The 57,671-nt window shown below is 65.2% G+C and carries 50 protein-coding genes; 28 read left to right on the top strand and 22 right to left on the bottom strand.

From position 1 onward, the window contains the following. Positions 1-355 precede the first annotated feature (355 nt). The 7 genes from hisD to priA all read left to right on the top strand — a co-directional run bounded on the left by hisD (position 356) and on the right by priA (position 7,638). A complete protein-coding gene (hisD, locus tag AC1AUD_RS02425; RefSeq protein WP_476571697.1) occupies positions 356-1,753 on the top strand; it encodes a histidinol dehydrogenase in 1,398 nt (465 codons plus the stop codon). 146 nt (positions 1,754-1,899) lie between these two features. Then, a complete protein-coding gene (locus AC1AUD_RS02420) occupies positions 1,900-3,069 on the top strand; it encodes a histidinol-phosphate transaminase (protein WP_476571695.1) in 1,170 nt (389 codons plus the stop codon). Positions 3,070-3,311: 242 nt separating this feature from the next. Then, entirely contained in the window at positions 3,312-4,631 is a 1,320-nt protein-coding gene (locus tag AC1AUD_RS02415) for an ATP-binding protein (protein ID WP_476571693.1), read from the top strand. 95 nt (positions 4,632-4,726) lie between these two features. Next, complete coding sequence (hisB, locus tag AC1AUD_RS02410; protein WP_476571691.1) at positions 4,727-5,326, top strand: imidazoleglycerol-phosphate dehydratase HisB; 600 nt, start codon at positions 4,727-4,729, stop codon at positions 5,324-5,326. Continuing rightward, positions 5,326-6,096: a hypothetical protein gene (locus AC1AUD_RS02405; RefSeq protein ID WP_476571689.1), complete on the top strand. Its 771-nt coding sequence runs from the start codon at positions 5,326-5,328 to the stop codon at positions 6,094-6,096. Before hisB ends, AC1AUD_RS02405 begins: the two co-directional genes overlap by 1 nt. 126 nt (positions 6,097-6,222) lie before the next feature. Then, positions 6,223-6,870 (top strand): imidazole glycerol phosphate synthase subunit HisH, encoded by a 648-nt coding sequence (gene hisH / locus AC1AUD_RS02400; protein ID WP_476571687.1) that lies wholly within the window; start codon positions 6,223-6,225, stop codon positions 6,868-6,870. Positions 6,871-6,912: 42 nt separating this feature from the next. After that, complete coding sequence (gene priA / locus AC1AUD_RS02395) at positions 6,913-7,638, top strand: bifunctional 1-(5-phosphoribosyl)-5-((5-phosphoribosylamino)methylideneamino)imidazole-4-carboxamide isomerase/phosphoribosylanthranilate isomerase PriA (RefSeq protein ID WP_476571685.1); 726 nt, start codon at positions 6,913-6,915, stop codon at positions 7,636-7,638. 189 nt (positions 7,639-7,827) lie between these two features. On the opposite strand, the gene AC1AUD_RS02390 is transcribed toward priA, so the two are convergent. Further along, positions 7,828-9,273, bottom strand: coding sequence for a DUF2252 domain-containing protein (locus tag AC1AUD_RS02390; protein ID WP_476571683.1), 1,446 nt, complete (start codon positions 9,271-9,273; stop codon positions 7,828-7,830). Positions 9,274-9,348: 75 nt separating this feature from the next. Here AC1AUD_RS02390 and glnA point away from each other — a divergent pair, with 75 nt between their 5' ends. Next, the gene (glnA, locus tag AC1AUD_RS02385; protein ID WP_476571681.1) at positions 9,349-10,686 is read left to right on the top strand and encodes a type I glutamate--ammonia ligase; all 1,338 of its coding nucleotides are present in this window, start codon (positions 9,349-9,351) and stop codon (positions 10,684-10,686) included. 175 nt (positions 10,687-10,861) lie between these two features. After that, the gene (locus AC1AUD_RS02380; RefSeq protein ID WP_476571775.1) at positions 10,862-12,049 is read left to right on the top strand and encodes an MFS transporter; all 1,188 of its coding nucleotides are present in this window, start codon (positions 10,862-10,864) and stop codon (positions 12,047-12,049) included. Positions 12,050-12,232: 183 nt separating this feature from the next. Here AC1AUD_RS02380 and AC1AUD_RS02375 read toward each other — a convergent pair whose 3' ends face one another. From AC1AUD_RS02375 to AC1AUD_RS02360, 4 genes are all read right to left on the bottom strand, one after another. Continuing rightward, complete coding sequence (locus AC1AUD_RS02375) at positions 12,233-13,081, bottom strand: hemagglutinin (protein ID WP_476571773.1); 849 nt, start codon at positions 13,079-13,081, stop codon at positions 12,233-12,235. Positions 13,082-13,320: 239 nt separating this feature from the next. Further along, positions 13,321-14,949: a DUF5067 domain-containing protein gene (locus AC1AUD_RS02370; protein ID WP_476571679.1), complete on the bottom strand. Its 1,629-nt coding sequence runs from the start codon at positions 14,947-14,949 to the stop codon at positions 13,321-13,323. Between the two features lie 42 nt (positions 14,950-14,991). Beyond that, a complete protein-coding gene (locus AC1AUD_RS02365; RefSeq protein WP_476571678.1) occupies positions 14,992-19,128 on the bottom strand; it encodes a DUF3418 domain-containing protein in 4,137 nt (1,378 codons plus the stop codon). A gap of 9 nt (positions 19,129-19,137) precedes the next feature. Then, positions 19,138-19,800, bottom strand: coding sequence for a class I SAM-dependent methyltransferase (locus tag AC1AUD_RS02360; protein ID WP_476571677.1), 663 nt, complete (start codon positions 19,798-19,800; stop codon positions 19,138-19,140). A 122-nt stretch (positions 19,801-19,922) separates the two neighbouring features. On the opposite strand from AC1AUD_RS02360, the gene hflX reads away from it, so the two are divergent. Together hflX and AC1AUD_RS02350 are read left to right on the top strand one after the other, a co-directional pair. Continuing rightward, positions 19,923-21,455 carry a GTPase HflX gene (gene hflX / locus AC1AUD_RS02355; RefSeq protein ID WP_476571675.1) on the top strand — a complete coding sequence of 511 codons (1,533 nt, stop codon included), beginning with the start codon at positions 19,923-19,925 and terminating at the stop codon, positions 21,453-21,455. A gap of 554 nt (positions 21,456-22,009) precedes the next feature. Then, positions 22,010-24,973 carry a hypothetical protein gene (locus AC1AUD_RS02350; protein WP_476571674.1) on the top strand — a complete coding sequence of 988 codons (2,964 nt, stop codon included), beginning with the start codon at positions 22,010-22,012 and terminating at the stop codon, positions 24,971-24,973. A 55-nt stretch (positions 24,974-25,028) separates the two neighbouring features. Here the strand turns inward: AC1AUD_RS02350 and AC1AUD_RS02345 are convergent, their stop codons facing one another. Both AC1AUD_RS02345 and AC1AUD_RS02340 read right to left on the bottom strand, forming a co-directional pair. After that, complete coding sequence (locus AC1AUD_RS02345) at positions 25,029-25,280, bottom strand: DUF2442 domain-containing protein (RefSeq protein ID WP_476571673.1); 252 nt, start codon at positions 25,278-25,280, stop codon at positions 25,029-25,031. 9 nt (positions 25,281-25,289) lie between these two features. Continuing rightward, positions 25,290-25,547, bottom strand: a complete 258-nt coding sequence (locus tag AC1AUD_RS02340) for a DUF4160 domain-containing protein (RefSeq protein ID WP_476571671.1) — start codon at positions 25,545-25,547, stop codon at positions 25,290-25,292. A 359-nt stretch (positions 25,548-25,906) separates the two neighbouring features. Between AC1AUD_RS02340 and AC1AUD_RS02335 the strand changes: the two genes are divergently transcribed. From AC1AUD_RS02335 to fmt, 3 genes are all read left to right on the top strand, one after another. After that, positions 25,907-26,869, top strand: a complete 963-nt coding sequence (locus AC1AUD_RS02335) for an L-lactate dehydrogenase (protein ID WP_476571670.1) — start codon at positions 25,907-25,909, stop codon at positions 26,867-26,869. Between the two features lie 390 nt (positions 26,870-27,259). Further along, positions 27,260-27,964: an HAD family hydrolase gene (locus AC1AUD_RS02330; protein WP_476571771.1), complete on the top strand. Its 705-nt coding sequence runs from the start codon at positions 27,260-27,262 to the stop codon at positions 27,962-27,964. Positions 27,965-28,081: 117 nt separating this feature from the next. Further along, entirely contained in the window at positions 28,082-29,059 is a 978-nt protein-coding gene (fmt, locus tag AC1AUD_RS02325) for a methionyl-tRNA formyltransferase (protein ID WP_476571669.1), read from the top strand. Positions 29,060-29,149: 90 nt separating this feature from the next. Here fmt and serB read toward each other — a convergent pair whose 3' ends face one another. After that, positions 29,150-29,830 carry a phosphoserine phosphatase SerB gene (gene serB / locus AC1AUD_RS02320; RefSeq protein ID WP_476571667.1) on the bottom strand — a complete coding sequence of 227 codons (681 nt, stop codon included), beginning with the start codon at positions 29,828-29,830 and terminating at the stop codon, positions 29,150-29,152. 38 nt (positions 29,831-29,868) lie between these two features. On the opposite strand from serB, the gene AC1AUD_RS02315 reads away from it, so the two are divergent. The 6 genes from AC1AUD_RS02315 to pafA all read left to right on the top strand — a co-directional run bounded on the left by AC1AUD_RS02315 (position 29,869) and on the right by pafA (position 36,526). Next, a complete protein-coding gene (locus tag AC1AUD_RS02315) occupies positions 29,869-30,555 on the top strand; it encodes a DedA family protein (protein WP_476571665.1) in 687 nt (228 codons plus the stop codon). Beyond that, positions 30,555-32,135 carry a proteasome ATPase gene (gene arc / locus AC1AUD_RS02310; protein ID WP_476571664.1) on the top strand — a complete coding sequence of 527 codons (1,581 nt, stop codon included), beginning with the start codon at positions 30,555-30,557 and terminating at the stop codon, positions 32,133-32,135. Before AC1AUD_RS02315 ends, arc begins: the two co-directional genes overlap by 1 nt. A gap of 106 nt (positions 32,136-32,241) precedes the next feature. Continuing rightward, a complete protein-coding gene (dop, locus tag AC1AUD_RS02305; protein WP_476571662.1) occupies positions 32,242-33,954 on the top strand; it encodes a depupylase/deamidase Dop in 1,713 nt (570 codons plus the stop codon). Between the two features lie 70 nt (positions 33,955-34,024). Continuing rightward, a complete protein-coding gene (locus AC1AUD_RS02300) occupies positions 34,025-34,870 on the top strand; it encodes an inositol monophosphatase family protein (protein WP_476571660.1) in 846 nt (281 codons plus the stop codon). 1 nt (position 34,871) lies between these two features. Further along, a complete protein-coding gene (locus tag AC1AUD_RS02295; protein ID WP_476571659.1) occupies positions 34,872-35,081 on the top strand; it encodes a ubiquitin-like protein Pup in 210 nt (69 codons plus the stop codon). Beyond that, positions 35,081-36,526, top strand: coding sequence for a Pup--protein ligase (gene pafA, locus AC1AUD_RS02290; protein ID WP_476571657.1), 1,446 nt, complete (start codon positions 35,081-35,083; stop codon positions 36,524-36,526). The genes AC1AUD_RS02295 and pafA overlap by 1 nt, the downstream gene beginning before the upstream one ends. A gap of 85 nt (positions 36,527-36,611) precedes the next feature. On the opposite strand, the gene AC1AUD_RS02285 is transcribed toward pafA, so the two are convergent. The 3 genes from AC1AUD_RS02285 to purB form a co-directional block, all read right to left on the bottom strand. Then, positions 36,612-36,893: an HU family DNA-binding protein gene (locus tag AC1AUD_RS02285; RefSeq protein WP_476571656.1), complete on the bottom strand. Its 282-nt coding sequence runs from the start codon at positions 36,891-36,893 to the stop codon at positions 36,612-36,614. 141 nt (positions 36,894-37,034) lie between these two features. Continuing rightward, positions 37,035-39,617 (bottom strand): lysylphosphatidylglycerol synthase transmembrane domain-containing protein, encoded by a 2,583-nt coding sequence (locus AC1AUD_RS02280; RefSeq protein WP_476571655.1) that lies wholly within the window; start codon positions 39,615-39,617, stop codon positions 37,035-37,037. Positions 39,618-39,643: 26 nt separating this feature from the next. Next, positions 39,644-41,083: an adenylosuccinate lyase gene (gene purB, locus AC1AUD_RS02275; protein WP_476571654.1), complete on the bottom strand. Its 1,440-nt coding sequence runs from the start codon at positions 41,081-41,083 to the stop codon at positions 39,644-39,646. A gap of 209 nt (positions 41,084-41,292) precedes the next feature. Between purB and AC1AUD_RS02270 the strand changes: the two genes are divergently transcribed. The 4 genes from AC1AUD_RS02270 (at position 41,293) to AC1AUD_RS02255 (ending at position 45,007) form a co-directional block, all read left to right on the top strand. Beyond that, complete coding sequence (locus AC1AUD_RS02270) at positions 41,293-42,027, top strand: response regulator transcription factor (RefSeq protein ID WP_476571653.1); 735 nt, start codon at positions 41,293-41,295, stop codon at positions 42,025-42,027. A gap of 86 nt (positions 42,028-42,113) precedes the next feature. After that, a complete protein-coding gene (locus AC1AUD_RS02265; protein WP_476571651.1) occupies positions 42,114-43,010 on the top strand; it encodes an ATP-binding cassette domain-containing protein in 897 nt (298 codons plus the stop codon). After that, positions 43,007-43,900, top strand: coding sequence for a hypothetical protein (locus tag AC1AUD_RS02260; RefSeq protein ID WP_476571649.1), 894 nt, complete (start codon positions 43,007-43,009; stop codon positions 43,898-43,900). The genes AC1AUD_RS02265 and AC1AUD_RS02260 overlap by 4 nt, the downstream gene beginning before the upstream one ends. A gap of 96 nt (positions 43,901-43,996) precedes the next feature. After that, positions 43,997-45,007, top strand: a complete 1,011-nt coding sequence (locus AC1AUD_RS02255) for a sensor histidine kinase (protein WP_476571647.1) — start codon at positions 43,997-43,999, stop codon at positions 45,005-45,007. A gap of 62 nt (positions 45,008-45,069) precedes the next feature. Here AC1AUD_RS02255 and AC1AUD_RS02250 read toward each other — a convergent pair whose 3' ends face one another. From AC1AUD_RS02250 to AC1AUD_RS02205, 10 genes are all read right to left on the bottom strand, one after another. Then, positions 45,070-45,390: a hypothetical protein gene (locus AC1AUD_RS02250; protein ID WP_476571645.1), complete on the bottom strand. Its 321-nt coding sequence runs from the start codon at positions 45,388-45,390 to the stop codon at positions 45,070-45,072. Next, positions 45,383-45,649, bottom strand: coding sequence for a hypothetical protein (locus tag AC1AUD_RS02245; protein WP_476571643.1), 267 nt, complete (start codon positions 45,647-45,649; stop codon positions 45,383-45,385). Before AC1AUD_RS02245 ends, AC1AUD_RS02250 begins: the two co-directional genes overlap by 8 nt. A gap of 62 nt (positions 45,650-45,711) precedes the next feature. Next, complete coding sequence (locus AC1AUD_RS02240) at positions 45,712-47,328, bottom strand: esterase/lipase family protein (protein WP_476571641.1); 1,617 nt, start codon at positions 47,326-47,328, stop codon at positions 45,712-45,714. After that, positions 47,325-47,633: a hypothetical protein gene (locus AC1AUD_RS02235; protein ID WP_476571639.1), complete on the bottom strand. Its 309-nt coding sequence runs from the start codon at positions 47,631-47,633 to the stop codon at positions 47,325-47,327. The genes AC1AUD_RS02240 and AC1AUD_RS02235 overlap by 4 nt, the downstream gene beginning before the upstream one ends. Positions 47,634-47,832: 199 nt before the next feature. Next, positions 47,833-48,459, bottom strand: a complete 627-nt coding sequence (locus tag AC1AUD_RS02230) for a DUF6466 family protein (protein ID WP_476571638.1) — start codon at positions 48,457-48,459, stop codon at positions 47,833-47,835. Further along, complete coding sequence (locus AC1AUD_RS02225) at positions 48,456-49,550, bottom strand: VWA domain-containing protein (RefSeq protein WP_476571636.1); 1,095 nt, start codon at positions 49,548-49,550, stop codon at positions 48,456-48,458. Before AC1AUD_RS02225 ends, AC1AUD_RS02230 begins: the two co-directional genes overlap by 4 nt. Further along, positions 49,532-50,590 (bottom strand): vWA domain-containing protein, encoded by a 1,059-nt coding sequence (locus tag AC1AUD_RS02220; protein WP_476571634.1) that lies wholly within the window; start codon positions 50,588-50,590, stop codon positions 49,532-49,534. Before AC1AUD_RS02220 ends, AC1AUD_RS02225 begins: the two co-directional genes overlap by 19 nt. Before the next feature lies 1 nt (position 50,591). After that, entirely contained in the window at positions 50,592-51,137 is a 546-nt protein-coding gene (locus AC1AUD_RS02215) for a hypothetical protein (protein WP_476571632.1), read from the bottom strand. A 1-nt stretch (position 51,138) separates the two neighbouring features. Next, positions 51,139-52,071: a DUF58 domain-containing protein gene (locus AC1AUD_RS02210; RefSeq protein ID WP_476571630.1), complete on the bottom strand. Its 933-nt coding sequence runs from the start codon at positions 52,069-52,071 to the stop codon at positions 51,139-51,141. Beyond that, positions 52,068-53,129: an AAA family ATPase gene (locus AC1AUD_RS02205; protein ID WP_476571628.1), complete on the bottom strand. Its 1,062-nt coding sequence runs from the start codon at positions 53,127-53,129 to the stop codon at positions 52,068-52,070. The genes AC1AUD_RS02210 and AC1AUD_RS02205 overlap by 4 nt, the downstream gene beginning before the upstream one ends. A gap of 282 nt (positions 53,130-53,411) precedes the next feature. Here AC1AUD_RS02205 and AC1AUD_RS02200 point away from each other — a divergent pair, with 282 nt between their 5' ends. Next, positions 53,412-53,900 carry a hypothetical protein gene (locus AC1AUD_RS02200; RefSeq protein ID WP_476571626.1) on the top strand — a complete coding sequence of 163 codons (489 nt, stop codon included), beginning with the start codon at positions 53,412-53,414 and terminating at the stop codon, positions 53,898-53,900. Here AC1AUD_RS02200 and AC1AUD_RS02195 read toward each other — a convergent pair. Beyond that, positions 53,846-54,550 (bottom strand): uracil-DNA glycosylase, encoded by a 705-nt coding sequence (locus AC1AUD_RS02195; RefSeq protein WP_476571624.1) that lies wholly within the window; start codon positions 54,548-54,550, stop codon positions 53,846-53,848. The two genes, AC1AUD_RS02200 and AC1AUD_RS02195, sit on opposite strands and share 55 nt — an antisense overlap. A 120-nt stretch (positions 54,551-54,670) precedes the next feature. On the opposite strand from AC1AUD_RS02195, the gene AC1AUD_RS02190 reads away from it, so the two are divergent. The 3 genes from AC1AUD_RS02190 (at position 54,671) to groL (ending at position 57,650) form a co-directional block, all read left to right on the top strand. Next, on the top strand, positions 54,671-55,333 hold the full coding sequence (locus AC1AUD_RS02190; RefSeq protein ID WP_476571622.1) for a LytR C-terminal domain-containing protein: 663 nt from the start codon (positions 54,671-54,673) through the stop codon (positions 55,331-55,333). 250 nt (positions 55,334-55,583) lie between these two features. After that, positions 55,584-55,787 carry a cold-shock protein gene (locus tag AC1AUD_RS02185; protein WP_476571621.1) on the top strand — a complete coding sequence of 68 codons (204 nt, stop codon included), beginning with the start codon at positions 55,584-55,586 and terminating at the stop codon, positions 55,785-55,787. A gap of 237 nt (positions 55,788-56,024) precedes the next feature. Next, positions 56,025-57,650 carry a chaperonin GroEL gene (gene groL / locus AC1AUD_RS02180; RefSeq protein ID WP_476571619.1) on the top strand — a complete coding sequence of 542 codons (1,626 nt, stop codon included), beginning with the start codon at positions 56,025-56,027 and terminating at the stop codon, positions 57,648-57,650. The last annotated feature ends 21 nt before the right edge of the window (positions 57,651-57,671 follow it).

Raw genomic sequence — 57,671 nt, 5'->3', positions numbered from 1 at the left:
TGTTTCGACTGCGACGTTTTTGAAGTATCTCAGGTCCTTGACTGCGACGTTTTTAGATTGGAGCCGTGTTCGTCTGCATCATTATCGATGCGGATTATGCGAGGGAGTCGAAAAGGAATCGTCTTTAGCTTGAGGGCTGAAGATGGCGCAAGCTGGATGCTTTGGCGATAAAAGTATCGTAGCGCGACGGAAAACGCTTGGATGTTTCTGAACAGATGCTGAATGCCGATGGGTGGGCCATGGGCACTTTTATGCGAGCGGGGAGTTGTGGTGGCTCGACTTATCCGTCCCACCAAGCGGACGGATATGGGCGCGGCGGGGCGGCCGGTGGCGTCGCGGGGCTACGATGGGAGCCATGAGCGAGAACATCATGCGAATCATCGACCTTCGCGGTCAGAATCTGTCCCGTGCCGAGCTGCTGGCGGCCATGCCGCGCGCCGCGATGGGCACCTCCGAGGCCACCGATCTGGTGCGCCCGATCCTCGAGGACGTTAAGGAACGTGGCGCCGCCGCCCTGCGTGACTTCGAGGCGAAGTTCGATGGCGTCGCCCCCAAGCATCTGCGCGTGCCCGCCGAGGCCATCACGGCCGCGCTCGACACCCTCGACCCCGAGGTGCGCGCCGCCATCGAGGAGTCCGTGCGCCGTGCCCGCGCCGTCGCCGCCTCCCAGGTGCCGGCCGATTTCCACACCGATTTGGCCGAAGGCGCCCGTGTCGCCGAGCGTTGGATTCCGATCCAGCGCGTCGGCCTCTACGTGCCCGGTGGCAAGGCCGTCTATCCGTCCTCCGTCATCATGAACGCGGTGCCGGCCCAGGCCGCGGGCGTCGAATCGCTGGCCATCGCCACCCCGCCCGCCAAGGGCGACCCGGAGGGCTTGCCGAACAAGACGATCCTCGCCACCTGCGCCATCCTCGGCGTCGAGGAGGTCTACGCGGTCGGCGGCGCCCAGGCTATTGCCATGTTCGCCTACGGCGCCAAGGGCTCCGAGCCGCAGGACGGCGACGTGCTGTGCGATCCGGTCGACAAGATCACCGGTCCGGGCAATATCTTCGTGGCCACCGCCAAGTCGCTAGTCTCCGCCTTCGTCGGCATCGACGCGGTCGCCGGCCCCACTGAGATCGGCATCATCGCCGACGGCGGCGCCAACCCGAAGTTCCTCGCCGCCGACCTCATCGGCCAGGCCGAGCACGATGAGCTCGCCGGCTCCGTGCTCTTCACCGACGACCCGGCGCTCGCCGACAAGGTGCAGGCCGAGCTCAACGTCCGCGTGCCGCGCACCGAGCACGCCGAGCGCGTCCATACTTCCCTGTCCGGTTCCCAGTCCGCCATCGTCCTGACCGACGGCCTCGACCAGTCCATCGACGCGGCCAACGCCTACGCCGCCGAACACCTCGAGATCCAGACCGCCGACGCGGACGCCGTCGTCAAGCGCATCAAGAACGCGGGCGCCATCTTCCGCGGGCCGTATTCGCCGGTGCCGCTGGGCGACTATATGTCCGGCTCGAACCATGTGCTGCCCACCGGCGGCACCGCACGCTTCGCCGCGGGCCTCGGCGTGCACACCTTCATGAAGCCCGTCGAGGTCATCGAATACGACGAGGCTGGATTGAAGGAGCTCGCCGCCCGCATCAACGCCTTCGCCGTCTCCGAGGATCTGCCGGCGCACGGCGAGTGCGTGCTCACGCGCTTCGTCGACGATCCGTATGACAAGGCGACGCTGCGCAAGCAGGAGGAGCAGGCCGGGCTGCGCTGAATGGCGTAGGTGAAGACGGAGGGAGATCCTTCGACTTCGTTCAGGATGACAATCGACTGCCGCCCAGGATGACGCTGCATGTGTCGCTTGGGCGGCACTGTTTGCGTCGTTCAGGATGACTGTGAAACCAAAGGAATCAAGAGAATATGACCACGGATAATAACGCGATTCCCGCGAGCCTGCCGCTGCGCAACGATCTGATCGGCGAGGAACCCTATGGCGCGCCGCAGCTCGACGTGCCGGTGTGCCTCAACGTCAACGAGAACCCGTATGCCCCCGATCCGGCGGTGTGCGAGGCCATCGCTCGGCGCGTGTTCGAGATCGCGCCGAGCCTCAACCGTTACCCGGACCGCGAGCATATCGAGCTGCGCCAGGCCTTCGCCCGCTATCTCAAGCGCGAGTCCGGCGTGGACCTGGCCGTGGAACAGCTCTGGGGTGCCAACGGCTCCAACGAGATCATGCTCCAGCTGTTCCAGGCCTTCGGCGGCCCCGGGCGCACCGTGCTCGGCGCCGACCCGACGTATTCGATGTATCCCGAATATGCCCGCGACACCTTCACCGGTTGGGCGCTCGCGCATCGCAACGCCGACTTCACGCTGAACGTCGACCGCCTGATCGATCAGATCCACGAGGTCAAGCCTTCCATGGTGCTGCTCACTAGCCCGAACAACCCGACCGGCACGCCGTTGCCCTTCGAAGACATCGAGCGCGTGCTCGCCGTCTGCGAGAGTGCCGAGGTCGCCGGCGCAGTCAGCTCCGATGTGCACCCGATCGTCGTCATCGACGAGGCCTACATCGAATTCCGAGACCCGGGCGTGCCCTCCGCCGTCGAGCTCATCGCGAGCCACGACAACCTCGCCGTGAGCCGCACGATGAGCAAGGCCTTCGCCTTCGCCGGCGCGCGCGTCGGCTATCTCGCCGCGAGCCAGGGCATCATCGACTGCGTGCGCATCGTGCGCATGCCCTACCATCTCTCCGCCGTCACGCAGGCCACCGCGCTTGCGGCGTTCGAGCACACCGACGAGCAGCTGGCGCAGGTCGCGCATCTGCGCGAGACCCGCAATGCGACCGCCGCATGGCTGCGCACGCTGACATACCACGGCAAGCCGCTCGAGGTCGCCGAATCGCAGTCGAATTTCCTCCTGTTCGGCGGATCCTTCGCCAACCGCGAGCAGATCTTCGAGGAGCTGTTGAAGCGCGGCGTGCTCATCCGCGTTGTCGGCCCCGAAGGCTGGCTGCGCTTCTGCATGGGCACCGACGAGGAGATGGCCCGCTTCCGCGAGGCGCTTGTGGAGGTCCTTGCCATCGCCGAGTGAGCGATTCGGGGTGCGTCTCAACGACGAGATGCACCCCCTAATGCTCTTTAGCAAACGGCTCCTGTTCTGTGGGAGGCGTCTTTAGACAAATCAGTGTTGCTTTAGCGGGAGGATTGCCCCAGAATTTTTCTGCTGGCTGTAAGCGGTGAAGGTTCTATAACCTGCCAAGTGCTACTCAAATATGGCTCTATAATTGTACAGAAGAACCTTAAATATGGCTCTATAATTGTACAGGAGTGATTATGCTACAGCGTAAAGCGTTGGAACGGCTGGAGTTCTGGCGTCAAAACAAAGCTCAACAGGCTTTGTTGGTTGATGGAGCCAGGCAGGTCGGCAAGACCACGTTGATCGAGGAATTCGGCCGCACGCATTACGAGCATATGGTCGAGCTGAACCTCATCGACAATCCGGAGGCGGCATCCGCCATCCAGAAAGCCGCTACGGCCGATGATGCGTTCATGGCAATAGCCGCATTCGCGCAGGATGACTTGGTTCCGGGCAGAACGCTGATTTTTCTCGATGAGATTCAAGTCTGTGCCGATGTCATCACCATGGTCAAGTTTTTGGTGCAACGGTACGGCCAGTACGATTACATCCTTTCCGGTTCGTTGCTGGGCACCGAGTTGCGCAGCATCCGCTCCGTGCCGGTGGGATTCCTCGACTCATTCACCATGTATCCGATGGATTTCGAGGAATACTGCTGGGCTAGTGGCGTCTCCTCTCAGGCGCTTGACGAAGTATCCGAGGCATTCGATGACCGAAGGCCGGTCAATCAGGCTGTCCACACGAGGATGGGCAAACTGTTCCATGAATACCTGATAGTCGGAGGCATGCCAGCGGCGGTAAACGACTTCATCGCGGAGCATGATGTGCGGCGACTCCGTGCGCAGCAGCAGTCCATCATCGATCGATACCGCCAGGATGTCTCGCAATATGCGGACAGTCTCGCGGACATGCGTTCCATACGTCGAATCTTCGACTTGATACCAGCGGAGCTCAATCAGCAGAACAAACGCTTCCGTATCACGCAGATTGGCAATGGCGCGCGTCTGTCGCGCGAGGAAGACCGATTCCTGTGGTTGGCGGACGCCGGCGTGGCTTTGCCCTCATACAACGTGGACGAACCCCGGTATCCCCTGATGCTGTCCATGAAATCACGGCTATTCAAACTCTTCCTCAACGATGTGGGGTTGCTGACCTGCATGTGCGGCATGGATGTGGTTCGTGACCTGCTCAATGATCGCACCGACATCAATTACGGAGCGCTCTATGAAAACGTCGTCGCCCAGGAGCTCAAGGCTCACGGGTTCGACCTCTACTATTACAAAAACAACGCTATCGGGGAATTGGATTTCGTCATCGAATATCCGCGAGGGCAAGTGCTGCCGCTTGAAATCAAGTCCGGGAAAAGCTATAAGCGCCACAGCGCCTTGACCAAGACGCTCAGCACTGAGAACTTTGCGATTCCCAAGGGCATGGTATTCGCCGAAACCAACGTGGAGACAATCGGCAAGGTCGATTATCTGCCGATCTATATGATCGGGCAGCTGCATAGGAATTGACGGGCACTCCGCCACAACATTCAGCCATGTGGACGACGCGACGCGATATCCACATGGCTGCATTATGCTTGGACAGACCAACGTAAGGGAGAGCCATGGCACGCACCGCACACATCGTCCGCGAAACCAGCGAATCGCATATCGATTTGGAACTCAACCTCGACGGCACAGGCAAAACCGATATCGATACCTCCGTGCCGTTCTACAACCACATGATGAACGCCCTGGGCAAGCATTCGCTGATCGACCTCAAGATCCACGCCCACGGCGACACCGATATCGACGTGCACCACACCGTCGAGGACACGGCTATCGTCTTCGGCGAGGCCCTGCGCCAGGCGCTCGGTGACAAGCGCGGCATCCGCCGTTTCGCCGACGCCACCGTGCCGCTCGACGAAGCACTCGCCAAGGCCGTCGTCGACATCTCCGGCCGTCCTTATGTCGTGTGCTCCGGCGAACCGGAGGGATATGAATACTGCATGATGGGCGGTCATTTCACCGGTTCCCTCGTGCGTCATGTCATGGAATCGATCGCTTTGCACGCCGGCATCTGCCTGCACCTGCAGGTCCTCGCCGGCCGCGACCCGCACCATATCGCCGAAGCCGAGTTCAAGGCCTTCGCTCGTGCGCTGCGGTTCGCCGTCGAACCCGATCCGCGCGTCGACGGCATCCCCAGCACGAAGGGCGCGCTGTGATGACGGACGATACCAACAACACCAACGTCAACGGCACGCCTGACGGCGGCTTCAACCCCGACGACGCCCATTTCTCCGATGAGGAGCTCGAGGCGGCGCTCGCCGATTTCGAGCAGGAATTCGCGGGGGAGTCGGACGGAACCGCCACCGGTGACGATACGAGCGATCCGTCGGCACCCGTCGCACCCGAGGCCGGGGAATCGCCGGATATCCACGATATCCATATGGACATTCCCGACGACGCCTCCGAAATCGACGCCTCCGTTGGCTTCGAAGACGAGTTGCAGGGACTGCTCGGCAACAAGGCCAAGGCGGCGGTGATCGTCACCCGAGTCGCCACGGCCGAACTGCTCGCCGCCTTCTGCCAGCTGTCCGACATCTCCGCCGACTGCCTCGGCTCGCAACAAGGCGCCGTGGCAGTGCTGCGCAACCTCGACGGCGACTCGCCCGAGGCCTCCGCGAAGGATCTGACCACCGTGGTCTCCGGCATGTCCGTCATCCTCGCCGTCAACCGCGCCGACCAGCTCGACGTGACGCTCTACATGCACGGCCAGCCCGGGCAGACCTTCGCGCCGCCGCTGCTGTTCAACTCCACGCCGCGCGTCGTCGAGGACCTGCTGCTCGGCATCACCGACCTCGGCCAGCTCAAGGCGGCGGGGGAGAACGTCGTCGACTCCGCCAGCCTCGACCACAAGGCCGCGATGGAGATCCTCGCCAAGCATACGAGGCTCGGACGCGGCGGCTCCACGCGCGGCTCCAGCGTCGAATGACGGCGGGCGGACCGGGACCCTTGGGGCTTGGCGGACTGACGATGCGACGGCCCGCGAGCCAACGGTCTTGACTCCGCGCAATCCAACTTTCCAACACCGCATAATTCAGCACGAAGGACAGAACCCATGACCACAGCAGTCGTCTTCGACTATGGCTTCGGCAACGTGCGCTCGATGGTGCGCGCGCTCGCCCGACTCGGCGTCGACACCTCGCTCACCTCCGACTACCGTCAGGCGCTCGAGGCCGACGGACTCGTCGTGCCCGGCGTGGGCGCCTTCGCCGCCTGCATGGAGGGACTCAAACGCGCCGCCGGCGACCGCGTGATCTACGATCGCATCCGTGCCGGCCGCCCCGTGCTCGGCGTGTGTGTCGGCGAACAGGTGCTGTTCTCGATCGGCCGGGAGCATGGCGTCGAGACCAAGGGCCTCGGGCTGATCGAAGGCTCTGTTGACCCGCTGGACGCCGATGTGGTGCCGCATATGGGCTGGGACACGCTTGATGCGGCGCCCGGCACATCGCTGCTGCACGGGCTCGAACACGAGCGCTTCTATTTCGTTCATTCCTACGCCGCCCACGCCGCGGCCCCCGCTGACACCAGCGCGATGGAGATCGACCTTTCCGGCGCGGACGAGCATATCGGCTGGTGCGAGTATGGCCGCAGCCGTTTCGTCGCGGCCTACGAGCGCGGACCGCTCGCCGCCACCCAGTTCCATCCGGAGAAGTCCGGTGACGCGGGCGCAGAACTGCTCAAGAACTGGATTGCGACCTTCTGAACCACAATCAGAAGGTTTCACGAAAGACACCAAGGAGGAACCATGTCCCTGACCCTGCTTCCCGCCGTCGATGTGCGCGACGGAAAGGCCGTGCGCCTGCGCCAAGGCGAATCCGGCTCGGAGACCGACTACGGTTCGCCGCTCGAAGCGGCCCGCACCTGGGTCGAGGCCGGCGCCGAATGGATCCATCTTGTCGACCTCGACGCGGCCTTCGGCACGGGCGACAACCGCGCCCAGCTGCGCGCCATCGTCGGCGAACTCGGCGACAAAGTCAACATCGAGATGTCCGGCGGCGTGCGCGACGACGCCTCGCTCGACGCAGCGCTCGAGGCCGGCGCGGCCCGCGTGAACATCGGCACCGCGGCGCTGGAGAACCCCGAATGGACGCGCAAAGCCATAGCGAAATACGGCGACCGGGTGGCGGTCGGCCTCGACGTGCGCGGGCACACGCTTGCAGCCCGCGGCTGGACCCGCGAAGGCGGCGACCTCTTCGAGACGATGGCCATGCTCGACGACGCCGGCTGCTCGCGTTATGTGGTCACCGATGTGGCTCGCGACGGCATGATGTCCGGTCCGAATCTTGACCTGCTCAAGGAGGTCGCCGAACGCACCGAGGCCAAGGTCACGGCCTCCGGCGGCATCTCCAAGCTCGACGACCTCAGGGCCATCCGCGAGCTCGCCGGCCTCGGCGTCGATTCCGCCATCCTCGGCAAGTCGCTCTACGCCCGCGCCTTCACGCTCGAGGAAGCGCTCGACGTCGCCAAGTGAGCCTGCGCTTGGCGCTCTGAGTGAGTGAATGAGATTCTTGCCATCCTGGGTGGAAGCAGACCTTCTTTGGGCATCCTGAGCGGAAGTTTTCTGTCATCCTGAGCGGAGGCCGTAGGCCGGAGTCGAAGGATCTCGGTTGGCGATGAGATCCTTCGACTCGCTTCGCTCGCTCAGGATGACAAAGGGCACTCACTCCGCGCAGGGCAGCTCGCCCGACTCGATGAGGTCCATGAACACCTCGTAATCGGCTTCGTTCTGGTCGGCATAGGAGTCGGAGAACGAGGCGAGCGCCTGATCGAAATCGTCCCCGTCGCCCAGATAGCCTGCGATGGCGACCGAATCGCCGGAGCGCGCATGCGCATGCGCCAGGCAGCGTGCGCACAAACGGCTCAGATCGGACAGCTCCAGATAGTTGAGCTTGTCGAGATTGATTGAACCCTTGCCGTTCCACAACTGGCGCACGTAGTAGTCGCGCTTGCGCCCGTCCTCGGCCAGAAAACTCGACCATCCGAGCAGCACATCGGCCGTGGATTGCAGCAGCTTCTGCCCCTGCACCACGCGCTCGCCATGCGTCGCATAAGGGGATGCGCCGCAATAGTGTTCGAGCACGGAATACGTCGCCTCCTTCATCTGCAGCATCAGCGGGTCCTCGATATCGCGGCCCACCCACACCGAGGCCCAGGCGCGCTGGCCCACCGAGCCGACGCCCACGACCTTGCGGGCCGTGTCGTGATACTGGTAGTGGTCGAAGACATGGCGGCGGTCCTCATAGAGCGAGTTGCGGTAGCTCTCATAGAGGTCGTCGATGCGCCCCTGCAATGCCTGAAGATCCGAATAATCGGTCAGCTGGTCGATCGGCACCAGCTCCGGCGGATCCGACTTGAAGCGCAGCCGTCCATCCACGAAACGGGTGAGCTTGGCCGAGGCCGCGTCATTGTCGCGGGTGACGGCCTTGGCGGCGGCCGCGCGCAGCGTGCGGTTGCGTGTGCCGGACTGCGTGCCCTCGTAACGGTCCAGCGACTCGGTGACGTCCAGATGGTCATACCATGCGTCGAGATAATCCATCTCGCTATATGACTTGATGTGCTCGCGGTAGGAGCGCACGCAACGCATCACGGCGGCGCGGCGCTCCTCCGGGTCCAATCCGATGGAACGCCCGCAGATCTCCACCGATGCCGCCAAGCGCTTGATATCCCACTCCCAAGGACCGGTGGCGGTTTCGTCGAAATCATTGATATCGAATACCAGACGGGCCGAGGGGGAGCGGAACATGCCGAAATTGCCGATATGCGCGTCGCCCACGCATTGCACGGGGATGCCGGTGATCGGCGTTGAGGCGAGGTCGTTGGTCATAATCAGCGCCGTGCCACGGTAGAACGTGAAGGCATTCGCGCTCATGCGCTTGTATCGCAACGGAATCAGATCCTGCACACGGATCACGGACTGCTCCTCGAGCAGGGCGATGGCCTCGCGCCGGCCGGGCCTGACCTGCCAGACGGCGTGCGCGGCGAACGGCGCCTGTTCGCGCCGGTCCCGGCCCATGCGCGTGCGTCCCGCGGGGGAGTCCGCCTGCTTCCAGCCGCTCAGATCGACGGGCGGGTGTTCGGATGGGGTGATGTGGCTTTCCTCGCTCATGGTCCCACCATAGCGCGGCATCGAGGCGCGCGACGTTAACACGTCCCTTACACGGACGTGGAACCATGGGGAACTATGGATAAGCAGCAAGAGTTTGCCCTGCGCACGGTGGAGGAACGGGACGTCCGTTTCATCCGCCTGTGGTTCACCGATGTGATCGGCACCTTGAAGTCCGTGGCGATCGCCCCCGCCGAGTTGGAGGCGGCATTCGAGGAGGGACTTGGCTTCGACGGCTCGGCCATCGAGGGCATGACCCGCGTCTCCGAGGACGATATGGTCGTCAAGCCGGATCCCTCGACCTTCCAGATCCTGCCGTGGCGCGGCGGCCCCCAGGGCACGGCGCGCATGTTCTGCGACGTGCTCACCCCCGACGGCGAGCCCAGCCTCGGCGATCCGCGTCACGTGCTCAAGCGCACACTGGCGAAGGCCAAGGAGAAGGGCTTCACCTTCTATGTGCACCCGGAGATCGAGTTCTACCTCTTCGAGCACCAGGACGATTGGTCCCAGGTGCCGGTGCCGATCGATGAAGGCGGCTACTTCGATCACGTGCCGCGCAGCCCCGGCATGGATTTCCGCCGCGCCACCGTGAACATGCTCGAGCAGATGGGCATCTCGGTCGAGTATTCGCATCACGAGGGCGGCCCCGGCCAGAACGAGATCGATCTGCGCTATGCGGACGCGCTGACGATGGCCGACAACATCATGACCTTCCGCACCGTGGTCAAGGAGATCTCGCTTGAGCGCGGCATCCACGCCAGCTTCATGCCCAAGCCGCTCGCCGACGCGCCCGGCTCCGGCATGCACACGCATCTGAGCTTGTTCGAAGGCGATTCGAACGCCTTCTATGAGGCCGGCCAGGAGTTCAATATGTCGGCGACGGCCCGCCAGTTCGCGGCCGGCATCCTCGCGCATGCGGCCGAGATCTGCGCCGTGACCGACCAGTACGTCAACTCCTACAAGCGCCTGTGGGGCGGCAACGAGGCACCCAGCTATATCTGCTGGGGTCACAACAACCGCTCCGCCCTGCTGCGCATCCCGCAGTACAAGCCAGGCAAGGGCAATTCGGCGCGCATGGAGTTCCGTGCGCTCGACCCTGTGGCCAATCCGTATCTGGCCTATTCGGTGCTGCTGGCCGCCGGCCTCGACGGCATCGACAAGCAGATGACGCTCGGCGAGCCGACCAGCGACGACGTGTGGGAGCTCACGGACGCGGAGCGCCGCGCCATGGGCATCGAACCGCTGCCCTCCTCGCTGGCCGCCGCCCTGAAGGTCATGGAGAAATCCGATTTCGTGGCCGAGGTGCTGGGCGAGCACGCCTTCGAGTATTTCCTGCGCAACAAGCGCCACGAATGTGAGGAATACAACCGCCAGGTCACGCCCTACGAGCTGCAGAAGTATCTGCCGAAGCTGTGAGCTTCGGCAGATACCCTCGCGGCAAAGCCGCTCGCCTCACCTACGGGACGTCCACTGGACGTCCCGTTTGACGGTTCGGTGCCTTAGCTGTGAGCTTCTGCCCCACGGTTCGTGAGCAACGCCCGCCCTGTCCCCGCCGGACAGGGCGGGCGTTATCATATCCGGCGTGCATCAGATGAACCAGGGGAAAGAACGCTTCTTCACGTTGCCGGTGATCGTGCTGATCGCCGGCAGCTTCATGCTTGGCATGAGCGAGTTCGTGATGGTCGGCATCCTGCCCGATGTGGCCCGGAGTCTGAAGGTTTCCGAGGTGACCGTGGGCAACCTCGTGTCCGTGTTCGCGCTGTTCTATGCGCCCTGCACCCCGCTGGGGTCGGCGCTTTCGGCGCGTTTCCCGCGCTTCGCCACGCATATGCTGCTTATGGGCGTCTTCCTGGCGGGCAACCTGCTGTGCGCGCTTGCACCGAATTATCCGGTGCTGCTGGTCGCCCGGCTGCTTATCGCCGCGGTTTCCGGCACGTTGGTCGCCATCGCCATGACCTACGCGCAGGATGTGACGGCCGACCACTATCGCACCAAGTTCATCGCCTGGGTGTTCTCCGGCTTCTCCATTGCCTCGGTGGTGGGCGTGCCGGTGGGCACGTGGGTGGCCGATGTATTCGGCTGGCGCGTCACGTTCTGGCTGGTCTTCGTGCTTACGGCGGCGCTGATCGCGCTGATGGCGTTCGTGCTGCCGCGCAACTCGCATATCGTGCGCGTCGGCTTCATCCGCCAATTCCGCTTGTTCCTCGACCGGCGCATCCAGCTGGGCGTGCTCGCCGTGGTGTGCGGCGCCGCCTCGTCGTATGTCTTTTACACGTACCTCTCTCCGATCATGCGCGATGAGATCGGCGTTCCCACGTCGATGCTCAGCGTGGGCCTTGTGGTCTTCGGCCTGGCATGTCTGTGGAGCAATCTGCGCAGCGGCAAACTGGCGGAGCGCGGCCGCGGCGTGGAGCCGCTGGCTCGCCTGCGCCCGGTGTTCCTCGTGCATACGGCGGCCCTGTGCTCGCTGGCGTTGGCGGGTATCGTGCCGATCTACGGCGCGGTGCTGCTTGTGGCGCTCGGCATGCTCATGTATCTGTTCAACTCCTCCTCGCAGGTGCTCTACATGGACGTCGCGTCCTCGTCGCATCCCGGTTCCCTGAACCTCGCCGCTTCGCTCAACTCGATGTCGTTCAACATCGGCATCGCCGTGGGTTCTGCGGTCGGAGGTCTGGTCAACGACCATCTGGGCCTGGTCTGGCTCGGCCCCTTCGGCGCGGTGTTCGCGCTGCTCGCCGCCGGTATCGTCACATTGCTGCGCCGTGACATGAAGCATTGAGCTCGGGAATCGATCATCCCGTCATTCCGGCGGAGCATTGCGCCATTCTGTTGGTTGTTTTGGGCTTCTGTAGGTAATTGCGAGCTGAGATCGGTATGGAAACCCTTGATTTTCCAAGGGCCCCATACCGGTCTACATGCAGGTGACCACCAACAGAATGCCAAAACAACCAACAGAAGCGTCTTACCGCCGCGGATCGCCGAACCAGCCGGCGTAGATCAATGCGAAATTGCGGTTGCCATAGCTTGAACAGGCATCTCCCGAGCCTTCGCCGGCCTCAAGCGCAGCCTGGTTGGGCTGATATGGCGTGTAGATGTAGAGCAGCGCCGTGGCCTTGTTGTCGATCCACACCTCGGTGCCGCCGCAGCCCGCGTCAGGGGAATAGGGCACGAAGTTGAGCCGCCCCTCGCGGTAGGAATAGCGGTCCTGATGCGCCTCGTAATAGCGGAAGCGCTTCGCCGCGCCATAGACCTGACGGAAGAAGCCGGCATAGGCCGGGTCACAGCGCGCGTCGTCCGGGCAGCTCAGCCCCATCGCCGACTTGAGCTGGAAGGCGTCGGGCGCGGGGGCGGTGACCAAGTGCTGCTCCTTCTGCAGCATGGTGAGCAGCACCTTCTGGCTGATGCCGCAGGCGCGTGCCGACTGATCGATGATTGCGGCGGCCGACTCGCCCTTCGCGCCCGCATAGTCCTGGCACAGGCCTTCACCCGACTCGTTTTCCGTGGCGAAGGTCATCGAAGCCAGCGCCCCGCCCTGCTCCTCGAGGAAGGCCTGCACCTCGGCCTGGCTCATGGCGGAGCCGTTGAAGAACTGGGCATCGGAGATGATGTCGCCCGGGTTGAAGTCATAGTCGGCCTGCATGGTCAGCTGCGCGCGTTCGGCGGCGCGCACCTCGCTCCGCCATTGCGCGAAGCGCACGAGTCCCATGACCAGTGCCATGACAACGATGACGGCCACGGCGCCGGTCAGGGCCATGACGGTGCGTTGGCGCAGCCCGGCCTTGCGCCAGGTGCGCCGGATATTGCGGCACAGGCGTGCCGGCGATGGACGCTTGACGCGCGTGTTGGTGTGGGTGTTGGTGTGGGTGTGGGTGTTGGCGTTGGCGCGGGCACGGGCGCGCTGGGAACGACCTTCATGACCTGGGCATGCGGCGGTTCGATTCCCGCGGGCGTGGTCACGCTGGGAACGACCGGCCTGTGGCCCGGCATCGCCTCGCCCACGCCGGCCATGCCGATTCTGCCCCGCTTTGCCGTTCCGTTCGCTCACGCTCACTACTCCATCCGCGCCTTGAGCGTTGCGTTGGCGTCATCGTCATATCCCGTAAGTGTGAACTCCACGGGTCCCTTCTTCTTAAGCACATAGGCCAAGGTCGCGCGGGTCTCCACTCCCGGCAGCACAAGGCGGTTGCGCGACTGCTCATCATATCCTTCGGTGCCTTCGTCCAGATAGGCGATTTCCAGTTCGGTCTTTCCCTGCTTGGCTTGCAGCGCTCCCAGATCCGGCAACCTGACTGGTTTGTCCGAATCATTGACCCACGTGAGCGTGACGATCACCGTGTCATTGCCCTCATAATCCGCCGGTCCGGCCTTGATGGAGTCGACGCGCGCCGAGCCGATGGGACGCGCGGGATAGCCTCCGGTAAAGGTCGTCATGCCTTCGCGTGAGGTGTCACCGGTCTGCGGCGCGGTCGGCAGCGAACTCGAATCCACCTGCGTCAGTGATGCGCCGGCCGAAGCGTCGGCGGGAATGCCGTCAAAGGTGAAGGCCGAGACGACGCCGGCCTTCCGGTAGCTGTCAAAGCGCACCACCAGCGGCGTCGCGTCCTCACGCAGCTGGAAGACATCCATCGCCGTGACGGTCGCGCCGGCGGCGACGTCACGGCTCAAGGCGTTGCGATCGTATCCCTGGGGCACAGTGTCGCCGTATTCGGGATACAGGTAGGTGTGGTCGAGCGCCAGCCCGTTCTGGAACACCGCGAGCTCTCCAAGCGAGTTGATCGAGGTGCGGCTGCCGGTGTTGGTGACCGTCAGCGTGATGATCACGGTGCGTTCGCCGGTCAGGGAGTCCCGCTCGCCGAGGGAGGCTCCCGCGATGGTGATGTCAAGCGATTTGCCGCCATAGGAACTCACGGTGCCGACGCGTTCGCTCACTGCCTGCGCTTCGTGGTCGTCGTCACCGGCGGCGTTGGATTCGTGCGAGCCGTTTCTCTCATCGCCGGCCGCATCATTGGCGGCATAATAGGTGTCTTGGCCCGTGATGGGGAAGGACGCGGGTTGAGAGGATATCGCCGTGACAAGGGCGGCGACGGCGATGACCACCGCGATCGGCGCCATGATGCGTCCTCTGCGGCGGCGTTTGGTGAAGGTACGCGCGAATGCGACGATGGCCAGTGCGATCGCAGGCCAGGCCAATGCGGCCGTTTCCTCGAGTCCGAAGAAATCATCGGACTTCGAATAGGCGAGGGCCGCCAGAACGATCGCCAGAAGCGCGAGGAAGGAGAACGGACGATCCTGTGTCTTGCTTTGCGTTTCGGAGGATGTACTGTCAGTCTGCCAGCCATCGGGATGGCTAGATTGCGAAGGCTGTGCGGACCGTTCGGGCGTTGGGCCGGCGGCGTCGCGCCGGGGCATGGTCTGGCCGTTCCGGGACGCGGTGCGGACGGTGCCGGTTGGTGGTTTGGATTGTGCGGAGGCACTCCGCTGGTTCTTGGCGGCGTTCTGCCGCTTCAGGGCCCGGGCCGCACGCCGGCGGGCCTTTTGCTCCGCGCGGTCGCGCAGTTGCTGGTCGGCGTCCACCTGCTTCGACAGACGCGCGGCCTCGGCGCCTGGCTCGATATACGCTGGTCCGTTGTCCGCATCGAATGGCGATATGTATGCCCGCTGGCGATCGGTTCGACTCATGACTGACTCCTTGGCTTTGCGTCTGCCTTCCGGTGGCGGGGACTAACGCAAAGCCTTCTTGATGCGGTTGAGGCTGATTGGCGCCGGGGTGCCGAGCTCCTGTGCCCATAGGGAGACATAGAACTCCTCGAGCATCCACCGGGCCTGCTCGGCCTGCTTGGCCAGCGCCTCGTGCCGCGGGCCGGCCGGCTCCGCCTTGGCCTTGGCCTGCGCCGCCTCGACCAGTTTGCGCGCCTCGTCGGCCTCCCAGGCCCAGCGCACATCGCGGTTCTTGTCGGTTTTCGCCTTGGCGAGACGCAGCTCGTCGGCATGCAGATAGCGCTCGATATGCCGCAGGGAGCGCGGCGGCGCGGCGCCGATGAAACCTTCGAAGACCAGCGTGGCGATGTGCTCGCGGATCGACTGCAACACCGACAGCATCGGCAGATCGGCTTTGCCGGACGTGGCTTTGTCGACCTCGGCGTAGCGTTTGAGTATGGCGATGACATCGTGGGCGACCGCATAGACGGTGTCCTCGTAGATCTCGCGCACATCAAGCACCGCGTCGGCCAGCGCCGCGTCGTCGGGCAGTGTGTCGACCTCGGGCAGCAAACGCTTGACCGCGGCCAGCTGCAGGTCCTCGACCAGCGCTTTTGTGGAGGCGTATGGGGCGGAGGCGAGCATCAGGGCCTCGCCGCCAAGCCAGCGCGAGGAGATGCGCCCATCGTCGAGCCGCAGCGCATCAAGGGCGCCGCGCCAGAGCATCGTGGCGCGCGACTCGGTGGTGGCGCCGGCGCGATGCAGCAGATTCGCCTGTTCGACGAGCTTGCCCGCGTCGCCGGCCTTGGCGGCCTGACGCTTGACCATCTGGCGTGCGGAAGCCTCGGCCTGCTCGGCGAAGCGCCGCTGCAAGGCTTTCAGATCCTTGCCGGTGCCGACCACCTTGACCGGGCCACGCCCGCCGCGGCGTCCGCGATGCCGGCCTTGCGGCGTGGGCAGCTGCTGCTCCACCGAGAACGTGACCTTGAGATATCCGGTGAGCCGTTCCCATAGGTCGCCGGAAAGCACCTCGGGATGGATCTGCGCGCCGACCGTGGCGATGGCCGCCTGCGTGAAGGCGTGCGGCAGATCGGGGTAGGCGGTCGCAGCCCCGTCGTCCGCAACTGGAGGCAGATTCGGTTTGCTTCGTTCGCCCGAGCCCGGCAAAACCGGATAATGCTCGTCAATCCAGTTGCGGATGGCGCGAGCCGCGTCGGGCGCGGGCACGAACTGCACGCGCAGCGCCTTCGGCAACGATTTGATCAGCCCGAGCAGCAGCTCGTCGAGCAGACCCGGCACATTCCACGTGAACTGCTCGGGCGTCAGGCGGGAAAGCACCTTCAACGGCACATGCACGGTGACGCCGTCGGCAGGATCATGCGGATCGTAGACATAGCTCAGCTTGAGGTCGATCGGCGAGCCGTCGGTGCCGAGCGTATGCCAGTGGTCGGGGTAATCCTCGAGACTCACCGCGTCGTTCTCCGCCAGACGCTCCACCTTGCTCGGGTCGAAGTCGAGCAACGCCGGCGAGGCGACATGCTCGTCCTTCCACCACTTCGCCAAGTCGGCCACCGAGGTCACGTCCGCCGGAATCACGGACTGGTAGAAGTCATACAGATCCTCGTCGTTCACGGTGCCGACCAGGCTGCGGGTGCGGCTCGCATCCTCGGCGGCCTCCTCGAGCACGTCGCGGTTACGCGCCACGAACTCATCGTGCGCGAAGCCGCGCTGGATATCGCCCTCGACCAAGCCCTGACGGATCAGCAGATCGCGCGCCTGCATCGGGTTGATGCGCCCCCACTGCACCGTGCGCCCCTGCACGATCGGCAGACCGTAGAGCAGCACCTTCGATTCGGCGACCGCCGAGCCGCGCGAACCGGACCAATGCGGCTCGCCATAGGTGGTGCGGGTGAGGGTGCCGGCCAGCGGCTCGGCCCACGCCGGGTCGATGACGGCCGAATAGCGGGCCCACAGGCGCGAGGTCTCCACCAACTCGGTCGACATCACCCACGAGGGCGTCGCCTTGGCAACGGCGGAGGCAGGGAACAGCGCGAAATGCGTGCCGCGCGCGCCCTGATAGTCGTTCTTCGCCATCTTCTGCGCGCGCTTCAGGGCCCGCGCCCGCGCCGCGCCCTTGAGATTGGCGTAATCCGAGGCCTTCGGCTCGCGCACCACCTGCATGCCCATCATCGACAGCAGGCCCGCCAGCATCGAGCGATGGATGCCCTCGGCGTCCCACGAGCACACCAGCGCGTGCGCGGCTTGCTGGGCCAGCGGCAGCTGACGGATCTCCAGCGGCGGGCGGGAGATCGGGTGGGGCTCGCCGACCTTGAACTTGAGCTCCTTGCACATCTGCCTCAGCTGCGCGACCAGATCCTTCCACTGGCGCATCCTCAGCCAGCTGAAATACTCGGTTTTGCAGATGCGGCGCAGCGCGTTGTTGCTCGGGTCGCCGTCGGCCTGGAACACGCGGTCCCAGATATTGAGCGCCGTCAGGAAGTCGGAGGACTGGTCGGCGTAGCGGTTGTGCAGGCGGTCGGCCTCCTCGCGCGCCTCCTCGGGGCGTTCGCGCGGGTCCTGCAGGCTCAGGAACGCGACGATGACCAGCACCGCCGCCAACGTGTCGGGCGTCGTCGAACGCGCCGCCTCGACGACCATGCGCCCCAGGCGCACGTCGATCGGGATGCGGGCCAGCTGCCGGCCGATATGCGTCAGCGTCACCTCGCCGCGCTTGCGGCCGATCGCCTTGAGCTCGGTCAGCTCGTTGAAACCGTCGGAAACGGCCTTCATATCGGGCGGGTCGATGAAGCCGAAGCCGGTCACATCCTCGGCCGTGCGCGCCACGCCCACCGACAGCATATGCAGCACCACCGCGCCCAGCGAGGTGCGCAGGATCTCCGGCTCGGTGAAACGGGGGCGCGTCTCGTAATCCTCGCGCGAATACAGGCGGATCGCGATGCCGTCGGCCACGCGTCCGCATCGGCCCGAGCGCTGGTCGGCGCTCGCCTGCGAAATCGGCTCGATCGGCAGCCGCTGCACCTTCGCGGTTTTCGAATACCGCGAGATACGGGCCGTGCCCGGGTCGACGACATAGCGGATGCCGGGCACGGTCAGCGAGGTCTCGGCCACATTCGTGGCGATGACGATGCGTTGGTGGGTGTGCGCTTCGAAGACCTTGTGCTGGTCGGCGGACGACAAGCGGGCGTAGAGCGGCACGATTTCGATCGCGTCCGGGCGGCGCATATCCGCGGCGCGCGGGCCGTAATGGTGGCGCAGGGCGTTCTCGAAATCATGGATGTCGCGTTCGCCGGAGGCGAAGACGAGGATATCGCGGGGGCCGCGCTCATGGCTCGAATGGATGACCAGTTCGGCGCAGGCGCGCGCCACGGCCGTCGGCATATCGCCGATCATATCCTCGGCATACTGCGCGTTGCGTCCGCCGCGCCCGGAATGCTCCTCGCCGGCGATCGCGCCGGCCAGCTCCTCGTATCCCTCGTCGCCGGGCCGTGCGCCCACGGCGAATCCTGGCACCTCGCGCATCAGCGCGGGCGCGGTGCCGAGCGGTTCGTAGACGACCTCGACCGGATAGGTGCGTCCCGACACCTCGATCACCGGCACCTTGGCGTTCAGCGCGTGTTCGAAATGCTCCTGGAACTTCACCGAATCGATGGTGGCGGAGGTGATGACGAGCTTCAGATCGCGGCGGCGGGGGAGCAGCGCCGTCAGATATCCGAGCAGGAAGTCGATGTTGAGGCTGCGCTCATGCGCCTCGTCGATGACGATGGTGTCGTATTGGTTGAGCTGCGGATCGCGCTGGATCTGCGCCAGCAGGATGCCGTCGGTGACGACGCGCAGACGGGTCTTCGGCGAGCTTTCGTCGGTGAAGCGCACCTGATAGCCGATTTCGTCGCCGAGGCGCACACCCATCTCGGAGGCGATGCGCTCGGCCACGGTGCGCGCGGCGATGCGGCGGGGCTGTGTGTGCACGATCTGATGGCCGTGCGTGCCGCGGCCCAGTTCGAGCAGGATCTTCGGAATCTGCGTGGTCTTGCCCGAGCCGGTCTGGCCGGAGACGATGACGACCTGATGGCCGCGCACGGCCTCGGCGATGTCGTCGCGCGCCGCGCTGACCGGCAGCTCGGATGGGTAGTCGAATCTCATGCTCTCCCTTTATTCATGCAAAACTTCAATGATACGGAAGCCCTTGGAGCTGGCGTATTTGCCGACCTCATATCCCTCGCCGAGCTGTTCCGCCAGCCAAGGGATCAGGGAGTCGGCGCCGAGGTTCTTCTGCACCACCAGATAGGCAGCGCCCGTGCCCGGGGTCAGGCGCGGCAGCCAGGTCATCAGCAGCGTGTGCAGCGTCTCTTTGCCCACGCGGATCGGGGGATTGGACCAGATCAGGTCGAAGGTCGCGTCGGCGTCGGGCTGTTCGCATGGTAGGGCCTCGGAGGAAGGCTGTTCGGCCAGCGGCGTGCCCGTCTCGTCGGTCAGCACCACATGCACGTTCGCGCAGCCGTTGCGCCGCGCATTGGCGGCCGTGAGCTCCACCGCGCGTTCGTTGACATCCACCGCCCACACCTCGGCCTCGGGCGATTCGAGCGCCATCGACAGCGCCACCGGCCCCCATCCGCAGCCCAGATCAAGGAAACGGCCGCGTTCCGGCGCCTCGGGCGCGCGGCGCAGCAGCACCGAGGTGCCAAGATCCAGCCGCGAGCCGGAGAACACCCCGTTCGACACCTCCACCGCGCACTCATGCCCGCGCAGCGTCACCGTCAGTTCGCGCCGCACATCCCGCGACGAAGGCGTCGCTGCGAAATACTGGTCGGTCATATGCCTGCCTTCCCTATGCCTTCCCCGACGGGGCGTCATGTCTTCTCACACGATGATAATAAAGGCCGGATATAGGGCGTCGGTTCATGCGAGAGTTCGCGCGGAACGGCGGACCAGTGGATATGGGAATAGCGGAGGTACCTTTGACGCAGCGGAACGAAGCCGGGTCTGCGCTCGAAACCGAGGAAGCGCGGGACGACGTGGTCTCCGGCGTGCTGTCGGACCAGTCCGAGGTGCTGCTGGGGGAGCATGCGCACGGCGTCGACTTCGACCTGTCCGGCGACGAGGAGTGGGAGGAGCGCGAGTCGCGCAACGCCCTCAAGCATGTGGAGGGACTGGGCGAGCTCGAGGACGTCACCGAGGTCGAATACCGCAAGGTGCGTCTGGAACGAGTCGTGCTGGTGGGCGTCTGGTCGCGTGCCGTCACCACCGAGGAGAAGGCCACGGAATCCCTGCGCGAGCTGGCCGCGTTGGCGCAGACCGCCGGCGCCGTCGTCTGCGACGGTCTGCTGCAGCATCGTTTGAAGCCGGATTCGGCCACCTATGTCGGCAGCGGCAAGGCCCGTGAAATCGCCGATATCGTGGCGCGCAAGGAGGCCGACACCATCATCGTCGACGACGATCTGCCGCCGAGCCAGCGTCGTGCGCTCGAGGATGTCGCCAAGGTCAAGGTCGTCGACCGCACCGCCGTGATCCTAGACATCTTCGCCCAGCACGCCACCTCGCGCGAGGGCAAGGCGCAGGTCGAGCTGGCCCAGTTACAATATATGCTGCCGCGTCTGCGTGGCTGGGGCGGCTCCCTGTCCCGCCAGGCCGGCGGCCGCGCGGCCGGAGCGGACGCCGGCATCGGCTCGCGTGGCCCGGGCGAGACGAAGATCGAGATGGACCGTCGCGTCATCCGCACGCGCATCGCGCGCCTGCGCAAGCAAATCGCCGAGATGGCGCCCGCGCGCGAGGTCAAGCGCGGCTCGCGCCGGCGCTACGGCCTGCCCACCGTCGCCGTCGTCGGATACACGAACGCCGGCAAATCCTCGCTGACCAACCGGCTGACCGGTTCGTCCGAGCTGGTCGAGAACGCCCTGTTCGCGACGCTGGACACGGCTGTGCGCCGGGCGCGGGCGAAGGACGGACGGCTCTACGCGCTGGTGGACACGGTTGGTTTCGTGCGCCGCCTGCCCACGCAGCTGGTCGAGGCCTTCAAGTCGACGCTGGAGGAGGTCGGCGATGCCGACGTGATCCTGCATGTCGTCGATGGCTCGCACCCCGATCCCTTCTCGCAGATCGACGCGGTCAACGAAGTGCTGGCCGATATCCCCGGCGCGGAATCGATTCCGCGCGTGCTGGCCTTCAACAAGGCCGATCAGATCGACGACACCACGCGCGAGCGTTTGGCGGCGTTGGAACCGGAGGCCCATATCGTCTCCGCCTTCACCGGCGAAGGCTTGGACGGTCTGCGGGATGCCGTCGAAGCGCTGCTGCCGGTGCCCAACGTGCATGTCTCCGCGCTGCTGCCGTATTCCGCCGGTTCCCTGCTTTCGCAGGCTCGCCAATACGGTTCCGTCACCTCGGTCGACTACCGCGACGACGGCATGCAGATCGAAGCCGACGTCGACGACCACCTCGCCGCTCGCCTCATGTCCGCCGCCATCGACTGAGGTGTGGGCCTGCTTCCACTGGGCTGTTCCGTCTTCTCAGAGGAAGAGGGTAGGCGTGAGACAAGGCCCAGTGGTTTTGCCTCATCAGGGTGAGTCGGTTTTGCTGATTGGCTGGAACTCCGCCGGGTTTGTATGTAACTCCCACCGGGTTCGTGCGGAATTCCGCCGGGTCCGTACGGAACTCTGTTGGATCCGTACGGAACTCTGCCGGGTTTGTGATGTCTGGTGTCATAAACCTGACGGAGTTCCGTACGGGTCCATTACGGTTTCGTACGAACCCGGCGGAGTTTCGAACAAATCTCGCGGAGATACGAACAAATCCGATGGTAATTGGGCAAACCGCTGCGGAAGGGGTTGGCACTCGTTGTCTGCGGATCCCGATGTGGAAACGAGGACATGGCTACTTTTGGGGAGAGGAACGATATATATCGCTGATATGCCGTTCATGCCCGGATTGGCGTTTTGTGCCCGCTGGTTGCGGGGGGGGGGGCAATGACCCTAGGCTGGGAGCTGTTTGATGGCTTGAGCTAAGGAGTCGCCATGGCCGGTGTTCGATGGGAATGACTCGCAGGGTCGTGGGTGCGTTGGCCGCCGTGGCGTCGTTGGCGTCGTTGGCTGTCGGTTCTGCCCCGGCTATGGCCGACGACACTAACCCTCCCCTTGCGGAGGAATCGGCGCACAGCGTCGAGGCCCAGCCCGTCAATCCTCCCCTCGCAGAGGAGACGGTGCGCGGCGCCGAGGCCCAGCCCATTAATCCTCCCCTTGCAGGGGAGGTGGCGCGCAGCGCCGGAGGGGTAGCCCCCGCGTCCGGCACGCAAACCACGTCCTCCACCATCGACTGCATGTCAGCGACCCCGGTCCGGATCGGCACTCCCGACGAGTTCATGGTATTCGCGAATTGCGTGAACAATGGTACGAACGAGTCTCTCAACGCCATGTTGACCGCCGGCCAGCTGGAGTCCGGCGAGACGGCGTGGCTGCTCAATGGGGAGAAGCCCGATGGTACGTGGCGGCAGAACCTTGGTGGCGAGACTGCTGACGTGACGCCGACCCTTGACTCTACCCATGGCGTGGTCCACAAGCGAGCGGATGGCACCTTTTCCAACTCTCAGGAGAAGGAGTCAGGTGATTTCGTCGTGGCTCCGGATGATTCCGGTTGGTCGTTCGCGAATGGCGTGTTGACGTTCACCGGTGCCGGCCCCTACACGGTTTCGATGAAGCCCGGCGCGGCGACCACCACAAACCGCATCGTCGCCGACCCGGGAACCGGCGGCACGGTGAACCTGACGATCGATGGTGTGACTGTCGGGACGTCGGCTGGCTCTCCGCTAGAGGTCGCGTCCGGCTCGTTGGATTTGATGTTGAGGGGTGGCAATGTCCTGAAGGCGACCGGAGGTGTGGAGTCCAGTTATCCGGGTGTCGAGGTTGAGGGGGATCGACTGCTGCGGGTCCATGGTTCCGGTTCGTTGCGGGCGTCGGGAGCGGACTTTTCCGCGGGCATCGGCACGAGGAATTTCGCTTCCGGATCGCGGGGATCCGCCGGGATGGTGGAGGTTCATGGCGGTTCGGTGACCGCGGTCGGAGGGCAATGGGCTGCCGGTATTGGCGGAGGCCAGGGTGTTGCTGGTGGTGTGGTGTCGGTGTTTGGTGGGGTTGTGACTGCCATTGGCTCATATGGTGGTGCTGGTATCGGCGGTGTGGATGATGCCGCCGGTGGCATGGTGGGCGTGACCGGTGGCGTGGTGACTGCGACCGGCGGGAAACACGGCTTGAACAATTTCGTCGAGGCGTCCGGTATCGGCGCCGGCGCGTATTCGGCGACCACACCTAGGGGGAGCGGTGGTTTTTCGACCGTCGCCGAAGGTGGCGCGTCGGGTGATGGCGTGGTGTTCGCCAGTGGCGGCGGCGCGTCCGGCAAGGCCATTGGCGATGACGGTGACAAAGGCGCGTGGTCTGGTGTGATAGTCGAGGGAAACGCCGGCAGTGTGTATGGCTCGCCGTCTCCTGATTCGTTCGAGGTTCCTTCCGGCAAGACGTTGACGGTGCCGTCCGGCGCGGCGTTGGGGCTGAAGTCCGGCGTGACGATCGAGAACAACGGCTCGGTCGTCGTTGAGGATGGGTCGATCGTGGATGCCGGTGGCAAATTCGAGGGGAACGGCGGGTTCCTGTGGAGGGTGACGCCGGCTGAGTCGAATATCGTCGTGCCGTCTGGTTGGACCTATGATGGCGCGGATCACAACGCGAATAATGCGCTGATCGATGCCGCGGGGTTGCCGGAGGGCGCGGGCACAGATGTGTATGAGCGTGGCGGCCAGCGGTTCGAGGCGGGTTTCGCTGATGGTTGGTCTGGCCCGGCGTTGGAGTATTCGTCGGATGACGGCAAGACCTGGGCCGATACCTCCGAGGCGAAGAAAGTCGGTTCGTATCGGTTGAGGTTCTCGAAGTCCGGCGTGGATCCGGTGTATTCATCCACATTCGCGGTGTCGGAGCAGTCTCCCGACCCGGATCCCGATCCCGAGCCTGGCCCGTCTCCCGATCCGGGTCCGGAGCCCGGGCCGGAGCCCGAGTCCAAGCCTGGTCCCGGTGGCACCACGGTGCCTGGTGGTTCGACCGAGAACCCGGATGGTTCGGTGACCATTCCCGGCAAACCTGCTGACAAGGGCGAGGTCACGCTTCCGGGCGGTGGTGGCACGGTTATGGTTCCGGGTGGTTCCGTGGTGAATCCGGATGGTTCGGTCATCCTCCCGGGTGATGGTGATGATCGTTTCGAGGTGACGTTGCCTGGTGGCGGGACTGTCGTGGTCCCGGGTGTTTCCACGGTGAATCCGGATGGGTCGGTCACTGTTCCCGGTGGGGCGGGTGATCGGGTCGAGGTCACGTTGCCTGGCGGCGGCACTGTCGTGGTTCCCGGTGGTACGGTGGTGAACCCGGATGGCACGGTGATGCCTCCGACTCTGGATGCCGGTCCGGTCGTGGCTCCTCCCGCCAAGGGCGAGGTCCTGCGTCTGCACGCGGGTTTGGATGGGTTTGGTTTCCTCAAGAGGCAGGCCAAGGTTGGTGGGCGGATTGATTTCACGGAGCCTTTGGCGACGTGGGGTTATCGTTCGCGTGAGGTCACGCGCCGTCCGTCCGAGGGACGCGCGTGGTTGTCGTCGGTGTATTACCAGGGTGACGTGCCCGGCACCCATGGGTTCGATGTGTCCTATGCGATGCCTTCCGGCGGCACCATTGTCGTGACGTACACGGCTGTGGTGACCGGCGACAATAAGCCCGACGAAGACGGTAAGCCCGGTGGGAACGGCGATCAAGGCGATAACCCCGGTCAGGACGGCGCCCAAGGCGGACAGACCGGCCGTCCAGGTCAGAACGGCCAAAGCAACCCCGACACCAACGCGTCGGCCTCGGGGAGCAAATCGACCGTCCTGTCCCGCACCGGCGCATCCGTATCTGCCGTCGCGCTGACCGCGTTCCTGCTGGCCTCCGCCGGCGTCACCTTGCTGCTGCGTCGTCGCGGCTAGACGTTTGGCTCCATATCGACAAGCGGACTGGCGAATGGTGCCGTGCTAGAACCATCTAGTCCGGCACCATGTCGGAACGCACTCGCTCGGGTGCAATATCGATGCCGCCCGGCCATGTCGGCGCGCCGGAAACGATGTGTACGCGATTGAACAGCGACACGTCGCGCAAAGGTCTGAACATGCCGCGGACGATGTATCCCGACATGTCAAACACGCCAGAAGCGCCATCGGAGCACTTGACCTGTAGCCGATATCCGGGCAACGGTTCACACTCCGTCACATCGCATAGATAATCGAGGAAGGACACGTCGTCACCTCATCTCAATGGGTCGATGGGATACGGTTGTTCGCCCTCGTGCGCAATGTCCCACGAGGCGCGGAGTTCGTCTTCGTGCAATGCGGCCCATCCGACGAACATCCGATGCTGTTTTCTTGGTAGATCGCCTGACAGAAGTTCGCCATCCAATGAATACATGGCTTTGTGTTCCTGATACTCGACGTGGACATGCGGCGGGTTATGGTCGTCCGCATACATGCGGACGATAATCCCGAAAAACATGCTGACTATTGGCAAGTCAACGCCTCCTTGACGTATCTATCTGATGTCAATTGTAACGGCGCGCCGCGAGTCCACACTACGATCACATGCCGTATTACCGCCATTCCTTTCGCTTATTTACTATGTGATTATGGTGCTGATGATTCTGATTTGGAATTGGACGGAGCATATGGCGCCGTCAATGTGACTCGTCTCACATTGTGTTTCCCGTCGTCGTTGTGAGCGGTAACAGGCCAATGATTCCAACCATTGCGCGGCGTTTCAGGGCGGTGTGCAAAGTCAGGTTGTGGGGGTATCGTGATGGCGTTGGTTCAACGAAGGCCGCGCAAGGCGCGGCCTTTCGCATATGAATTATGAAGAGAGGTTCGCACATCATGGCGGAATCACTTGTTAAGCCCACCAAGCTTGCCGTTATCGGTGCCGGCGCCGTCGGCTCCACCCTCGCTTTCGCGGCCGCCCAGCGCGGCATCGCCCGCGAGATCGTCCTCGAGGACATCGCCACCGAGCGCGTCGAGGCCGAGGTGCTCGACATGCAGCACGGCTCCAGCTTCTATCCGACCGTGTCCATCAGCGGCGGCGACACCCCCGAGGTCTGCCGTGACGCCGATATGGTCGTCATCACCGCCGGCCCCCGCCAGAAGCCCGGCCAGTCCCGCCTCGAGCTCGTCGGCGCGACCATCAATATCCTCAAGGCCATCATCCCGCCGCTGGTCGAGGTCGCCCCCAACGCCATCTACATGCTCATCACCAACCCCGTCGACATCGCCACGCATGTCGCCCAGAAGCTCTCCGGCCTGCCCGAGAACCAGGTCTTCGGCTCCGGCACCAACCTCGACTCCGCCCGCCTGCGCTTCCTCATCGCCCAGCAGACCGGCGTCAACGTCAAGAACGTCCACGCCTACATCGCCGGCGAACACGGCGACTCCGAGGTTCCGCTGTGGGCCTCCGCCACCATCGGCGGCGTCCCCATGTGCGATTGGACCCCGCTGCCCGGCCACGAGCCGCTCGACGCCGCCAAGCGCGAGGAGATCCACCAGGACGTCAAGAACGCCGCCTACAAGATCATCAACGGCAAGGGCGCGACCAACTACGCCATCGGCATGTCCGGCGTCGACATCATCGAGGCCGTCCTCAAGGACTCCAACCGCATCCTGCCCGTGTCCTCCATGCTCAAGGACTTCCACGGCATCTCCGACGTCTGCATGTCTGTGCCGACCCTCATCAACCGCAACGGCGTCAACACCGCCATCAACACCCCCGTCTCCGACAAGGAGCTCGCGGCCCTCAAGCGCTCCGCCGAGACGCTGAAGGAGACCGCCGCCCAGTTCGGCTTCTGAGTGAAAATAGTGCGCTGTGGAGCGCCTTCAGGCCTTCCCAAGGTTCGACGTATTCCAATACGCCTTCACCTTGGGAACTCCTGAATTCGCACACACAGCGCACTATTTTTACGGTATTACGGCGCACGGCGCGCCTTCATCCTCCCGAGGGACTCGACGTATTCCAATACGCCTTCGTCCCACGGGAGAACGAATTCGCGCGCGTGCGCCGTTTTTTCATAGGCGATGCCTTCGATGAGTAAAACGTCCGCTGAATATGTGTCAGCGGACGTTTTTACAAAGATACGCGTTCATATGGGGGAAACGTCCGCTGTAGTCAGCGCCCGGGTTCGTCGGTGAGACGTGGAACGATGGGAGACGATTACAGCCGTTCCCGACGAGGAGGATGCGATGAAGGGTTGGCCCGGAGAACCGGATATGGAATACGACGTGATGGTGGCCGACGGCGCCGCCGCCGCGCACGCCGGCAAGCCGATCACCGACGTGATCTTCGACTTCGGCAATGTGCTGATCTACTGGGATCCCGCCGCCGTGCTGATTCCGCGATACCGCCGGGAGACCATCGACGCCTTTCTTGATAACGACATCTCCGGTTTCTACGATGTCAACGACCTCATGGACGGCGGCATGGAGCCCTCCGAAGCCGTCTCCATCATGCGCCGCGACCACGGGGATCAGTGGGCGGACATCCTCGAGTATTACATCGCCAACTTCCGTGACTCCCTGACCGGCATCGTGCCCGGCGCGCGCGTGCTCGTCAACGACCTCAAGGCCGCCGGCATCCATGTATGGGGCCTGAGCAACTGGGAGGCCTCCCTGTTCCACGTCGCCGAGGAGCAGTGCGATATCCTCGAAGCCCTCGACGGCAAGATCGTCTCCGGTTTCGTCAAACTTCGCAAGCCGCACAAGGACATCTATGAGGCGGCGCTCAAGGAATTCGGCATCGCGGCCGACGGCGCGGTGTTCATCGATGACAAGGCCATGAACATCGTCGGCGCCAACGAAGCCGCCATCCGCGGCGTGCGCTTCCAGGCCCCCGCCAAACTGCGCCAGCTGCTCATCGACGCCGGCGTCGATATTCCCGCCGTTCGATGAAGCCGTTGGCCGCAGCCGTCAGTTGAACCGCTCCGAGATATGGCAGCGGATGCGCGGCTGACTCATCGCATCATCGCAACCCCGCCATCGTTCCGTCACTTCCGAAAGGCCCCGCATATGACGACCCGACTCCTCTTCGCCGGCACCCCCGAAGTGGCCGTGCCCTCCCTCAAGGCATTCGCCGCCGATTCACGCTTCGAAATCGCCGCCGTGCTCACCCGGCCCGACGCGCCCACCGGCCGCGGACGCAAGCTCGCCCCCAGCCCGGTCAAGGCCGCGGCCCTCGAACTCGGCATCCCCGTCATCGACGCCAAGCCGCGTGACGCCGGCTTCCTCGACCTGCTCGCCGAGACGCGCGCCGAGATCGCCGCGGTCATCGCCTACGGCAACATCCTGCCCAAGGCGGTGCTCGACGCGGTGCCGATGGGTTGGTGGAACCTGCACTTCTCCAACCTGCCGCGCTGGCGCGGCGCCGCCCCCGCGCAACGCGCGATCTGGGCTGGCGACGCGACTTGCGGCGCCGACGTGTTCAAAGTGGGGGAGGGGCTTGACGACGGCCCCATCGTCGCCTCCATGAGTGTGGAACTCACCGGGCGTGAGACCTCCGGCGAACTGCTGGAACGTCTAGCCGTCGAGGGCGCCCCCATGTACGTCGACGCGCTGGCCTCCGTCGTCGCGGGAACCGCCACACTGACCCCGCAGGACGACGATGGCGCCGTCTATGCGCATAAGATCACCGTCAAAGACGCCCGCGTGAGCTTTGCGGACGAGGTCATGGCCATCGACCGTCAGATCCGCGCCTGCACGCCCAATCCCGGGGCATGGGCGGGACTCGACGCCGATGGCAGCGGAACGGAAGAACCCGTGGTGCTGCATATCCTCGCCGCGCAACCGGCCGACACCACTGCGCCGAACACCCCCGACGACCTCAAGCCCGGCGCCCTGCGAGTCGGCAAGCGCAATGTCTGGGTCGGCACCGGAACGCCCGGTCATCCGCTCGAACTGCTCCAGGTCAAGGCGCAGGGCAAGAAAGCCATGCGTGCCGCCGACTGGGCGCGCGGCGCCCGATTGGGAGAGAACGCCAAGCTGGTCTGAGGAACAAACCTGTAGGGCAATAAGTCCGTTGGACTACCTCCGCAATGTTATTGCGGCACAGAAATGTGTCCTCGGACGGTTGCGAATCGACTAGCGCAGGAAATCCAGCACAAGCGTGAGATCGCGCTCGTCGATCGCATGCGGCGCGGCGGCGCGCGTGGCCGGCTTGGCGCAGAACGCCACGCCCAGACCGGCGGCCTGGATCATCGGGATATCGTTGGCGCCGTCACCCATGGCCACGGTCTGCGCCATCGGCACATCATCCTCCCGGGCCCACGCATGTAGCCGCTCGAGCTTGGTGGCCTTCGTGACGATATCGCCCAGCACCCGGCCCGTGAGCCGGCCGTCCACGACCTCGAGACGGTTGGCGATCGCATGGTCGATGCCCGCCTCGGCGACAAGCCTGTCCACGACCTCGTGGAACCCGCCGGACACCACGCCCACCTTCCAGCCGTGCGCATGCAGTTCGTCGATCAATTCCAAAGCACCATGCGTGAAATGGATGCGCCGGCGCACCTCGTCGAACACCGAAACCGATAGCCCCTCCAATAAGGCGACGCGGGCGCGCAGCGCCTCGGCGAAATCCAACTCGCCGCGCATGGCCCGCTCGGTCACCGCTGCGATCCGCTCGCCGCATCCGGCCGCCGCCCCCAGCTCGTCGATGACCTCCTCGTCGATCAGCGTCGAATCGACGTCCATCACCAGCAATCCCGGCGCTTCAAGCGTCGGAGCGGCCGGCTTGTCAAAGAATTGCGCAGTTTCCTCACCCATGCCACCGATTGTCGGAAAGCGTTGGGACAATGACCCGCATGTCTTTCCCCGATACCCTCATCCTCGCCGTCTCCTCCGAGACGGCCTGCGCGACCGGCGAAACCGGCCTGATCGGCGCCATCACCGACTGGCTGGTGCAGCTGATGGAAACCGTGGGCGGCATTGGCGTGGCCATGGCCATCGCTCTTGAATCGATCTTCCCTCCCATCCCCAGCGAGGTGATCCTGCCCCTGGCCGGCTTCACGGCCGCGCGCGGCGGCCTGAGCCTCGTCGGGGCCATCATCTGGGCGACCGTCGGATCGATGCTCGGCGCGTGGGCGCTCTACGGCATCTCGCGCTGGGTCGGCATCCACCGCATCAACCGCGCCGCCGACCGCATACCCGGCGTCAGCCGCGCCGACGTGGGCAAGGCCGACGCATGGTTCACGAAATACGGCACTTGGTCCGTGCTCATCGGCCGCGTCGTCCCCGTCGTGCGCTCCCTGATATCGATTCCCGCCGGTTTCAACCGCATGAATTTCTGGCGCTTCTCCGGATGGACGTTCCTCGGATCGGCCGTATGGAACACGGTGCTGGTGTCGGCCGGATACCTGCTCGGGGACCGGTGGTGCTCGATATTGGGCGCGCTCGGCGTGTTCGAGGACGTGGTGATCGTTGTCTTCATATTGGTCATCGTCTTCTTCGCCGTGCGAAAGATCCGTAATCTGGTGAAGAACAGAAAATAATGACATGCCCCGACACAGCGGGCGGCCCGGAGGATGACATGACCGAGGATCTCGCGGCGTTGAACGACCGGCTCATGGCCAAGAACCATGCGCTCGCCGAGGCGCTGGGACGCGCCAGCAAGGAACTGGGCAAGGCACGCGCGCAATTGGCGCAGCTCGCCCAGCCGCCGCTGACCTTCGCCACGATGGTGCGGGTGGACCGTTCCTTCACCGACGATGACGGCATCCAGCACGCCTCGGCCGAGGTGTTGGTCGGCGCGCGCCGGCTCGTCGTGCCGGTGTCCGCGAACCTCTCCGCCGCACGCCTCGCGCCCGGCAACACAGTACTGCTCAACGACAGCATGGTGCTCGTCGAACAACGCGGCCCCGATATGATCGGCGCGGTGCGCACGGTGCGGCAGTCGCTGGGCGATGGACGGCTCGTCGTCGTTGACGGCGGCGGCAACGCGACCACCGTGCGGTGCGTCAGCGAGGTGGCAAAGCAGATTCCCGAGGCGGGTGCGCGTGTCGTCGTGGACCCCTCCGCCCGACTTGCCCTCGGTGTGCTGCCGGCCGAGGAGGACGCCGACCTTGTGCTTGAGGAGACCCCCGATGTCTGCTTCGACGATATCGGCGGCCTCGACGAGGAAATCGAACGCATCCGCGACGCCGTGCAGCTGCCGTTCCTGCACCGTCCGCTGTTCGAACGATACGATCTGCGGCCTCCCAAGGGCGTGCTGCTCTACGGCCCTCCGGGCAATGGCAAGACCTTGATCGCCAAGGCCGTCGCCCATGCGCTGTCCGAAGGCACGGGCGCGGCCGGGCGCGGTGTGTTCCTGTCGGTCAAGGGGCCGGAATTGCTCAACAAATTCGTCGGCGAATCCGAGCGGCTGGTGCGCATGATCTTCAAACGCGCCCGCGAACGCGCCGCCGATGGCCGGCCGGTCATCGTGTTCATCGACGAGATGGACTCGCTGCTGCGCACGCGCGGCTCCGGCGTCTCCTCCGACGTGGAGACGACGATCGTGCCGCAGTTCCTGGCGGAGCTCGACGGCGTGGAGCGATTGGACAATGTGATGGTCATCGGTGCCTCGAACCGCGTCGATATGATCGACCCGGCCGTGCTGCGCCCCGGACGCCTCGATGTGAAGATTCGCATCGGCCGGCCCGGCGGCGAGGCCGCGCGCGCCATCGTGCGCCATTATCTGACCGACGACCTGCCGCTGGCCGAGGGATTGGACGCCGACGCGCTCGCCCAGGTGCTGGTGCGCGATATCTACACGCGTTCGGAACGCCGTCATCTGGCCGATATGTGCGATGAGCGGGGGCGTTGGTCGGCGTTGTTCCTCGCCGATGTGGCCTCCGGCGCGATGCTGCGGAACATCGTGGACCGGGCCAAGACGATGGCGGTCAAGGCGTCGATCGGCTCGGGGAGCGACGTGGCGCTTGACATCGACCTGCTGGCCGGTGCCGTCGAGGAGGAGTTCGCCGAGACCCGGGATGCGCTGCTCGACGCCGATCCCGTGCAATGGAGCCGTATCAACGGCTTCGACGCCGGGTCCATCGTCCGTATGAGGGCGGTCGGACAAGCAGCTCAGTGACAAACAGTCCTGTGGACTGTTTGTGATAGAGGTGGCGGCAGCTCTGCATCGTTTGTGGCTGAGACCGCTGCTGCGGTCGAATTAAAAACTGCGGAAGGGAATAAACGTGACAGTCAAACGCATCATGGGCACCGAAACCGAATACGCCGTGTCGCGCCCGGGCGCCGCGCCATACCAGCCGGTGCGCCTCTCCTTCGCCGTGGTCGGCGCGGCCGGGGACCCGGCGCGCCGGCGCATCCGCTGGGATTATCGGCAGGAGGATCCGGTCAACGACGCGCGCGGCACCCGCCTCGATCGCGCGGCGGCCCGCCCCGATATGCTCACCGACTCGCCCCAGCTCGAGGTGACCAATGTCATCGCCCCCAACGGCGGTCGCATCTACGTCGACCACGCGCACCCCGAATACTCCGCGCCGGAGACGAATGATCCCTTCGACGCGGTGGCCTGGGACCATGCCGGCGACCGGCTGATGCTCGAAGCCGCACGCCGCGCAAGCGAAACGGCCGGCGGCGCGCCCATCGTCCTCCATCGCAACAATGTGGACGGCAAAGGCGCCTCTTGGGGCACGCACGAAAGCTATATGATGGATCGTTCCGTGCCCTTCGCTGACGTGGCCGCGTTGATGACCGCGCATTTCGTGTCCCGTCAGATCTGGGCCGGCTCGGGGCGCGTCGGCATCGGAGAGGCCAGCGAAACCCCGGGATTCCAGCTTTCCCAGCGTGCCGACTACTTCCATGCGCGCGTCGGCTTGCAGACCACCTTCGACCGGCCAATCATCAACACGCGCGACGAATCGCATTCCCCGTCCGACCGTCGCCGTCTGCATGTGATCGTCGGCGACGCCAACCGCATGGACACGCCCCAGGCACTGAAACTCGGCACCACCAGCATGCTGCTATGGCTGCTTGAGCACGCCCGCGAAGCCGGCGTCGATCTCGATGCGCTCTTCGCGCGCCTGCAACTGGCAGATCCGGTCGAGGCCATGCACACGGTGTCCCATGACCTGACGCTGTCCGCGCCGCTGCCGTTGGAAACCGGCGGCGAGACCACGGCCTGGCAGATGCAGGTCACGCTGCGCGCCGCCGTCTATGAGGCCGCCGCGGCCATCCACGGCACCGATTCCGCAGGCGAACCTTCCTGGCCCGATCGCTCCACGCGCAACATCATGGCCATGTGGGGGCAGTCGCTCGCCGACGTCGCCGCCATCCGCCATGCCGACGACGATACTCGCCTGACCATGGCCGGCGAGGCCTCCCGCGTCGAATGGCTGCTCAAATGGCAGCTGCTCGAACGCATGCGCCGCAAGATCGCGGCCGCGCACCTGGCCGCGGACGCAGGACGGCATGAGGGCGTCGGGCGCGGCGGCTCCGTTGACGATGTCCTGTGGGCCGACCCACGTCTGGCCGCCATCGATCTGCAATGGGCGGCGCTCGACCCCGCCACCTCGATATACGCCAAGCTCGAAGGCCGCACGGAGCGGCTCATCGACGACGAATGCCTCGCCCATGCCGAAACCCATGCCCCCGAGGAAACGCGCGCCTGGCTGCGCGCCGAGGCCGTGCGCCGGTATCCCGACCAGCTCGTCGCGGCAAGCTGGTCGCATCTGACGGCCCGCGCCCACGCCGGCGCCGACGATGGCAGCGGGCTCGCAGACACCTATGGCAACGCCAGCAGAACGTCGGAACGCCCCGGCGATCTGATCGGCCTCGATATATCCGATCCGCTGGCCTTCGGGCGCGCCCAGGTCGAGCAGGCTCTGGAGCAGACCTCCTCGGCCGGGGAATTGCTGGCGCGTCTGAACGGTCCGCAAGCGGCGTGACAGGTACAATCAAGACACACGAAGAGTCGACAGGAATCGACACGAAGACAAAGGTGAACAGGTAAAACCCATGGAATTGCGAGAACTCGCGCAACGCATCTCCGAAGTCGCCCAAGAGGCCGGCAAATACACGCTGCAGGAGCAGGTCAAGCCGCACGACCTCGACAACAACCTCGAATTCGGCACGGAAGCCAAGTTCAACGCCGAGGTGGACGACAAGCTCGTCAAATACCTTGAGACCAACCTCTATGCCATCGACCCCTTCGACGGCAACTGGTGGGGCCGGCCCGAGGAGGTCGAGCCCGGCCAGCGCTTCTGGTGCGTCGGCGGCATTGACGGCGTCATCAACTACATGCGCAATATGCCCGAATGGACGGTGACGGTCTGCCTGTTCGAGGTCAACGAGGAACGTTCCGCCCGTCCGATCGCCAGCGTCGTCAACGCGCCGGCGCTCGGCCTGACCTATATGGCCGCCAGGGATCACGGCGCCATCCGCGTGCGCAAAACCGGTTTGGGGGACAAGCACGAGAACATCATGCCCTCGATGACCGCGCACCTCGACGGTTCGGTCGTCTCCTACGGCATGTCCTACCGCCCGGAGGAATCGAAGCACGCGCTTGAGATCGTCGGCCAGATCGCTGGATTGCCCGCCGACATCAAACGCGTCGGTCCCGCCTCTCTCGACCTGTGCAAGGTCGCCGACGGCACCTACGACGCCTATTTCGAGCCGCATCTGCATTCGTGGGATGTGCCCGCCGTGTCCGCGGGAGGCCTGGTCATCCGCGAGGCGCAGGGATATCTGCGCCGCTGGGATGGCGACCATATCCACTGGCGTCGTGACAACGACGTCGTGGCCACCAATGGCCTGATCAACGACGACTTGATTCCGTATCTCAAGAGCTATTGGAGGGATTGATATGCCCCAGGAACAGCAGCATGCGCAGGCCGGGGAGGCCCAGTCGATCGACCAGCAGGCACAGGCGGGCGTCGATATCTCGGCCGGCGCCGCCGAACAGGCGCTGGATCAGATCGACGCGCTCGACGCGGTGCTTGACGACATCGAATCGACGTTGGAGACCAACGCCGAGGAATACGTCTCCAGCTTCGTGCAGAAGGGCGGCCAGTGATGCCGCAGCTGCGTGACAGCGGCATCCGAGCGGCATCGAGCCACGAACCCGTCCCATCCGCCGAGTTGGACGGGTTCGCCCGTATCTTCGGCGTGGAGACCGAATACGGCGTGTCCGTCACCGGCGCGGACAAGCCGGTGGAAGCCGGGCAGGTCGCCATGGCCATGTTCCGGCCCGTCGTCTCCCGCTCCCGTTCCACCAATACCTATCTGAAGAACGGGTCGCGCCTGTATCTCGACGTCGGCTCGCACCCCGAATACGCCACTGCCGAGGCGCGCGATCCGATGGATGCGTTGGCGCAGGATCTGGCGGGGGAGAGAACGATGGCAGGCCTCGCCCTCGCCGCGCAGGAGCAGTTGCGCGCCAGCCACGGTGAACGTGCCACGATCCATGTGTTCAAGAACAACGTGGACTCCGCCGGCCATGCCTTCGGCTGCCATGAGAACTATCTGGTGCGCCGTTTCGTGCCATTGCCCGTCATCGAGGCGCAGCTGCTGCCCTTCCTCATCACCCGGCAATCGTTCACCGGGGCGGGACGTCTCACGCCCGAGGGATTGCAGATCACGCAGCGCGCCGATTTCCTCGACGAGGCGGTGTCCTCGGCCACCACGCGGGCGCGCCCGATGGTCAACACCCGCGACGAACCGCATGCCGACCCCGAGGCCTTCCGCCGCCTGCATGTCATCATCGGAGACTCGAACCGTTCCCAGTGGGCCACCTGGATGAAGCTCGCCACCACGCATCTGGTGCTGTGCGTCATCGAGGATGCGATGCGCCGCGGCGTGCCCTCCGGTTTCGAGGAATGCGCGCTGGCCGATCCGGCGGGCGCGAACCGCACGGTCAGCCGCTTCCTCGACGCGCCCGACGCCCCGCTGGCCTTGGTCAATGGAGAAAACATCACCGCCCTTGCCATGCAGCGGCGATATCTGCGCGTGGTCGAGGATTTCGTGCGCCGGCAGGCGCAGAGCATGGCCGCCAGTGCGCCGGATATGGCGCTGGAGGAATGGACGAGCGCTTTGGACGCCTTGGAACAGGGCGATTTCGACTCACTTGCCGACCGTGTGGATTGGGCCGTCAAACGCCGTCTGTTCGCCGCGCTCAAGGCGCGCAGGCCCGATATCGGCTTCGCGCAGCTGGAACGCATCGAACTGGACTATCACGACGTGGCCAATGGCACGGCCTATCTGTCGCTGCTGAGGCGTGGGCAGATGCGGGACTTGGCGTCGGCGCAGGCCGTCGCCACGGCGATGAACGAACCCCCGGCCGACACCCGCGCGGCATTGCGCGGTGCCTTCGTCGACGCGGCGCTGAAGGCCGGCGCCCAGTTCTCCTGCGATTGGACGACGCTGAAGCTCACGTCCCCCGTGCGCTGCGAGACGACGCTGCTCGATCCCTTCGCCGCCGAACCCACCCCGGAGTATCGGCGTTTGATGGACTCGCTCTGAGGGCTTACGCAGGCGGTCTTATATAGCAAAAGCCCCGAACCTCCATGGTCCGGGGCTTTGACGTTCCTTTAGCGGAACAACGCGATCACTGGGCGACGGCCTTCTTGAGCAGGGAGCCGGCGGAGATGCGCACGCCGTAGGTGGCGGGGATCTCGATGGTCTCGCCGGTGCGCGGGTTGCGGCCGGTGCGGGCGGCGCGCTTGACGCGCTCGGCGGAGAACAGACCGGTGAGCTTCAGGCCTTCGCCGGACTGCATGGCCTCGACGAACACGTCCTGGAAGGCGTTGACGGCGGCCTCGGCCTGGGCCTTGGTCAGGTTGGACTTCTGGGCGATCTTCGAGACGAGATCAGACTTGTTGTATGCCATAAAGCATCCTTCTTTGTGCTCGGGGGAAAGCCAACTTCACTGCCTTTCCCTGTGTCATCACCGATAATAGCGCAGATTGCCGCCAATCCTTGCATTACGAGGGCCTGGGGCGTATGTTCCTTCCCCAAAAAGGCACACAAATCAGACCAGTCCCCGCCGGTCCATCCAGCGCATCGCCAGCGCGCCCATCGGAATGCGCAGCCAATAGAAGACCACGCGGAACAGCAGCGTCGCCGACAGCGCGACCGCCTGGGGCACGCCCACGGCGGCGAAGGCGAAGGTGACGGCCGCCTCCACGCCGCCCAGGCCGCCCGGGGTGGGCACGGCCGAGCCGAGCGCGTAGGCGAGCATGAAGATGAACATCGTCTCGATCACATTCGTGCGGTAGCCGAAGGCCAGCAGCGCCACCCAGAATCCCAGCGCCGTGGACGCGTTGAGCAGCAGCATGCCCGCCACGCTGGCCATGAGCTGACGCGGCTGGCCGAGCACATCGACGAGCTGGCGCACATAGGCGGCCAGCACCGGCAGGAAGCGGGCGGTGACCAGCCGGCGCAGCGGCGGGATGAGCATCGCCAGCGCGCATATCAGCGCCACGACGGCGATGACGGTGATCATCGTATTCGCCGGAATCATGTCGGAGACGGTCGATTGTCCGGTGAACAGGCCGACGATCAGCAGCATCGCGACGGTGCCGCCGTAATACACGGCCAGCACGGCGCTCATGATGGCCGTGGCCTTCGTGCCCCGGTATCCGGCATGGCGCAGATATTGCAGGTTGACGAAGGCGGGGCCGACGCCGGCGGGCATCGAGACGACCGCGAAACCGGCGGCCACCTGCGACATGAACAGGGGGAGGACCTGCCTGCGGTCGCGGTCCATGAACGCTCCCAGCTCGATGGACGAGCCGATCCAGGCGAGCACGCCGAAGGCAAGGCACACCAACGCCCACGCCGGGTTGGCGTTGCGCACCGCGGCGATGACCTCGTCGGGTTTGAGCTGCGTGAACACCACGACAACGGCGACGACCAGCAGCGCCACGCCAAGGAAGGAACGCAGGCTGAACCGCGAAAGCGTCACCGGTTCAAGGTTCTCGGCCAGTTCCTCGGGCACCAAGGCCTTGAGCTCGTCACGCAGGGTCTGCGGCAGATGCCGGTCCCAGGACGGCAGCGCGCGTGTGGCTGCGGGCACCGCGGCCTTCTGCACGAAGGGCGCGAGGGCCGCCAGCATATCGTCGTTCCAGACGACGCGGGCGTTGGCGATCGCGCGCTCCGGGCCCAGCAGCGCGGACAGCAGCACCAGCAGCTGCACCTGATCCAGCGCCACATTGGCGCCGGAACTGGAATCGTCTCCGTTCTGCCAGCCTGCGATCACCGGCGTGCCATCCTCAAGACGGGCCAGAGTGTCCGGTCCGATGCGCCGATGCGTGTATCCCCGGCGGTTGGCCACCGACAGATAGCGCAGCAGCGCCTTGGCGTCCGAATCCGACATGGTGTTGAGATTCATCGGCTGCATGATGTCGGTGCCGCGCAGCACCAGTATCGAGGATTCGCCGGTGTCGGCGATGCCATAGGGATTGGGGACGGGCAGACCCGCGTTCCGCAGCCCCAGGATCATCGAGAGATGATGCTGCGTGGCCTCGCGCGTGGAACGGTCGCGGCGCATGGACACGCCCGTGAACCGCACCCATTGCCAGAGCTGCTTCAGATAGCCGGCGGCGCGCACCTGGCTGTCGAGCACGGAGACGATGTAATGCCGTCCGGCGGTGTCGGTCGCGTCATAGATGCGCGATCCCTCGACCAGATCGTCGTCGGGCGCCGCTCCCAGCGCGCCTTCGTCCAATCCTTCATCCCGGCGGCGCTCCAGCGAGGCCAGGTTCAGGCCGATGCCCGCCAACGCGTCGGCCACCTGTTCGCCCCACGCGCCCTTGTTCTCGGTGCCCGCGGCGAAACGCACCAGCATGCCCACGAAGCGTCCGGCCGCGAAGGCGACGAGCACGCCGGCCACCGAATGCCAGGACAGCACGATGAGCAGCACGGCCACCGTATAGAGGATGTTCCATCCCCATTTGACCGTCGAACGGATGCGCCGGGGACCTGCCGCGGTGAGGAACGCGGCGATGCCCGCGTAGAAGTCGGGCAGCAGCGTGGGACCGGGATTGGTCGTGGGGGAGACCAGCGAGGCGATCACCGGCGTCAGTCCGGTGCCGCTGATCGCCAACGACAGCAGCCATGCGCCGAGGTATCCGCCGAACATCGCCACGATGGCTACGACGGTCTGCGTCCATTGTCGATTGACGAGCAAATGGACGAGCACCGAGACAACGACGGCCACGGTGGCCAGTTGCAGCATCAGCGAGGCCGGCAGATCGGCCAGCCAGGGGACCGCGTTGCCGGCGTTCTTCACGTCGATCTCGACACCGGAGACGATGCCGCGCAGATAGGTGGCGGAGAAGATGACCACCACGGCCAGCAGCACCGAGGCGAGCGCATGCAGCAGATCGCCGAAGTCATGCGTGCGGTGCGGCGCGGTGTCGTCGATGCGGGGGAGCTGGTCCGGGGTTTCGGAGGCCGGGGTTTCGGAGGCCGGGGATGGCGTGGGATTGCCTGTGCCGCCGGAAGGCGCCGGGGATGACGGATGCGAGGCGGCCGGCATAGCGGACGCCGCCGCGGGGCCGGACTGCGGCTCCGCGGCGGCGGAAGTGATGACGGTGGTGTCGTCGGTCATGGGTGATTGCGCGGCTGGGCGTGCCCTCAGCGCAGATAGTCGACGAGCTTGGAGGCCACGCCGGTGTAGGTCGCCGGCGTCAGGGCCTTGAGGCGAGCCGCCGTGTCCTGGTCGAAGGACTGCTGGTCGATGAACTCCTCAACCTGCGCGCGGTCGATCGTGTGGCCGCGCATCAGTTCCTTGACTTTCTCATAGGGCTTGTCCATGCCGGGCAGACCCTTGAGCTCGCAGGCGCGCATGGCGGTCTGGATCGGCTCGCCAAGCACCTCCCAGTTCTCGTCGAGCTCGCGTGCCATCACCGTCTCGTTGGGGTGGATGGAGTCGAGTCCGCCCTTCAAGTTGCTCAGGGCCAGCAGCGAGTAGCCCAGCGCGGAGCCGATGTTGCGCTGCGTGGTCGAATCGGTCAGATCGCGCTGCCAACGGCTTTCGACCAGCGTGGCCGACAGGGTGTCGAGCAGCGAGCAGGAGATCTCGAAGTTCGCCTCGGCGTTCTCGAAGCGGATCGGGTTGACCTTGTGCGGCATCGTCGACGAGCCGGTCGCGCCCTTGACCGGCACCTGCGCGAACACGCCGCGGGAGATGTACATCCACACATCCACGCACAGGTTATGCATGATGCGGTTGGCGTGGGAGACGGCCGAATACAGCTCGGCCTGCCAGTCATGACTTTCGATCTGCGTGGTCAGCGGATTCCAGGTCAGCCCCATGCGGTTGGCCACGAACTCGCGGGAGACGGCCACCCAATCCACGTCGGGGCAGGCGGCCAGATGCGCACCGAAGGTGCCGGTCGCGCCATTGATCTTGCCGAGGTATTCCTGGGTCTCGATGTGCTTGAGCTGGCGGCCCAGACGATAGGCGTAGACCGCCAGCTCCTTGCCGAGTGTCGTCGGCGTGGCCGGCTGGCCGTGCGTCAGCGACAGCATCGGCAGGTCGCGGTGCTCCTCGGCCTTGGCGGCCAGATGGTCGATGATGCCCTTGAACGCGGGCGTCCACACCTGCTCCATCGCGTTCTTCGCGCAGCGGGCGATCGACAGGTTGTTGATGTCCTCGGAGGTGCAGGCGAAGTGCACGAGGGTCTTCAACGCGTCGTTGATATGCGGCATCATGGCGGGGTCGGCCTTGGCGAACTGGTCGTCGATGTAATACTCCACGGCCTTCACATCGTGGTGGGTCACGGCCTCGTGCGCGGCATGCGCGGCGATGCCCTCCGCGCCGAAGTCCTCCGGGATTGCGCGGAGAAACGCGATCTCCTCGTCGGTGAACGGCTCGACGCCCTCGACGACCGGCTTGTTGCCGTTGCCTTCGAAGCCGTTGGCCAGCAGGATCATCCACTCGACCTCGACGCGCATGCGCTCGCGATTGAGCGCGGGCTCGCTCAGGTATTCCACGAGCGGTGCGGTGGCCTTGTGATAGCGGCCGTCAAGCGGGGTCAATGCGATTGCGGGGGAAATTTCGGTGAGCTTCATATCCCCAAGGGTACTTCCACCCCACGAATGGCGAACAGTTGGCGGTTTGGGGGGCAGAGTTGGTAGGTTACCAAGGGAATGCCCGCCGCGGATGGCGGGGAAGCGGCGGTGTTCCGGGGTCCGTGGTTCGCCGGTGCGTGGCTTGTCCGCCAACTGTTGGGCAAAACCGCCAACTGTTCGTCAACGAGGCTGGAGAAAGAGGGGAAGCCATGCCAGGGGCTCGGATTTTGGTCGTGGAGGATGACGCGGATATCAACGAGGTCGTTGGCGAGCGTCTGCGCCGCGATGGGCATGAGATTTCCTCCGCGTGCAACGGTGCCGAGGCGCTGATGGCCGTCGGCGCCGATCGCTTCGATCTGATCGTCACCGACCTCATGTTGCCCGGTGCCACGGGCGAGAGCCTCGTCGAGACCTTGCGCTCATCCGGCGCGACGATGCCGATCATCGTGATATCGGCCAAGGAGGCGCTTGCCGACCGCGTGGGGCTGCTCCGTCTCGGCGCGGACGACTATCTGGTCAAGCCCTTCGACTTGGACGAACTGGCCGCCCGCGTCAATGCCCAGTTGCGGGGGCGTGGTTTTTCGTCGGCTGCCGGCCGGAGCCATCGCGAATCGTCCGAGGATGGTTGGTCTGTCGCCGCGCCTGCGCTGGTTCTCGGCCGTTGGCGGCTCGATCCGTCCGCTCGCTCCTTCGCCATCGACGGCCAGCCGATCACCCTGACCAACCTGGAGTTCAACATCCTCGAATTGCTGATGGCCCACCCCGACCGCGTGTTCACCAAGGCGCAGCTCTATGAGGCCTGTTGGGGCGAATCCTGGATGGGCGACGACAACACGGTCACCGCTCATGTCTCCAAGGTGCGGGCCAAGCTCAAGCCCTCCGGCACCGACTCCTATCTGCGCACCGTCTGGGGCCTCGGTTGGAAAGCGAGCGCAACGAAATAAGAAATCCGTAAGAAACGGGCAAGGGATGCGCAGGAACCGGTCCATACGCTGGGTCGTGACACTGGGAACGACTCGCAAGGAGAAGAATGATGGATGTGGTGACCGCCCGTGCGCTGACCAAGCGATACGCGGGCAAGGTGGCCATCGACCATGCCGACATGCATGTGCCGGCCGGCGCGATCTATGGCTTCGTCGGGCGCAACGGCGCCGGCAAGTCCACGATGATGAAGATGGTCGCCGGGCTTGTTTCGCCCGATGGCGGTGAGCTGGCGGTGTTCGGCGGCAACCGGACGCATCGAATCGGCGTGCTTATCGAAGCGCCCGGACTGCTGCCCAACCTGAGCGCCTTCGACACGCTGATGACGCTGGCGCTTGCCCAAGGCCTGCCCGACCCGAAGGCCGAGTGCCGGAACCTTCTGGTTCAGGTGGGGTTGGACGGGGTCGGCGGGCGGGCGACCAAAGGCTTCTCCCTGGGCATGAAGCAGCGGCTCGGACTGGCGATGGCATTGCTCGGCGGGCCTGACCTGCTGCTGCTCGACGAGCCGCTCAACGGACTCGACCCGGAGGGTGCGCGCGAAATCCGCAACCTGCTGGTCGAACTCAACCGCACGCGCGGCATCACCATCGTCATCAGCTCGCATGTGCTTGACCAATTGGAACGCATGTGCACGCATTACGGCGTCATCGTCTCCGGGCGCATCGTGCGAGAGATAACCGCCGAACAGGTCGAGGCCGAATGTCGTCAAAGCCTGACATTGCGTACCACCGACACCGCCAGGACCTTGGCGATTCTCGAGGAACGACTCGGCGGGTCGGTCCGGTTCGCCGCCGAACCGGACGGATCGCTCATCGTCTCCGGCGGTTTCGAGACCGCCGAGATCGCGCGCATCCTGCACGAAACCAACCAGGAGGTGCTGGAGATGAGCGTCAACCATAGGGATAGGGAGGAGTATTTCCTCGGGGCCATGGAAGGGGAACGATGATGGGCATACTGGGATTGCTGCGGTCGGATGTGCGTCGGCTGATGCATGGACGCAAGCTGTGGGTGATGCATGCGCTGATGCTGGCATGTGCCGCGTTCGTGCTGTTCGCCGCCTGGCTGGAGGCGAACGGGGGCGAGATGCAGGTCGATAGCTATGTCGGCGAATCGAGCATCAGTCCCAACGTGACCTACGCGACCCACGGCGACATGTTCGCCCGCTTGGGGTTCTCCGGCGTCTGGATGAGCATGACGACGGTGCTGGCCGTGCTGATTGTCATCGAGGACTTTGACACTGGTTTCGCCAAGAATCTCTTCGCCGGCTGTTCCGGACGGGGCGGACGAATCGGATACGTTGTTGAGAAACTGATGCTGCTGGCTCTGCTCACCGTGTGGTTCGTCATTGTGCCGCTGTCGGTTCTCGGAATCGGCGCGCCCCTCGTCGGTGTGACCGTCACCGGGCACGACGACTGGGGATTGACCCTCGGATACGTCGCGCTCATGACGCTGGGAATCTACGCGCTGGCCGTGATCGCCGCGGCCGTCACCTGGGTGTGCCGCAACAAGGCCGCCTCGGTCGTCGTCGCCCTGCTCATGATGACGGGTACGTTCAGCTCCCTGCTGCTGATGGTCAACGGGCAGTTCGCCAGCAAGGTGTCGTTCATCCGGGAACTGTCCCAATCCACGGCCTACTACTCGTTGATGGCGATCGATTCCCCGTCCGCGCTGATGCGGATTCCCGACCTGAACGAGACGGCCGGCGGCACGGTGAACGCGCTTGTTCCCACATGGGGCTGGCCGTTGTGGGCCTTCGCGCTGGTGCACTTCGTCGTGTGGATCGTCGTGGGCGGGGCGGTGTCACTGGTCGCCGTGCGCAAGCGGGATATCCGCTGATGCTTCGCCCCGATGCCGCGCGTTCCGTTGGTCGAGCGTGTGGCATCGGACGTGGCATGTCGGCTGTCGCATTGCCTTGCGGGGTCGAAGGATAGGATGAACGGCGTGGGATGGATATGGATCGGGCTATTGGCCGGTATGGTGCTGGGCTCTGGCGCGGCGTGGACATGGGGCGCCCGCGAGATGCGGCGCATGGCGCGATTCCTCGACGAACGCCCGGCCGGTTCCAACGCGAGGCTGACCGTCGGATTGCCCGGCCGGGCGCCGCGTGAACTGGCTTGTGCCGTCAACCGGCAGCTGGATGCCATACAGACCGAGCATATCCTCATGGGCGAGGAACGCGCCGCCTTTCAACGCGATATGTCCGCGCTCGCCCATGATGTGCGCACGCCGTTGATGGGTGCGCAAGGCCATGTCCAGTTGGCTCTCGCCTCATCACGGTTTGACGGGGAATCCTCGGAACGGGACCAGACTGCGCATCATCATCTTCTGGCTGCGATGAGTCGGCTCAAGGACATGCGGGGCCTCCTGGACCAGTTGTTCTCCTATGCGAAGGCCAAGGATCCGGACCGCGTGCCCAGCCTTGGCATGGTATCCATGCATCCGTTGCTCGTCGACATTCTGGTCGGTCACTACGCAGAGTTCGAGGAGCGTGGCTGGGAGCCGTCCGTGCAATTCGAGGATAAGCGCGTCGGGGCATTGGCTGACCGCGAGGCATTGGCGCGCATCCTCGACAACCTCATCGTCAATGCACTGCGCCACGGCACCGGGCCGTTGCATATCATGCAACGCAACATCGCGGCATCGGATGCATCCACGTCCGGGCATAGGCGGGGCACCGGCGGCAGCGACGACGGTTCGACGGTCCCGGCCGGTCATGGTCGGTTGGACTTTTCCAATGCCATCGACCCATCCGAAGCCATGAACCTCGATGTGAGCCGGCTGTTCGAGCGTTTCTATCAAGCCGACGACGCACGCGGCTCACGCGGTTCGGGACTGGGCCTTGCCACGGCCCGTGCGCTCGCCGAGTCGATGGGCATGAAGCTCCTCGCCCATCTGGATGGTTCCGACGCGGCCCCGGCGTTGGCCATCACCCTGTTGTGGTGAGCCGCGGCGCCGGTGGCCAAGCATCGCGCCGTAGCGAGCCATTCGCGCCGCAACGCCGCGGTTCATTCGGCTGCGGGTGAAGCCGCTTTCCGCGCATCCTCCGTCAGCGCCCGTGCCAAGGCCTGCCGCACATAGGAACTGGTGTCCATGCCATGCGACTTCGCCATCTCCTTCACCCGCTTCCAAAGCTGGTCGGTCATGCGTATCGCCCGCGGTTTCATCGGTTCAGGCAGCGGCCATTCGCCCGCTTTCGCCCGTTGCCATACTCGTCCTCGTAGCGGAATGATGGTGGTATTCGGGAATCCCTGCTCGATTTCCTCGACCCAGCTGTCGATCATCTCCTCGGTGATGATGGTTCCATCTTCCGCGATATATTCAGCCATTGTTCCATCCCCTCCGCAATTGTCGGCGGAACGTCTTCGTTGCATAGTTCGCATGGAACACCAACGTCTGTCCGTTCCGCAGGTGTGCGTACAGCAGCTCGATTTGCCTCAGCTGCGCGTCGAATCCGATGGTCGCCCATCTCAGGGGATCGCTGTTGCGGTCCGTCCACCGGACGATGGCTTTGTGCCTACCGGTGGCATAGGCATGGCATATCTGCTCGTCCGTGAGACCGTGCTTACGCGCATGCGGGTGAATCACCAGATCCTTATCCGTAGTATAACGCGATGTATAACGCTCCGTATTACGCATGTTATGGGCCATCATCGGGATTGACCTGCCTCGCCTGATTGGGGCTTGTTCGGGGAAGACTGCTTTGACATGCGTCCCTCGTAGTATTTGGTCTCCACGAGTTCGCCGCCGACGACCTTCTGGAAATGGCGCTCGTGGGTGATGGTTTCGCGCGAGCCGAGGTCCGAGGCGTGTTGGTAGGCGGCCTGATGGTAGCGCAGGTAATGGCTGCTTTCCTTGGGTTTCCCGGCACCGGCCACCGGCGCTGCTTCGAAGGGCTTGGCCGAGGCGTCGATGCCGGCGGCGCCGATGCCCGCCACACCGGCACCTGCCATCGCCGCCGCGCCGCTTGAAGCCGCTTCGCCCGTGCCTGGCGTCGGCGCGCTGGTGCCCCGCACCGTCAGCCAGTTGGGGGTCGCCGGATTCGGCGCGCCATCGGTCGCAGCCACAAGCTCGTCGTCGACCTCGATGCTGGTCACCCAGGTCTTCGACGGGATCGGATGGTTCGCCACCGGAGACCCCGCCGTCACCACATGTTGGATGTCATAGTCGGCGGCCCAATCCGAGGCGATGGTCGCGGCCACGATGCCGCCCTGCGAATGCCCGATCAACGCCACCGGATCGTCGGAACGTATGCCGGCGTCGCGCATCGCTTGGACCACGAGCCGCGCGCTGTCCGCCCGCCGCCGTATCTCGGCCTTGTCACTCATCAGTTCGATGTTCTGCGGCCATCCGAAGGGAGAATCGGGATTGCCGTCGGTGCCGGGGATCGTGACCAGCCATGAATGCGAGCCATCCTCGCGCCGGTATTTCTGAATGGATATCGTTCCGTAAGCCAGTCCGGAATCGAGATCGCTGACGCCATAGCTGACGTCGGACAACCGCTGCAGCCCCGCCAAGGCTTCCGACACGCTGCCGGCGCGACTCGTCACCGGCACGCGTGGCCGCACCTCGCGCACCAGCAGCGCGTCGCCCTGCAGTCGCTTGGCCCGCGCGGCCATCATGGGTGCGAGCATGGAGGCGGCATGGTTCGACTCGTCGGTCCGGCTGATGCCGCTCAGAGGACCTGCGCGCAGCGAAAGGGCCGACGCAATCGCGGCAAGCGATCCCTCCTGCACGTCCTTGGTCGCCTCCGCCAGCCACCACTTGTTGAATCGTCCCTCGCGGAAAAGCCCTTCCAACGCACCGCCGGCCAGCCGTCCGACCAACGAGAAAAGCGCGGCGAACGGCGAAAGGGCCCCGAGCAGTTGGAGCGATTCGTTCGTGACACGGCTGGCCTGTTCCTCGGCGTGGTCGTAGAGCTCATGCGCGCGGGCCAGCAATTCGGCCATGGTCTCCATCTGAACGGCCAGCTCGCGGCATATGGCCGCGTGCTCGTCTGCCTGCGAGACCAGCAGATCGAAGGGCACCGTCACATGCGGGCCTGCGGTGGCGCCGAGGGCCGCGGCGGCCGCATCATATTCGGCGCAGGTGGAGGGGGAGATGCGCAGCCGGTCGATGTCGAACGTCGCTTGGCTCCATTGCAAGGCGATGCGTTCCAAAGCCGCGCTCTGGTCATCGAGCGCCCGTGCGGTCGCCTGGTATTCCTCCTCGGTGGCCGTCGAGAACCGGTGGCCTCCGCTCACCTTCGCCGAAACCTGCCAGTTCATGCCGCCTCCATCCGGCTCAGGCGCTGCATGGCGATTATGCGGTCGGAGAGTGCGATCGCGCGCCGCATCGATTCGTCAAGCCGGGAACGGAAGAGTTCGGAGGCCTTGCCTTCCCAATCGATGCTCTTGGCGCGCAGGATGGCCGTTTGCAGATTCTCGAGGGCGACGTCGCTGTCAGCCCTCGTCGAGGCTATGAGCGCGCGGACTTGGCGTGCGTTTGCGCGGCATGGGCATTGGGCTGCCTGAAACGCGCTGGCCGGGCCGTTGCCGCGCAATCCGGTCAGTGGGTTGAAACCGTTCTCCATAAACCCATGGAAACGGGGATATGAAGCGACTGTCCAGCCGAATCGGGCATTGTGGTCGGAGGGTGGGTTATCCACATAATGTCAGGACCATTGCCACAAATTCGACGGGCACCGGAGAATGACGGAGCGTGAGTGGCGAGGATGCCATCGAGCGGAATGAGGCATCGGAATCACCGCTTTTGCGAGCGGTGACTCCCCGTCACCACGGCTTTGTCGTGTCGCTGCTGGTTTTGCCCTTGGTGCCTGTGCCCTTGCCGGAGCCGGCCTTGGACGCCGTGTCCGACTTGTTCTGCGCATCGGTGGACTGTTGGTTGGATTTGAGCAGTTCCTCAACCTTGGCGCGTTGTTCGGCGGTCAAGCCGCCGCCCTGCTTGGCCGATTCCTTGCCGGCATCCGCCTGCTGGTCCTTGTCCGCGGCCTTGTCTCGTTCGGCGATGCGTTGTTCGGTGCGTTCGGTCAGCGTGCGTGACACCTCGGCGTTGACGTCGATGGCCTGCCTGATACGCGGCAACAGCACGGGGGAGAGCGCTCCTGCGTCGGCGAACTGGGCATCGGTTTGCTGCTGGCGCACCTTGAGCTCATCGAGATCGACGGTCGGCTCGTCGGCCGTCTTGATATTGGCCTCAAGACTTGTCGTCGCCTGGTTGAAGGTGCCCACGGCCGCAAGATTCACGCCGGCCATCCCCGAGCCAAGCAATGCGAACGCCGCGATCACGCCCAGAGCCACGCGTGCGCCCAACGGCGCGCGGGCCTTGCGGCGCACCGGGATCCCCGATGGGGTCTGAGGAGCGGGAGAGGTCCTTCGAACGCTGGAATCATTGCTCATAGCAGCCTCCTCGAAGCAGCGAACCAAGCGCCCGCCTCGAAGGCGAGCAGCACGGCCGCGGCGATGGCCAGCGGCCAGACCACCGGCTGGGTGCGCGTGCGTTCCTTGGCGCTTTCGCCCACGCGCCAGCGGTCGGAGGCCGCGTCGGAACGCGCGCCGGCGAGCGTCGTGTTCGCGCCGAGCGCAAGCGCGGCGCCGCCCATCTCGTCGGCCAATTCCTTGATATTGTCCATATCCATTTTGGAGACGCCGGGCTGTCCGGTGTCGGGATCGGTCACCCATTCGTCGGACGAGCCCTCGCCGTCGGCACCGTCGGTCCCGTCGGGCCCATCGGACGCAACGCCGCCGCGGATCACCGGTATGTTCCCGCCCTGCTCGGAGCCGACACCCACCGCATAGGCATCGTCCAGATACCGGCGCAGCGAGGAGAAGGAACGGCGGGAGCGCTGCGAGGTTTCATCGCCGTCGGTGATCACATAGAGCACGATCGCATCGTCGGGATGCTGCTCGCGCAGATCCTTGAGCGTGAGCAGCAGTTGGTCGAGCGGCGCGTCGAGACTGGAGCCGGCCGAAACGTCGGTCGCCTCCGGGGCAAGCGTGGCGGCCCAGTTGCCGATGGCGCGCGTATCTGGGGTCAACGGTACGTCGAGTGTGCCGGAAGCACCGAAGCGCAGCGCCGCGAAACTCGAATCGGGATAGAGCGAGGTCAGCTCGTCCACGGCGCGACGGGTCGCGTCCAATCGGGTCATGGTCTCGCCGGACCCATAGGCCGCATCCGAAACGGCCATGGATCCGGTGACATCGACGGCCACCACCACATCGGTGGCGTTCACGGCGCGCGAATTGGTCGCGGCGGTGACGGATGGGGTGAGCGCCATCAACGCCACCAGCAGACAGAGCATCGTGCGGCGAACGCAGGCGGCCACGGTCTCGTCGGTATCCGGGGCGCCGCCGCCAGTGGAACCGCGCCGCCGGCGCACGAATAGCACGACTTCGACGACGGCCATAACGGCCATGATCGCGGCGATCGCGCCGCCGGCGGCCCATCCGAGGGCGGGGGAGAGCATCAGGTTCATCGGCGCAGCCTCCATGTCAGGACCAGCCAGAAGACCATGAGCACGGTCAACGCCAGCGTCCACCATCCCGGCGCGTCCGTCATTGCGGCCCGCGTGTTCTCATGGTTCTCGGCATCACGGCGTTGTTCGATCCGCCGCACCAACTCGTCGACCGAGGCGCCGCCGGCGCGCGAAAGGAACACGCCGCCATGGGATTCGATGGTCTTGCGCATGTCGACGGTGGCGTTGTCGCCTTCGCTGGAACGGGGGCCGGAATAGAGTCCGTCGACCGTGATGCCGGCGCCGGAGGTCAGTTCCAGCGCTTCGGAGAGCGAATACGTGGGAGTGCCGGAGACGACGTTGTCAGTGGCGAGCACGATGGATGCGGCGCGTTGGCGCGACTTGGCGTCCGCCGAATCGGAGCCGTAGGCGAAACCGGGCAGCATGGCCGCGCAGCTGACCGTGCCGTCGCCGATCAGCGAGGTCGCGTCCTTGCGGTTCTGCGTGCCCTCCAGCCAGTCGGAGATGCGCTGGTAATCGGCGTCGCTCATCTGGTCGATGTCGTCCTGCGATTCGACGCCGCGCAGCGCCTTGCTGGCGGCCTTGAGCTGCTCGGTGACCAAGTCATAGTCGTCGGTCAGTGGGAAGACGGTGCGCGAAGTGGAATTGAAGATGCTCATGCCGATGCGTTCGCCCTTGAAACTGTCCACCAGATCGAGATAGGTGTCGATGACCTGGCGGTCGTAGGGCAGGGTCGAGCCGGACACATCGAGGCACAGCACGATGTCGCGGCTGCTGGCGCGCTCCTGCCCGCGGTCGACGGCCGCGGGGCGCGCGACCAGCACAATCGCCAACGCCAGCGCGGCGACCAGCGCGATGGCCGCCAGACGGCCGAGCAGCCGCCATTGGCGGAACAGGCGGGAGGCATGCTCGGTGTTGAGATCGTCGTCCAGCGAGAAGACGCGAGGGCCGGCGTCATCACGCCTGCGCAACAGAAACGCGGCCATTGCGGTGGCGGCAATGCCCAGCGCGGCGAGCGCGCCCGCGAGCAGGGCCCAGGGCCAGTGGAAACTCATATCAACGCCACCTCTCCACCAGCATGGCCACCCATCCGGCGGCCTCCTCGACGCTGGTATCGCGCGCCTGTGCGTTCGCCGCGGCATCGGCGAACTCAGGAGGATACAGGGCCTCGATCGTCTGCCGCAGCATATCCAGACCATGCCGGTTGCCGGGATGGCGCGGAACCCTCGCGATGTCGGTGAGCGTGCTCGAGCGCAGGTCGTCGGACGAGGCGGCCGAGGCATAGTCGCGGGCGACGGCGGCGAGTTCGGTGAAGGCGTCCTCGCGTTCCAAATCGCCCGCGGCATGCCGGCGGACGATATCCTCGATGCGCGCGTGCCATGCGGATTTGCCGGAGACCTCGCTATGCGTGCCCGGTCGGCTCACTCGCTTGGCGCGGCGCGCCGGACGAGACAGGACGATGGACAGCGCCGTCAGAACCAGCGCCAGCAAGAGGCATATGACGATTGCGGCGACAAGGGGAGCGGTCAGATCGAGCTGTGCCACAGGCAGCAAGTCTTGCTCGGCCAATGCGGTCAGGGGAGAACGCTGGGAAAGGGGCATGTCACGACCTTCCCATTCTAGGCGTGAACGAAGTGCCCGCCACGGCCCGGGAGACCATGCGCACGAAGGCGGCGAACATCCCCTCGCTGGAATCGGCTCGAATCATGCGCGAGCCGATGTTCGTCAGCTCGCGTTCCAGCGCCGCAGCCGTATATCCGCGGTGCGTCGCGACTTCCTGGGCCGCCCGTGGCGAACGCAGGAACGCGGGCACACGCCGCCGGCTCAGGCCATCGAACGCGGCCGGAGCCGCGCCGGACGGCGACAGCGGATTGAGCAGACCGACGTCGATCAGCACCAGCGGATGCGTGCGCGCGATGCGGCGCAAGGTCGCCATATGCCGCTCGGACAGGGCCATCTCGTCGGTGGCCAGCACGATCAGCGAGCCATGCTCCTTGATGCGGCGGGCATAATCGAGCAGCGCGTCGATATTGCGCGCATGCTCCCAATTGCGTTCCAACGCCTTGTCGAGCGTGCGCTCGAACTGGGCGAAGCCGCCGTTGAACGGCACACGCGTGATGCTGCCCGCGTCGCCGAACACCAGCGACACATCGTCGGCACGGCGCAGCGACAGGGCGGCGAACATGCGCAGGCCGTTGGCCGCCACCTGCCAGGCCCTCTCCCCGGAGGGACAGACGCCGGTCATCTGCCGGCCGACGTCCAGCAGCAGCCATACGCGCGAGGTGGCGCGGCGCTCGCGGTTGACGACCATCGGACGCCCCTGCCGGGCGCTGGTCCGCCAGTCGATCAGACGCGCCTCGTCGCCGCGCTCATAGGCGCGCACATCCATTGGCTCGTCGCCCCCGCCGCGCCGGGACGAGGCATGCTCGCCCTCGAGCATGCCCAGCGCCTTGCGCACCGTGGGCAGGCTCAGTTGGGTGCCGAGTGCCTCGATCTTTCTGCGGATCGGATCGTCGGCGTGGCTGGAGCGGATCATGGAACGGGAACCGCCTCGACGATTCGATCGACGACCTGATCGGCATCCACGCCGTCGGCCAGCGCCTCGAAGGTGAGCATGATGCGGTGGCGCAGCACCTCGTGGGCGAAGGATTTGAGGTCGTCGGGCACCACATAGTCGCGGCCGGCGAGCAACGCGTTCGCCTGGCCGATGCGCACGAAGGCGATCGAGGCGCGCGGGCTGGCGCCGAGACGCACCAGATTCGACAAGCCGGACACCGGGCGCGAGCCGGCGCCCCGGGAGGTGGCGGCCAGATCGACCGCGTATCGCATGATCGCCTCGGAGACATGCACGCGGCGGGCGGAGGCACGCAGGAACTCCACGTCGGGAATCGACAGCATATCAGTGCCCGCGGCATGCGGGTCGGCCACGTCGGTGCCTCGCCGCGCCAGCAGAGCCAGCATGCGCTGCTCCTCGTCGGCGCTCGGATAGGTCATCACCGCCTTCATCATGAAGCGGTCCATCTGCGCCTCGGGCAGGTTGAACGTGCCCTCCTCCTCGATCGGATTCTCGGTGGCGATGACCATGAACGGGCGGGGCAGCGCGATGCGCTCGCCGCCGATCGTCGTGGCGCCCTCGGCCATCGCCTCGAGCATGGCCGACTGGGTCTTGGCGTTCGAACGGTTGATTTCGTCGAGCAGCACGAAATTCGCGTGGATCGGGCCGATCTGCGTGGTGAAGCGCTGGGAGGCGAAGTCGAAGACCTGCGTGCCCACCAGATCGGAGGGCATGAGGTCGGGGGTGCATTGCACGCGCTTGAAGCTGCCCGAGACGGAGGTCGCCAGCGTCTGCGCGGCCGTGGTCTTGGCCAGGCCAGGCACCGATTCGATGAGGATGTGACCGCCGGCCACCAGGGTCACGATCAGCGCCTCGCGCAGGTTGTCCTGGCCGATCAGCGTGGTGGCGAACCGCGCGCGGATGCGGTCGGCAAGGGCGCGTGCCCGCGTCAGATCGTCCTGGGTCAGCGCGTTCGGCGCGCCGGAAGCGGGGATTGCAGGCGCCTTGGGCATCTGCGGATTGGAGGGAAACAGACTCATGCCCACCACCGTAACAACTTGCGATGACTGGATCGCCCCTCGTTCCGCGGTATGCGGCGTATGTATGGCGGATAAGGGCAGAACGAATGCGCAGCGGAGGGATGGGCCTGGAATCGGAGCGGGATGCACCGCGGGTCCTCGGCGTATCGGAAGCGCTATACCCCCGTCTACGGGTGGTTGGGGTGTGGTATCAATGATGGTATGGATATGGGTAGTTTACGTGTGCTGAGAATGCGCAAGGGGTGCGGCCGCGCTAAAGCGGTCGAGTGATGAGGGGGGCATATGCAGGTGTTCGACGATGAGACGCGGCGATATCTGGAATCCTTGCCCGCGGTGCGCTGGGTGTCGGGATCTCGCATCTACTACGAGGAATGGTTCCGCTGGGAATGTCTGCGTCGATATGAGGAGGGCGACTCACCGACGGAATTGTTCCGCGAGGCGGGCATGAGTCCGGAGCTCATCGGACGCAAACGCATAGAGCGTGCGTTCGATCGGTGGCGCATCGCCGCGGGTGTGCCGAGCGGTGGTTCCGCTGGCCGTCCCCCGCACCGCGCGGTCGACGTGGGGAACGACGACCTTCTGCGTCAGGAATTGTTGTTGCTCGAACGGCTGTCGAATGAGGTGAACCGCCTGGCGCGAGCCGTGGAGGCGTTGCAATCCCAGCCCAAGCGGCCCGGCCTGGACGGGATTGACGATTCGCCCCGGCCCGGTCTGGATCAGGCCGGCAACGACCAATCCACCGGCGTCGCACCCATGGCGGCCAACGCCTGATTGGCGCGGGAGAAGGGCTTCGAGCCGAAGAAGCCGCGCGACGCGGACAGAGGCGAGGGATGCGGGGACTTGATGATCGCCGCATTGATCAGCAGTGGTTCGAGGCTTTGCGCGTTGCGGCCCCACAGGATCGCCACAAGCGGTGCCGGCCGCCCGGTGGCCGGGTCGATGCGGGCGTTGAGTGCTCGGATCGCCGCCTCCGTCACCGGCTCCCAGCCCTTGCCCTGATGGCTGTTGGGCCGGCCCACGCCCACGGTCAGGCATCTGTTGAGCAGCAGCACGCCGCGTTCGGTCCATGGCGTCAGATCGCCGTTGGCCGGCATCGGCACGCCCAGATCATCCACCAGCTCCTTGTATATGTTGATCAGGCTTTTGGGCAGCGGTCGCACCTCCGGCGCCACGCAGAAGCTCAGGCCCACCGGATGCCCTGGCGTCGGATAGGGGTCCTGCCCCACGATCAGCACCTTGATCGAATCGAAGGGGATTGTGAAGGCCCGCAGGATATTGCGGCTGGCCGGCAGATAGGGACGCCCGGCGGCCAGTTCGCCGCGCAGGAAGTCGCCCATCGCATGGATCTGCGGCTCCACGTCCTTTAGCGCATGGGCCCAGCCCGGTTCCACCAGTTCGCTCAGGGGTTTGATCGTCGTCATAGGCACCACAATACAAACGCGTCCAAACGTGCATATCCGGTGCACGCGCCGCGACGGTTCGCCGCGCTTGGTTCCGTGGCGGTACACTCAGGAGAGATCCGACAGCGAAAGGGTGGGCAGATGGCGCGTGGCGACAAGGAGACCTACGGGTCCTATGACAAGGATGTCTTCGACAATCCGCCCGCCGGTCCCGTGGGCGTGCATCGTGGCAAGCGCAGCCTGATGGCGCGCGTTTCGCCGTTCGTCGCGGTCGTCGTGGCCGCGGCGCTGGCCGGCGTGCTCGCATGGGGTTTCGTCTCGGGCGAGTTCTCCAACATCCGCATGCCGTGGGCCGCGCAGGAGACCACGGGCGCGCGGCAATCCGCGGCACAGAAGCCGAAGTCCGATGGCGCTTCGGATGCCAAGGACGACAAGGCGGCCGATGAGGACAAAGCGGGCGAGTCGAAGCCGGCGGAAGACGCCGGGGAAGGCGACGCCCAGCAGAACGAACAGCAGCCCGAGCAGCCGGAGGCGACCGTGAACAAGGCGACCGCCGTGCTCGTCATCAATGGCACCGGATTGCAGGGATACGCGGCCGAATGGCAGGGTGTGCTGGCCAACGCGGGATACACCTCGGCGACGGCGGCGAATCCGACCGGCAGCCTGCCGGCTGCGAGCGTCGTGTGGTATCAGAACGAAACGGACAAGGCGACGGCCGAGGACGTGGCGGCGACGCTGGGGATCGCCGACGTGCAGCAGGTCGACGGCCTCGATGTGCCGATCGCCGTCGTGCGCATGGCCTGATTCGGCGCCGGTTTCCGGCCGCATTCATTCCGGCGATATCGCCGCTTGCGCCGCCATATCGTTTTCCCGTGGCACCATGCCGAGGTTTTCTTCGGCCGGCGCCTCGGTTTTTATGCACACCGTGGCGTAATTTCGGCGTTTTCGTCCGTGCGGACGCTATAATGGTGTGCAGTCGCGAGGCGGGGGGAGCGCGATGTTCTTGCCTTGCTCCTCCCGTATGCAAAGCGGCATGGGATAAAGGAAAGAGATTATGGCACAGGGCACTGTGAAGTTCTTCAGCGCGGGTAAGGGCTACGGATTCATCAACCCGGATGATGGCGGCGATGATGTGTTCGTGCATTATTCGGTGATCCAGGCCGATGGATTCAAGACGCTGGATGAGGGGGACAAGGTCGAATACGAGGCGGAAAGCGGCCACAAGGGCATGCAGGCGACGAAGGTCGTCAAGCTCTGAGGTTGTCCGTTCGTTCCCCATATGGGCCCCGGTGGCGAGAGGTGTGCCGCCGGGGCCTTTCGTATGCCGTCGGCGCAATGCCGCGCGTCACGATTGGCACTCGGGGGCTGAGAGTGCTAATCTCCCAATTAGCACTCGAGGGCTTGGAGTGATAACCGGCAGCTGACGGCCGGCGGTCGACTCCGGGCCCACGCGGGTGGCAACCATCCATTGCAGCCATTTGGAGGAAAACACACCATGGCAAAGATCATTGCGTATGACGAGGATGCCCGCCAGGGCATGCTGGCCGGCCTGGACAAGCTGGCCAACACCGTGAAGGTCACGCTGGGCCCGAAGGGCCGCAACGTCGTGCTCGACAAGTCCTACGGCGCGCCGACCATCACCAACGACGGTGTCTCCATCGCCAAGGAGATCGATCTCGAGGATCCCTATGAGCGCATCGGCGCCGAGCTGGTCAAGGAAGTCGCCAAGAAGACCGATGACGTCGCGGGCGACGGCACCACCACCGCCACCGTGCTGGCCCAGTCCCTCGTCCACGAGGGCCTGAAGAACGTGGTCGCCGGCTCCAATCCGATCGCGCTGCGCCGCGGCATCGAGAAGGCCACCGAGGCCATCGTCAAGGAGCTCGTCGCCGCGTCCAAGGACGTCGAGACCAAGGATCAGATCGCCGCGACCGCGACCATCTCCGCCGCTGATCCCGAGGTCGGCGAGAAGATCGCCGAGGCTCTGGACAAGGTCGGCCAGGACGGCGTCGTGACCGTCGAGGACAACAACCGCTTCGGCCTGGACCTCGACTTCACCGAGGGCATGCGCTTCGACAAGGGCTACATCGCCCCCTACTTCGTGACCAACGCCGAGGACCAGACTGCCGTGCTCGAGGAGCCTTACATCCTCCTGACCTCCGGCAAGGTCTCCTCCCAGCAGGATGTCGTGCATGTGGCCGAGCTGGTCATGAAGTCCGGCAAGCCGCTGCTGATCATCGCCGAGGACGTCGACGGCGAGGCGCTGCCGACCCTGATCCTCAACAACATCCGCGGCACCTTCAAGTCCTGCGCCGTCAAGGCCCCGGGCTTCGGCGACCGCCGCAAGGCCATGCTGCAGGATATGGCCATCCTGACCGGCGCGCAGGTCGTGTCCGATGAGCTGGGCCTCAAGCTCGAGTCCATCGACATGTCCGTGCTCGGCACCGCCAAGAAGGTCGTCGTCTCCAAGGACGAGACCACCATCGTCACCGGCGGTGGCGCCAAGGCCGACGTGGATGCCCGCGTCGCCCAGATCCGCGCCGAGATCGAGAACACCGATTCCGACTACGATCGCGAGAAGCTGCAGGAGCGCCTGGCCAAGCTGGCCGGTGGCGTGGCCGTCATCAAGGTCGGTGCCGCCACCGAGGTCGAGGCCAAGGAGCGCAAGCACCGCATCGAGGATGCCGTGCGCAACGCCAAGGCCGCCATCGAGGAAGGCCTGCTGCCCGGCGGTGGCGTGGCCCTCGTCCAGGCCGCCAAGCGCGCCGAGTCCGATGAGGCCGTCACCTCGCTGACCGGCGAGGAGGCCACCGGTGCCGCCATCGTGTTCCGCGCCGTCGAGGCCCCGATCAAGCAGATCGCCGAGAACTCCGGTGTCTCCGGCGACGTGGTGTTCGCCAAGGTGCGTGAGCTGCCCGAGGGCGAAGGCTTCAACGCCGCGACCAACGAGTACGAGGACCTGCTGGCCGCCGGCGTCGCCGACCCGGTCAAGGTGACCCGTTCCGCCCTGCAGAACGCCGCCTCCATCGCTGGCCTGTTCCTGACCACCGAGGCCGTCGTCGCCAACAAGCCGGAGCCGGCTCCCGCCGCTCCCGCCGGTGGCGCCGACATGGGCTACTGATCCGCTGATCTAGTCTGACTG

The organism is Bifidobacterium sp. LH_730, assembly GCF_056355835.1.
This window is presented reverse-complemented; position numbering and strand designations above follow the sequence as displayed.

Bases quoted from the DNA above. Each gene is read 5' to 3' on its own strand.
- hisD (WP_476571697.1), top strand. From the start codon at position 356: ATGAGCGAGAACATCATGCGAATCATCGACCTTCGCGGTCAGAATCTG.
- AC1AUD_RS02420 (WP_476571695.1), top strand. From the start codon at position 1,900: ATGACCACGGATAATAACGCGATTCCCGCGAGCCTGCCGCTGCGCAAC.
- AC1AUD_RS02415 (WP_476571693.1), top strand. From the start codon at position 3,312: ATGCTACAGCGTAAAGCGTTGGAACGGCTGGAGTTCTGGCGTCAAAAC.
- hisB (WP_476571691.1), top strand. From the start codon at position 4,727: ATGGCACGCACCGCACACATCGTCCGCGAAACCAGCGAATCGCATATC.
- AC1AUD_RS02405 (WP_476571689.1), top strand. From the start codon at position 5,326: ATGACGGACGATACCAACAACACCAACGTCAACGGCACGCCTGACGGC.
- hisH (WP_476571687.1), top strand. From the start codon at position 6,223: ATGACCACAGCAGTCGTCTTCGACTATGGCTTCGGCAACGTGCGCTCG.
- priA (WP_476571685.1), top strand. From the start codon at position 6,913: ATGTCCCTGACCCTGCTTCCCGCCGTCGATGTGCGCGACGGAAAGGCC.
- AC1AUD_RS02390 (WP_476571683.1), bottom strand. From the start codon at position 9,273: ATGAGCGAGGAAAGCCACATCACCCCATCCGAACACCCGCCCGTCGAT.
- glnA (WP_476571681.1), top strand. From the start codon at position 9,349: ATGGATAAGCAGCAAGAGTTTGCCCTGCGCACGGTGGAGGAACGGGAC.
- AC1AUD_RS02380 (WP_476571775.1), top strand. From the start codon at position 10,862: ATGAACCAGGGGAAAGAACGCTTCTTCACGTTGCCGGTGATCGTGCTG.
- AC1AUD_RS02370 (WP_476571679.1), bottom strand. From the start codon at position 14,949: ATGAGTCGAACCGATCGCCAGCGGGCATACATATCGCCATTCGATGCG.
- AC1AUD_RS02365 (WP_476571678.1), bottom strand. From the start codon at position 19,128: ATGAGATTCGACTACCCATCCGAGCTGCCGGTCAGCGCGGCGCGCGAC.
- AC1AUD_RS02360 (WP_476571677.1), bottom strand. From the start codon at position 19,800: ATGACCGACCAGTATTTCGCAGCGACGCCTTCGTCGCGGGATGTGCGG.
- hflX (WP_476571675.1), top strand. From the start codon at position 19,923: ATGGGAATAGCGGAGGTACCTTTGACGCAGCGGAACGAAGCCGGGTCT.
- AC1AUD_RS02350 (WP_476571674.1), top strand. From the start codon at position 22,010: ATGGGAATGACTCGCAGGGTCGTGGGTGCGTTGGCCGCCGTGGCGTCG.
- AC1AUD_RS02335 (WP_476571670.1), top strand. From the start codon at position 25,907: ATGGCGGAATCACTTGTTAAGCCCACCAAGCTTGCCGTTATCGGTGCC.
- AC1AUD_RS02330 (WP_476571771.1), top strand. From the start codon at position 27,260: ATGAAGGGTTGGCCCGGAGAACCGGATATGGAATACGACGTGATGGTG.
- fmt (WP_476571669.1), top strand. From the start codon at position 28,082: ATGACGACCCGACTCCTCTTCGCCGGCACCCCCGAAGTGGCCGTGCCC.
- serB (WP_476571667.1), bottom strand. From the start codon at position 29,830: ATGGGTGAGGAAACTGCGCAATTCTTTGACAAGCCGGCCGCTCCGACG.
- AC1AUD_RS02315 (WP_476571665.1), top strand. From the start codon at position 29,869: ATGTCTTTCCCCGATACCCTCATCCTCGCCGTCTCCTCCGAGACGGCC.
- arc (WP_476571664.1), top strand. From the start codon at position 30,555: ATGACATGCCCCGACACAGCGGGCGGCCCGGAGGATGACATGACCGAG.
- AC1AUD_RS02300 (WP_476571660.1), top strand. From the start codon at position 34,025: ATGGAATTGCGAGAACTCGCGCAACGCATCTCCGAAGTCGCCCAAGAG.
- AC1AUD_RS02295 (WP_476571659.1), top strand. From the start codon at position 34,872: ATGCCCCAGGAACAGCAGCATGCGCAGGCCGGGGAGGCCCAGTCGATC.
- pafA (WP_476571657.1), top strand. From the start codon at position 35,081: ATGCCGCAGCTGCGTGACAGCGGCATCCGAGCGGCATCGAGCCACGAA.
- AC1AUD_RS02285 (WP_476571656.1), bottom strand. From the start codon at position 36,893: ATGGCATACAACAAGTCTGATCTCGTCTCGAAGATCGCCCAGAAGTCC.
- AC1AUD_RS02280 (WP_476571655.1), bottom strand. From the start codon at position 39,617: ATGACCGACGACACCACCGTCATCACTTCCGCCGCCGCGGAGCCGCAG.
- purB (WP_476571654.1), bottom strand. From the start codon at position 41,083: ATGAAGCTCACCGAAATTTCCCCCGCAATCGCATTGACCCCGCTTGAC.
- AC1AUD_RS02270 (WP_476571653.1), top strand. From the start codon at position 41,293: ATGCCAGGGGCTCGGATTTTGGTCGTGGAGGATGACGCGGATATCAAC.
- AC1AUD_RS02265 (WP_476571651.1), top strand. From the start codon at position 42,114: ATGATGGATGTGGTGACCGCCCGTGCGCTGACCAAGCGATACGCGGGC.
- AC1AUD_RS02260 (WP_476571649.1), top strand. From the start codon at position 43,007: ATGATGGGCATACTGGGATTGCTGCGGTCGGATGTGCGTCGGCTGATG.
- AC1AUD_RS02255 (WP_476571647.1), top strand. From the start codon at position 43,997: ATGAACGGCGTGGGATGGATATGGATCGGGCTATTGGCCGGTATGGTG.
- AC1AUD_RS02250 (WP_476571645.1), bottom strand. From the start codon at position 45,390: ATGGCTGAATATATCGCGGAAGATGGAACCATCATCACCGAGGAGATG.
- AC1AUD_RS02240 (WP_476571641.1), bottom strand. From the start codon at position 47,328: ATGAACTGGCAGGTTTCGGCGAAGGTGAGCGGAGGCCACCGGTTCTCG.
- AC1AUD_RS02235 (WP_476571639.1), bottom strand. From the start codon at position 47,633: ATGGAGAACGGTTTCAACCCACTGACCGGATTGCGCGGCAACGGCCCG.
- AC1AUD_RS02230 (WP_476571638.1), bottom strand. From the start codon at position 48,459: ATGAGCAATGATTCCAGCGTTCGAAGGACCTCTCCCGCTCCTCAGACC.
- AC1AUD_RS02225 (WP_476571636.1), bottom strand. From the start codon at position 49,550: ATGGAGGCTGCGCCGATGAACCTGATGCTCTCCCCCGCCCTCGGATGG.
- AC1AUD_RS02220 (WP_476571634.1), bottom strand. From the start codon at position 50,590: ATGAGTTTCCACTGGCCCTGGGCCCTGCTCGCGGGCGCGCTCGCCGCG.
- AC1AUD_RS02215 (WP_476571632.1), bottom strand. From the start codon at position 51,137: ATGCCCCTTTCCCAGCGTTCTCCCCTGACCGCATTGGCCGAGCAAGAC.
- AC1AUD_RS02210 (WP_476571630.1), bottom strand. From the start codon at position 52,071: ATGATCCGCTCCAGCCACGCCGACGATCCGATCCGCAGAAAGATCGAG.
- AC1AUD_RS02205 (WP_476571628.1), bottom strand. From the start codon at position 53,129: ATGAGTCTGTTTCCCTCCAATCCGCAGATGCCCAAGGCGCCTGCAATC.
- AC1AUD_RS02200 (WP_476571626.1), top strand. From the start codon at position 53,412: ATGCAGGTGTTCGACGATGAGACGCGGCGATATCTGGAATCCTTGCCC.
- AC1AUD_RS02195 (WP_476571624.1), bottom strand. From the start codon at position 54,550: ATGACGACGATCAAACCCCTGAGCGAACTGGTGGAACCGGGCTGGGCC.
- AC1AUD_RS02190 (WP_476571622.1), top strand. From the start codon at position 54,671: ATGGCGCGTGGCGACAAGGAGACCTACGGGTCCTATGACAAGGATGTC.
- AC1AUD_RS02185 (WP_476571621.1), top strand. From the start codon at position 55,584: ATGGCACAGGGCACTGTGAAGTTCTTCAGCGCGGGTAAGGGCTACGGA.
- groL (WP_476571619.1), top strand. From the start codon at position 56,025: ATGGCAAAGATCATTGCGTATGACGAGGATGCCCGCCAGGGCATGCTG.